Below are 57,671 nucleotides of genomic sequence, written 5' to 3' on the forward strand. Positions count from 1 at the left end.
TCGACGCAGCCCGCTCGACGTGCTGCGGGTCGCCTTCGAGGAGCCCGAGGGCGTGGAGGGCCGCCTGCGCGTCACCGAGTTCCTCACCTCGATCCCCGCGATCGGCGCCACGAAGTCGGCCCGCATCATGCAGGAGCTCGAGATCTCGACCTCGAAGCGACTCGGCGGTCTCGGCCGCCTGCAGCGCCGACGTCTGCGCGAGTTCATCGCCGAGTGGGTCGCCGCGCACGGCGGGACGGGCGATCGACTCGTCGTGCTCGCCGGTCCGACCGCGGTCGGCAAGGGCACGGTCGCGGGCTACATCCGACAGCACCACCCCGAGGTCAAGCTCTCGGTGTCGGCGACGACGCGCGCGCCGCGCCCCGGCGAGATCGAGGGCGAGAGCTACTACTTCGTCGACGACGCCGAGTTCGACCGCATGATCGAGGCGGGCGAACTGCTCGAGTGGGCGACCGTGCACAACGCCTCGCGCTACGGCACGCCGCGCGGTCCGGTCGAGGCCGCGATCGCCGCCGGGCAGAGCGTGCTGCTCGAGATCGACATCCAGGGCGCCCGCTCGGTGCGTCGTGCGATGCCCGACGCGACCCTCGTCTTCCTGCTCCCGCCCACGTGGGACGAGCTCGTGCGGCGCCTCGTCGGACGAGGCACCGAGACGGCCGCCGAACAGCAGCGCCGGCTCGAGACCGCGAAGGTCGAACTGGCTGCGGTCGACGAGTTCGACCACCAGGTCGTCAACCACGAAGTCGGCGAGGCGGCCCAGAAGGTCGTAGACTTGATGAGACCGCGCAAGGGTCGTCGTTGAGCCGTCGCGGTTCGGGCGCCCTCGCCTCGAGCTTTCGCGCGCTCGGCGCGCACCCACGAAACAAGGAGTCACTCCATGGCTGAGAAGCTTTCCGGCATCATCGACCCGCCCATCGACGACCTGCTCTCGAAGGTCGACTCGAAGTACCAGCTGGTGATCTTCGCCTCCAAGCGCGCCCGCCAGATCAACGACTACTACGCCGACCTGCACGAGGGCAGCCTGTTCGACAACGTCGGCCCGCTCGTCGACTCGTCGATCGACGACAAGCCCCTCTCGGTGGCCATGCACGAGATCAACGAGGACAAGCTCCGGCTCCGCCCCCTCGCCGAGTGATCCCGGGGGCCGCGTGACCCTCAACATCGTCGTCGGCATCACCGGCGGCATCGCGGCATACAAGGCCGTCGGCGTCGTGCGCGCGCTCGTGCTCGCCGGGCACGACGTGCACGTCATCCCGACCGAGGCTGCGTTGCGCTTCGTCGGCAGGCCCACCCTCGAGGCGATCTCGCGCAACCCGGTGCACACCGAGCTCTACGAGGGCGTCGCCGAGGTGCGGCACGTCGCGATCGGCCAGGCGGCCGACCTCATCGTGATCGCGCCCGCGACGGCGAACTCGATCGCGAAGCTCGCCGCCGGGCTCGCCGACGACCTGCTCGGCAACAGCGTGCTCGCGAGCGAGGCGCCCGTCGTCATCGCCCCGGCGATGCACACCGAGATGTGGCGGCACCCGGCGACGCAGGCGAACATCGCGACGCTCGAGGCCCGCGGCGTCACCGTCGTCGGCCCCGCCGTCGGCCAGCTCACCGGTGCCGACAGCGGACCCGGCCGCATGGAGGAGCCCGAGGTCATCGTCGCGGCGGCACTCGCCGTCGTGGCATCCGCTCGCGGCGAGAACCACGATCTCGCGGGTCGCCGCATCGTCGTGACCGCCGGTGGCACGCGCGAACCGCTCGACCCCGTGCGCTTCCTCGGCAACCGTTCGAGCGGCAAGCAGGGCGTCGCGATCGCCGAGGCCGCTCGCGCCCGAGGCGCCGAGGTCACCCTCATCGCGGCGAACCTCGAGGTGGCCGATCCCGCGGGCTGCGATCTCCGCCGCGTCTCGAGCGCCCTCGAACTGCAGGCCGCCGTCACCGAGGCCGCACGCGGCGCCGACGCGGTGATCATGGCCGCCGCCGTCGCCGACTACCGTCCCGCGAGCATCAGCGAGCAGAAGATCAAGAAAGACGGCTCGGGCGACGGGCTGACGATCGAGCTCGTCCGCAACCCCGACATCCTCGCCGGACTCGGGCACGCCCCGCACGACGGCACCCTCCTCGTCGGCTTCGCCGCCGAGACCGAACCCGATGACGGGCGGCTGCTCGAGCTCGGCCGCGCCAAGCGGCGTGCGAAAGGCGCCGACGTGCTCGTCGTGAACCGCGTCGGCTGGAACGAGGGCTTCGCGAGCGACGACAACTCGGTGGTCATCCTCGGCGGCGACGACGAGATCGTCACACGGCTTCACGGAACGAAACCGTCGGTGGCCGGTGCCATCCTCGACGTGGTTGTCTCGAAGTTCGCCCACACCGCCGAAGACCGCACCACGAAAGAAGCCGACCCCGTATGAGCGCCCTCCGCCTCTTCACCTCCGAGTCCGTGACCGAAGGCCACCCCGATAAGATCTGCGACCAGATCTCGGACTCGATCCTCGACGCGCTGCTCGCCGTCGACCCGAACAGCCGGGTCGCCGTCGAGACGCTCGTGACGACGGGGCTCGTGCACGTGGCCGGCGAGGTCACGACGTCGGGCTACGTCGAGATCCCGGCGATCGTGCGGGAGCGGGTCACGTCGATCGGCTACGACTCCTCCGACGTGTGGTTCGACGGCCGCTCGTGCGGCGTCTCGGTCTCGATCGGCGGTCAGTCGCCCGACATCGCGCAGGGCGTCGACCACGCCTTCGAGGCGCGCGAGCGCGCCAGCGAGGACGCCCTCGACCGCCAGGGCGCGGGCGACCAGGGCATCATGTTCGGGTACGCCACCCGCGAGACGCCCGAGCTCATGCCGGTGCCGATCTGGCTCGCGCATCGCCTCGCCGAGCGCCTGGCGAACGTGCGCAAGGCGGGCGAGCTCGACTACCTGCGCCCCGACGGCAAGACCCAGGTGACCGTCGGCTACGACGGACCGACGCCGAAGACGATCGAGACCGTCGTGCTCTCGACCCAGCACTCGCCCGCGGTCTCGAACGAACAGCTGCGGGCCGAGGTCGAAGAGCTCGTCATCCGCCCGGTGCTCGACCAGGTCGAGCTCGCGCGTCCCGAGCTCGCGGTGCTGATCAACCCGACCGGGCGCTTCGAGATCGGCGGCCCGCAGGGCGACGCCGGCCTCACGGGCCGCAAGATCATCATCGACACCTACGGCGGCGCGAGCCGCCACGGAGGCGGCGCGTTCAGCGGCAAGGACCCGTCGAAGGTCGACCGTTCGGCCGCGTACGCGATGCGCTGGGTCGCGAAGAACGCGGTGGCCGCCGGCCTCGCCGACCGGCTCGAGATCCAGGTCGCATACGCGATCGGCAAGGCGGCGCCCGTCGGTCTCTACGTCGAGACTTTCGGCACGGGCGTGCTGCCCGACGACGAGATCATCGGCGCCGTCCGCGAGGTGTTCGACCTGCGTCCGGCCGCGATCATCCGCGACCTCGACCTGCTGCGCCCGATCTACGCGCAGACGGCGAGCTACGGCCACTTCGGGCGAGAGCTGCCCGACTTCACGTGGGAGCGCCTCGACCGCGTCGCCGACCTGCGTTCCGCCGCCGGGCTCTGAGGTGACGGCCGGCCCGGTCGCCAGGGTGCTCGTCGATTCACCGCTGCCGCAACTCGACCAGCTGTTCGACTACCGCGTGCCCGAGCGACTCGTCGAAGAGGCGAAGCCGGGCGTCCGGGTGCGGGTGCCGCTGCGCTCGGGCGGACGGATCGCCGACGGCTGGCTCGTCGAGCTCGCGGAGTCGAGCGAGTACGAGGGCCGTCTCGCCGAGCTCGACCTCGTCGTGTCCGAGGTGCCGCTCCTCGGCGCCGAGGTGTGGGCGCTCGCCCGGGCGGTCGCCGACCGGGCTGCCGGCAATGCGAGCGACGTCCTGCGCCTCGCGATCCCGAGCCGCTACGTGCGCGTCGAGCGGGCCTGGCGCGCGGCCGAGCCCGACCCCGGCGAACTGCCGGCGGCCACGGCAGTCACGGGCTACGAGGCGGGCGTCGTCGAGGCGGGCATCGCAGGCGGTGAGCGGATGGCCCTCGCCGCCGACCCGCGCCCGATCAAGCTGCCGTCGGGGGAGTGGGTCGGCGCCTGGGCGGTCACGCTCGCCGAGGCCGCAGCGGCGACGCTGGCGGCCGATCGCTCGAGCCTGCTCGTCGTGCCCGACTACCGCGATCAGGAGCAGCTGCAGGCCGCCCTCGCCGAGATCGTCGACCCCCGCCGGGTGCTGCGCACCGATGCGCGGCAGACGGGCGGTGCCCGGTTCCGGGCATTCCTCGACGCCGGCGGCGATGACGCGCGCATCATCGTCGGCAACCGGTCGACGGTGTATGCGCCCGCGGCGAGGCTCGGCCTCATCGCGCTGTGGGACGACGGTGACGCGCTCATGAACGAGCCGTTGAGTCCCGGCGTGCATCCGCGCGACGTCGCCCTGATCCGACAGGAGCAGTCCGACGCGGCACTGATCCTCCTCGGGCACACTCGCAGCGTCGAGGTCGAGCGCCTCGTCGAGATCGGCTGGGTGCGGCCGGTCGCCGCCCACCGTCACGTGCGCCCGCGCGTCATCCCGACCGAGCAGCAGGCGGCGCCAGAGCCGGGCTCCGCGCGCATTCCCTCGGCCGCGTGGCGTCAGGCTCAAGAGGCGGTGCAGGAGGGGCCGGTGCTCGTGCAGGTCGCCCGCCCGGGGCACACGCCGATGCTCTCGTGCGATCGCTGTCGCGAGCCGGCGCGGTGCGCGGCGTGCGGCGGCGTGCTCGCCGTGCCCCGGGCGGGCGGCGCGCCACGGTGCACGCTCTGCGGCACGAGCGCCGCGAGCTGGCAGTGCCCGGTGTGCGAGTCGACCAAGCTGCGCGCCGTGACGGTCGGCGCGAGCCGCACCGCCGAGGAGCTCGGCCGGGCGTTCCCGCGGGCCCGGGTGATCCTCTCAGACGGCGAACGGCCGGTGCTGCGGGTGGGTGCCGAACCGGCGCTCGTCGTCGCGACGCGCGGCGCCGAGCCGATCGCCGACGGCGGCTATCGGGCGGTGCTGCTCCTCGACGGCGAGCGGATGCTCCTGCGTGAATCCCTGCGGGTCGCAGAGGACTGCCTTCGGTGGTGGTCGAACGCGGCCGCACTCGCGTCGCCGGGTGCGCCCGTCTTCCTCGTCGGGGTGGCCGGGGCGCTCGCGCAGGCGCTCGCGGGCTGGCGTCAGCTCGAGTGGGCGGGCACCGAGCTCGCCGCGCGTCGCGCGCTGCGGTTCCCGCCCGCGGTGCGGGTGGCGAGCGTCACGGCGCCGCATTCCGGGGTCGAACGTGCGATCGCCGCAGCGACGGCGGCCGCGCCCGGGGTCGACGCGCTCGGGCCGACCCCGGTCGACGACGAGCTCGAGCGCGCGATCGTGCGATTCGACTACGGTTCGGGCGCCGCGGTGGCGCGCGCGCTGCGCGCCGAGATGATCCGGGTCGCGACCGAGCGGCGACGACCTGTCGCGGGGCGTCGACCGCAGCGGCCCCGAGTCCTCCGAGTGCGATTCGACGACCCCGAGGTGCCGTAGGCCCGGAGGCGTCTCCTTCCTGAGGAGGGAATCCGTCCTCCTCGCGACGGGGAGTCCGCGCGGAGCCTCGATCGGAGCGTCCGACCTCGTTAGCGTGACGACATGACCCGCGATCGACTCATGAGCCTGCTCCTGCAACTCGCCCTCCCCGCCGCCGGAACCGTCTACTTCGTGCTGTGGTGCATCGCCGAGACGGGGCGTGGTCAGGGGCCGGCGATGATGCCGCCACCCGAGTGGGCGGTGTTCGCCGGGTTCGGCACGGCGATCGGGCTCGCAGGGCGTTTTCCGCGAGCCGCCTCGTTGATCGCGATGACGACGCTCGCGATGATGACGTTCTTGCCGGTGATGCGCCTCGAGGGCTCCGTCTGGGCGGCGCTGCTCGCCGTCCCGATCGTCGGCGTGGCCGTCGCTTCGGCGCCTCGCCGCCGCATCTGGGCCGCCGCCTATGCCGTGATCGTCGTCGTGCTCGTCGACACCTGGCTGGTGCTCGCCGGAATGCAGGAGGGGTTCCTCATCCCGGCCGCCGACTTCTGGGCGGCAGCGATGTACACCCTGCTGAATCCCTTCGCGATCGCGACTGCCCTCGTGATGGCGGCGGCGTGGGCGATCGGGTGGGCGCTCGGGACGGTGCGAACCCGGTATGCCGAGCGCCGTGCGGCCGCCCGGCAGGCTGCCGAACTGCGTGAGGCAGAGCTCGAACTCGCCGCTGCGCTCGAGCACGAGCGCTTCGCGCGGGAGGTCCACGATGTGGTCGCGCACTCGCTCGCGGGGATCGTCGCGCAGGCCGATGGCGCCCGCTACGCGGGAGTCGAGCGGGGAGCGGCGAACGATGCGCTCGACGCGATCGCCGAACGCGGACGAGGAGCGCTCGTCGAGGTGCGGCGGCTGCTCGACGGGCTCGACGACGCGGGGGAGTTCGAGAGCCCGGGCATCGACCGGCTCGACGAACTCGTCGCCGGTGCTCGTTCAGCCGGGCTCGATGTGGAGGTCGATGAGCGCGGCGAGGCGTTCGAACTCGCATCCCCGCAGTCGCGCGCGCTGTATCGGATCATCCAGGAGAGTCTGACCAACGCCGTCCGGCACGGCGGTCGAACCGCGTCGACGACGGTGGTCCTCGATCGTCGCCGCGACGGCACGGGCTTCGAGATCGTGTCGCCGCGACGGGCCGAGCGCGTCGGAGGTGTGCAGGGGCGCGGCATCGTCGGCATGCGCGAACGGGCGAGGCTCGCGGGCGGATGGCTCGGCGTCGACGCCGATGACGAACGGGGCTTCGTCGTCGCCGGGTTCCTGCCCGCCGCGCATGCCGGAGGGGCGTCGGAGGGCGGCCACGCGTCGCCCGGGGTTGACGCGGCGACGAGCAGCGAGGCCGAGGCGTGAACGTGCGGGTGGCGATCGCCGACGACGAACGGCTCTTCTGCTCGGGCATCGGCATGCTCGTCGGCTCGCAATCCGATCTCGAGTTCGTGGGTTCCGCGCATCGGGGCGACGAGGTGCGCGGCCTCGTCGACGACGCACGGCCCGACGTGCTCCTGATGGACGTGCGCATGCCCGGGCTGGACGGCGTCTCGGCGACCGAGGCGCTCCTCGGCGAGGGCGTCGACCGACCGCGGGTCATCGTGCTGACGACGCATCGAGGCGAGATCGCCGTGCAGCGGGCGTTGCGCGCCGGCGCACGCGGGTTCCTCATGAAGGACGCGACACCCGAGTTGCTGCTCGCGGCGGTTCGCACGGTGCACGACGGCGGCACGGTGGTGGCTCCGGCCGAGCCAGGCAGCCTCGTGCGCGACATTCCCGATCGCCCCCGCGACGACGCCTCGATCGCGGCGCTGTCGCGGCGGGAACGGGACGTTTACCTGCTCGCGGCGCGGGGGCGTTCGAACGCCGAGATCGCGGTGGAAGCGTTCATCTCCGAGACCACCGTGAAGAGCCATGTCTCGTCGGTGCTCGCCAAGCTCGGCCTCGCTTCACGCCTGCAGATCGTGGCGCACGCGTGGGAGCACGGACTGCTCGGCTGACGCGCATCCGGGAGAATGGGCGGGTGAACTCCCTGCGCCTCGTCTTCGCCGGAACCCCCGCCCCCGCCGTCCCGAGCCTCGAGCGGCTCATCCGCGACGGGCGCCATGAGGTGGCCGGCGTCGTGACCCGCCCCGACGCGCCGCTCGGGCGCAAGCGCGTGCTGACCCCGTCGCCGGTGGCGGCCGCGGCGGAGGCGCACGGCCTGCCGATCGTGAAGGCCACCCGGCTCGACGACAAGGCGACGGCGCGGATCGAGGCGCTCCGGCCCGATCTCGGCGTGATCGTCGCCTACGGCGGGCTCGTGCGCGAGCCACTGCTCTCGCTGCCGCGACTCGGCTGGATCAACCTGCACTTCTCGGTACTGCCGGCCTGGCGCGGTGCCGCGCCCGTGCAGCACGCGATCATTGCCGCCGACGACGAGCTCGGGGCATCCGTGTTCCAACTCGTGCCCGAGCTCGACGCGGGCGACGTTTTCGCGGTGCGCAGCTGGCCGAACGATGCGGGGCTCACGGCGGGCGCCGCGCTCGAGCTGCTCGCGGAGCGCGGCGCCGGGCTCCTCGCCGAGGTGGTCGACGGCCTCGCGGACGGCACGGCCCGCGCGGTGCCGCAGTCGGGCGAGCCGAGTCTTGCGCCGAAGCTCACGATCGACGACGGCCGGCTCGACTGGCGCCTCGACGCGCGCGCGGTGCTCGCGCGGTACCGGGGCACGACCCCGGAGCCGGGAGCGTGGACGACGGTCGGCGGCGAGCGGCTGAAGGTGCTCGAGGCCCGCGCCGTCGAGGCCGGGGAGTCGGTCGAACCGCTCGCTCCCGGCGAGCTCCGCCCCGAGCGTCGTCGCGTGCTCGTCGGCACCGCCGACGCGCCGATCGAGCTCGTCCGCGTGCAGCCCGCCGGCAAGGGCGCGATGGCCGCCGCCGACTGGGGCCACGGCCTCGCCGAGTCGCTCCGCACGCTCGAGTAGGCGCCGAGGTGCCGAGGTGCCGACCGTGTCGGCCTCTGGGCGGACGGGCAGGCTGTCGGCGCGCCGCGTACAGTTGACGGGTGCAGCAGCAACGCCCCGCCCGACGGCCCGCCCGCGACCGCGACGCCCAGCGACCCCGCCAGGTGCGCGTGTCGCCGCCCCGCATCGTCGCCTACGAGGTGCTCGAGGCGGTGCGCACGGACGAGGCCTACGCGAACCTGCTGCTGCCCAAGCGCATCGAGCGCTCGAAGCTCAGCGAGGCCGACGCGGCGCTCGCGACCGAGCTGACGTACGGCACGCTCCGCATGCAGGGCTTCTACGACGCGGTGATCGAGCTCGCCGCGGGCCGGCCCGCGGGCCGCATCGATCCGCCAGTGCTCGACGTGCTCCGGCTCGGCGTGCACCAGCTGCTCTCGACCCGCGTGCCGACGCATGCCGCGGTCAACGAGCAGGTCGTGCTCGCGAAGCGCATCGCGCCCGCCGCGAGCGGCTTCGTGAACGGGGTGCTCCGCACGGTCTCGCGCTCGAGCCTCGAATCATGGCGCGACGAGCTCGCCGCCGAGATGCCGAGCGACGACGCGCGGCTCGCGGTGCTCTCCTCGCATCCCGAGTGGATCGTCAGGGCGCTCCGCTCGGCGCTCGTGAAGGAGGGCCGCGGCGACGAGCTCGAGGCGCTGCTCGAGGCCGACAACCTGGCGCCCCGCGTGAACCTCGCGGTGCTGCCCGGGCTCGGCGACGAATCGCCCGAGGGCCTCGGCGAGCCGAACCGGTTCTCGCCGATCGGCGCGACCGCGCCGAACCCGATCGCGCTCGTCGCCGCCCACGAGGGCCGCGTGCGCGTGCAGGACGAGGGTTCGCAGCTCGCGGCGCTCGCCCTGTCGCGCGCCGCGGACGTCGCCCCTGGCGAGCGCTGGCTCGACCTCTGCGCCGGCCCGGGCGGCAAGACCGCCGTGCTCGCCGCCGAAGCGCTCGCGAACGATGCGGCCCTGGTCGCGAACGAGCTCGTCCCCGCGCGCGCCGAGCTCGTGCGCCGAGCGATCGCGGGCGTCCCCCTCGAGGTGCACGTCGCCGTCGGCGACGGTCGCGAGACGGATGCCTCGGCGCTCGGCTCTGCCGACGGATTCGACCGCATCCTGCTGGACGCGCCGTGCACCGGGCTCGGTGCGCTGCGGCGTCGCCCCGAGGCGCGTTGGCGAAAGCAGCCCGCGGACGTGCCCGAGCTCACGCAGCTCCAGGGCGAGCTCTTCGATCATGCGGTGCGGCTGCTCGCGCCGGGCGGGGTGCTGGCCTACGTGACGTGCTCGCCGCACACGGCCGAGACCCACGGCACCCTCGCGGCGGCGCTCCGCCGCTGGGAGGGCGAGCTCGAGCAGCTCGACACGCGGGCCGTCGTGCAGTCGGTGGTGCGCGAGCCGCTCGACCTCGCGGGGGCGCCCGAGACGGTGCAGCTCTGGCCGCACCGCCACGGCACCGACGCGATGTTCATCGCCCTCGTGCGCCGCACGCGCTGAACGCGCGGCGGGCGCCGCGGCATCCTCGCTCGATAGGCTTCGAGCCATGACGACGCGCATCAACCCGAGCATCCTCGCCGCCGACTTCGCGAACATCGAGCACGAGCTCGCCCGCATCGCGACGGCCGACCTCGTGCACGTCGACGTCATGGACAACCACTTCGTGCCGAACCTCACCTTCGGGCCGCAGATGGTCGAGCGCATCCGGGCGACGAGCCCGATCCCGCTCGACGTGCACCTCATGATCGACGACCCCGACCGCTGGGCACCCGGCTACGCCGAGCTCGGCGCCGAGAGTGTGACGTTCCATGTCGAGGCCGCGGCCGACCCGATCGCACTCGCCCGGCGGCTGCGTGCGATCGGGGCTCGCGCGGGCATCGCGCTGAAGCCCGGCACCGACGCCGAACCGTTCCTCGAGGTGCTGCACGAGTTCGACCAGGTGCTCGTGATGACCGTCGAGCCGGGCTTCGGCGGGCAGTCGTTCATGCCCGAGACCATGCCGAAGCTGCGGCGCGTCGCCGACGCGGTGCGCGCCGCCGGGCTCGACGTGTGGCTGCAGGTCGACGGCGGCGTCACGGTCGACACGATCGGCATCGCCGCCGAGGCCGGTGCCGACACCTTCGTCGCCGGATCGGCCGTGTTCCGAGGCGTCCCCGAGGCGCAGATCGCCGCCCTGCGAGCTGCTGCGTCGGCACACCCCCACGCGCACGGGTAGCCTAGAGAGCGTGAAGACCTTCGACGAACTCTTCGTCGAGCTGAGCGACAAGGCCCGCACCCGTCCTGAGGGTTCCGGCACCGTGCGCGAGCTCGACGCGGGCGTGCACGCCATCGGCAAGAAGATCGTCGAGGAGGCCGCCGAGGTGTGGATGGCCGCCGAGTACCAGAGCGACGCCGAGACCGCTGAAGAGATCTCGCAGCTGCTCTACCACCTGCAGGTGCTCATGCTCGCGAAGGGGCTCTCGCCGGCCGACGTGTACCGACATCTCTGATCACGCCCATGGCCGATCAGACCCGTCGACACGAAAGTACCGAAATGCTCCGAATCGCCGTGCCCAACAAGGGCTCGCTGTCCGAGACCGCCGCGCAGATGCTGTGGGAGGCCGGGTACACCGGTCGCCGCGACCCGCGCGACCTGCACACCGCCGACCCTCGCAACGGGGTCGAGTTCTTCTACCTCCGTCCCCGTGACATCGCGACGTACGTCGGGTCGGGTGCGCTCGACGTCGGCATCACCGGTCGCGACCTGCTGCTCGACTCCGGTTCCGAGGCCGCCGAGATCGCCCCGCTCGGGTTCGGCGACTCGACCTTCCGCTTCGCCGGCCCCGACGGCGCGTTCGCCGAGCTCACCGACCTCGAGGGCGTGCGGGTCGCGACGAGCTACCCGGGCCTCGTGGGGGCCTTCCTCGAGCGCCAGGGCGTCACCCCGGCGAAGCTCGTCAAGCTCGACGGCGCCGTCGAGTCGGCCGTGCGACTCGGCGTCGCCGATGCCGTCGCCGACGTCGTCTCGACGGGGTCGACCCTGCGCAAGGCGGGACTCGAGATCTTCGGCCCGGTGATCCTCGACTCGACGGCCGTGCTGATCGGCTCGGGCGTCGACAAGCCCGGCGCCGCGACCCTGCTGCGCCGCCTCCAGGGCGTGCTCGTCGCCCGCCAGTACGTGCTGCTCGACTACGACGTGCCCGTCGAGCACCTCGAACGGGCGACCGCCGCCGCACCCGGGTTCGAGTCGCCGACGGTCTCGCCGCTGCACGACCCCGAGTGGGTCGCCGTGCGCGTCATGATCCCGCGCGTCGACATGAACCACGTGATGGACGAGCTCTACGAGATCGGCGCACGGGCCATCCTCGTGTCGGCGATCCACGCCGCCCGGTTGTGAGGTTCCGCGCATGAGCCTCGCCGTCCGTGTCATCCCGTGCCTCGACGTGGCAGGCGGCCGCGTCGTCAAGGGCGTCAACTTCCAGAACCTCCGCGACGCCGGCGACCCCGTCGAACTCGCGGCCCGCTACGCGGCGCAGGGCGCCGACGAGCTGACCTTCCTCGACGTGACCGCGACGGTCGACGACCGCTCGACGACCTACGAGATGGTGCAGCGGGTCGCCGAACAGGTGTTCATCCCGCTGACGGTCGGCGGGGGAGTGCGTTCGACCGACGACGTGGCACGCCTGCTCGCCCACGGCGCCGACAAGATCGGGGTGAACAGCGCGGCGATCGCGCGCCCCGAACTCATCGCCGAGATCGCCGACCGCTTCGGTGCGCAGGTCTGCGTGCTCTCGCTCGACGTGAAGCGTTCGGAGCGCACCCGGTCGGGCTTCGTCGTGACGACCCACGGCGGGCGCACCGAGACCGAGCTCGACGCCCTCGACTGGGCCCGGCGGGCGATCGAGCTCGGCGCGGGCGAGCTGCTCGTGAACTCCATCGACGCCGACGGCACGAAGGCCGGGTTCGACCTCGAGCTCACCGGGCTCATGCACGAGCTCTCGACCGTGCCGGTCATCGCCTCGGGCGGCGCGGGGCGGGTGGCCGACTTCGCGCCGGCGATCGCGGCCGGAGCCGACGCGGTGCTCGCGGCGAGCGTCTTCCACAACGGCGAAGTGACGATCGGCGAGGTCAAGCGCGCCCTCGCCGACGACGGGAGGATCGTCCGATGAGCGAGTACTCGACGGCCGAACAGGCGCTCGACCGCGCCGTCTTCAACGAGCAGGGGCTGCTGCCCGCCGTCATCCAGCAGTGGGACACGGGCGAGATGCTCATGCTCGGCTGGATGGATCGCGAGGCGCTGCGCCGCACCCTCACCGAGGGTCGCGTCACGTTCTGGTCGCGCTCGCGCCGCGAGTACTGGCGCAAGGGCGACACCTCGGGGCACGCCCAGTACGTGCGCGAGGCCGCCCTCGACTGCGACGCCGATACGCTGCTGGTGAAGGTCGAGCAGATCGGTGCCGCCTGCCACACGGGCACGCGTACTTGTTTCGACGGCGACCCGATCGAGGTCGTCGTCGGCCACCCGCCGAACGACTGACACGGCCGCAGGCCGAGCCGCACGCATGAACCGCACGCACGCCCACCGACGACGCGACGAGGAGAACCGATGACCGCCGCCACGACGACGTTCGAGGAGTTCAGCGCCCTCCTGGCCGGCCGACGGGTGGTTCCCGTCGTGCGCGAGCTCTTCGCCGACGGCGAGACGCCCGTCGGCATCTACCGCAAGCTCGCGCAGGGCCGCCCGGGCACGTTCCTCCTCGAGTCGGCCGAGCAGGGCGGCATCTGGTCGCGCTACTCGTTCGTGGGGGTCTCGTCGTACGGCGTGCTCACCGAGCACGACGACCGAGTGGTCTGGCAGGACTACGGGCTGTCGGCCGAGCGGGCGCTCGGCGAGGCATCCGCACTGCCGCCCCTCGCGGCCCTCGAAGCGCTCTTCGAGCGCTGGCAGACCGAGGATGTCCCGGGCGCGCCGCCGCTCACCGGCGGCCTCGTGGGCTTCATCGGCTGGGAGGCCGTGCGTCAGATCGAGCACCTGCCGAACCGGCCGCCGGCCGAGTCGTCGATGCCGGGGCAGGCGTTCTCCTTCGTCGCCGAGCTCGTCGTGATCGATCACCGCACCGGCACGGTGCAGCTCATCGCGTCGGTGCTGAACGACACCGGCGCCGCAGCCGATGACCTCTGGCGCGAGGCGCAGGAGCGTCTCGACCGCCTGCAGCGCGGTCTCGCGGCGCCCGCCGAGGCGTGGCTCGCCGAGATCGACCTCGGCCGCCGGGCTTCGCCGACCCACCGCACCGAGGAGGCCGACTTCCTCGCGGCGGTCGAACGTTCCAAAGACTTCATCCGCGACGGCGACGTGTTCCAGGTGGTCGTCTCGCAGCGGTTCGAGCAGGAGGCGACGGCGCCGGCGATCGACGTCTACCGGGTGCTGCGCAGCCTCAACCCGAGCCCGTACATGTACTTCGTGCATCTCGACGACGCCGAGGGTGAGCCGTACTGGATCGTCGGCTCGTCGCCGGAGGCGCTCGTCAAGGTGCAGGGCGGCCGCGTGTTCACCCACCCCATCGCGGGGTCGAAGCCGCGCGGTGCGAGCCCCGAGGAGGACGCGGACCTCGAGTCGGAGCTCATCGCCGATCCGAAGGAGCAGGCCGAGCACCTGATGCTCGTCGACCTCGCCCGCAACGACCTCGCGAAGGTGTGCGCCGCCGGCTCGGTCGAGGTGACGGAGTTCATGCGGGTCGAGCGCTTCAGCCACATCATGCACCTCGTCTCCTCGGTCGAGGGCGACCTCGTGCCCGGAACCAACGCCATCGAGGTGTTCCGAGCGACGTTCCCCGCGGGAACGCTGTCGGGGGCGCCGAAGCCTCGAGCGCTCGAGATCATCGACGAGCTCGAACCCGCCCAGCGCGGGCTCTACGGGGGAGTGGTGGGCTACTTCGGCTTCGGCGGCGACGCCGATCTCGCGATCGCGATCCGCACGGCGACGATCTCGGGCGGCGTCGCCCGGGTGCAGGCCGGCGCCGGGCTCGTCGCCGACTCGGATCCGGCCAGCGAGTTCGAGGAGTCGCGCAACAAGGCCGCGGCGCCGTTGCGCGCGGTCGCCGTCGCGAACGCGATGCGGAGGGCCCACTCGTGAACCGCGCCCGAATGAAGCTGCCCGCGATCGTCCTCACGATCATCGGGGCCGGGCTCGGGCTGCTCGCCTGGAGCCAGACCTGGTTCGACCTCGTGCTCGCGAGCGGCGCCGGAGCGCACGTCAGCGCCGAGGTCATCGCGGTGCCCGGCAGCGTCGCCTCGCCGGCGATCGCCGCCCTCTCGCTCGCCGGGCTCGCCCTCGCCGCCGCGCTCGCACTGGCCGGCCCGGGCATCAGAATCGTGCTCGGGGTGCTCGAGGTGCTGCTCGGCGGATGCCTCGTGCTCGCCGCATCGCTCTCGCTCGGCGACCCCGTCGGCGCGGTCTCCGCCTCCGTCACCGACGCGACCGGGGTCGCGGGCGCCGCGCCGACCGCCGACCTCGTCGGCACCGCCGTCGCCACGATCTGGCCGACCGTCGCGATCGTCGCCGGCGTGCTCGTCGTCGTGGCCGGTCTCCTGGTGCTCGCCACGGGCACGCGCTGGCCCGCATCGACCCGCCGCTACCGCAGCGGCCTCGAGCCGGACGACGGCGACGGAGCCGGTGCCGCAGCGGACGGCACCGCCGACGCGCCCGAGCGCGCCGCATCCGACCGCGCGATCGACGACTGGGACGAACTCAGTCGCGGCGACGACCCGACCGATGACACGAACCACCCCGAACCGAACCGCTAGACTTGCGGGCGAAACCCCCGCACGAAGGAGCAACATGAGCACTGAGACCGCAGACCCCGGCCACGGACACTCGCCCGCGGCATGGACCGCCGTCACCATCATGCTCATCGCGTTCGTGGTCGGCACGGTCGCCTTCTTCTTCGACGCGCAGTGGCTCGTCTGGGCGTCCGCCGGTCTCCTCGTCGTCGGTCTCCTCGTCGGCTGGGTGCTCGCCCGTGTCGGCTACGGTGTCGGCGGCTCGAAGGTCGCTGAAAAGGCGCACTAGTGCTGGCCGAACTGACGGCGAACGCGGTCGCCGATGCGGTCGCACGCCGTGAGCACCGCCCGCTCGCCGAGGTCGAGGCCGCGGCGCTCGCTCGTCCGGCTGCGCTCGACGCCCTCGAGGCGCTGCGGCCCGCGGCTCACGTCAAGGTGATCGCAGAGATCAAGCGCTCGAGCCCCTCGCGCGGCTCGCTCGCGACGATCGCCGATCCGGCGGCGCTCGCCCGAAGCTACGAGCTCGGCGGTGCGAGCGCGATCAGCGTGCTCACCGAGGGGCGCAAGTTCGGCGGTTCGCTCGCCGACCTCGAGACCGTGCGCGCCGCGGTCGCGCTGCCGGTGCTCCGTAAAGACTTCATCGCGACGCCGTACCAGGTGCTCGAGGCCCGGGCCGCAGGTGCCGACCTCGTGCTCCTCATCGTCGCCGCCCTCGACGACGTGACGCTGCGCGAACTCTTCGACCTCATCGTCTCGCTCGGCATGACGCCGCTCGTCGAGACGCATTCGGCCGATGAGCTCGATCGCGCGGCAGCGCTCGGTGCGCGCCTGATCGGCGTGAACGCCCGCGACCTCTCGAGCTTCGAGCTCGATCGCGACCTCTTCGGCCGTCTCGCCGATCGCTTCCCCGAGGGAGCGATCCGCGTGGCCGAGTCGGCGGTGCTCTCGCCCGCCGATGTCGCGCACTACCGCGCGTCGGGTGCCGACGTCGTGCTCGTCGGCGAGGCGCTCGTCACGGGCGACCCGATTGCCAACCTCTCAGCTTTCCTGGCGGTGTGACATGGCGCTTCGCGCGCAGACCGGTCCGTACTTCGGCGACTTCGGCGGGCGCTTCGTGCCCGAATCCCTCGTCGCCGCCCTCGACGAGCTCGGCGAGGCCTACGACCTCGCGAAGCTCGACCCGGCGTTCGGCGCCGAGCTCGCCGAGCTCGGCCGCAGCTACACGGGGCGACCCTCGATCATCACCGAGGTGCCCCGCTTCGCGAAGCACGCGGGCGGCGCGCGCATCATCCTGAAGCGCGAAGACCTGAACCACACGGGTTCGCACAAGATCAACAACGTGCTCGGGCAGGCGCTGCTCACGAAGCGCATCGGCAAGCAGCGCGTCATCGCCGAGACCGGCGCGGGCCAGCACGGCGTCGCGACCGCGACGGCGGCGGCGCTCTTCGGGCTCGACTGCACGATCTACATGGGCGAGGTCGACACCGAGCGCCAGGCGCTCAACGTCGCCCGCATGCGGCTGCTCGGCGCCGAGGTCATCGCGGTGAAGGCCGGTTCGCGAACCCTGAAGGACGCGATCAACGAGGCCATGCGCGACTGGGTCACGAACGTCGCGACGACCAACTACATCTTCGGCACGGTCGCGGGCCCGCACCCGTTCCCCGAGATGGTCCGCGACTTCCAGAAGATCATCGGCGAGGAGGCGCGTCAGCAGGTGCTCGACCTCACCGGTGCGCTGCCCACCGCCGTCACGGCCTGCGTCGGCGGCGGGTCGAACGCGATCGGCATCTTCCACGCCTTCCTCGACGACGAGGGCGTCGGCCTCTACGGCTTCGAGGCGGGCGGCGAGGGCGTCGACACCCCGCGTCACGCGGCGACCATCACGAAGGGCCGCCCAGGGGTGCTCCACGGCGCCCGCAGCTACATGCTGCAGGACGACGACGGCCAGACGATCGAGTCGCACTCGATCTCGGCCGGACTCGACTACCCCGGCGTCGGACCGGAGCACTCGTGGCTCTCCGCGATCGGGCGGGCGCAGTACCGGCCCGTCACCGACGACGCCGCGATGCAGGCGTTGCGCCTGCTGACCCGTACCGAGGGCATCATCCCGGCCATCGAGTCGTCGCACGCCCTCGCGGGCACGCTCGAGCTCGGCCGCGAGCTCGGCCCCGACGCCACGATCCTCGTGAACCTCTCGGGCCGCGGCGACAAGGACATGGACACTGCAGCCCGGTACTTCGAGCTGTACGACGAGGAGGCCGGCGCATGACCGCTCGCAACACGGTCGGCCCGGTCATCGCACGGCGCAACGCCGAGGCATCCGGCGCCCTCATCGGCTACCTGCCCGTCGGCTTCCCGACGCTCGACGAGAGCGTCGAGGCGGCCGTCGCGCTCGTCGAGAACGGCGTCGACGCGCTCGAGCTCGGGCTCCCGTACTCCGACCCGGTCATGGACGGCCCCGTCATCCAGGCGGCCACGCAGCAGGCGCTCGCGAACGGCTTCCGCCTCGCTGACGGCTTCGAGGCGGTGCGTCGCATCACCGAGCGCGTGGATGCCCCGGTGCTGATCATGACCTATTGGAACCCCGTGGTGCAGTACGGCGTCGAGCGCTTCGCCGACGACCTGGCCGCCGCCGGGGGAGCGGGGCTCATCACCCCCGACCTCATCCCCGACGAGGGCGCCGACTGGATCGCCGCCTCCGAGCGGACCGGGCTCGACCGGGTGTTCCTCGCAGCCCCGACGTCGACCGACAAGCGCATCGCTCGGGTCGTCGAGGCGAGCCGCGGGTTCGTGTACGCCGTCTCGACCATGGGCATCACCGGTGCCCGAGCCGACGTCGACCGCGCCGCACGCACGGTCGTCGACCGCTTGACGTCGGCGGGCGCGCCCGCGAGCTGCGTGGGCGTCGGCATCTCGACGGCTGCGCAGGTGCGGGAGGTGCTCGAGTACGCCGAGGGCGCGATCGTGGGCTCGGCGCTCGTGAAGGCCCTCGCCGACGGCGGGGTCCGGGGGGCGGCAGAGCTCGCCGCCGAGCTCGCGCGCGGTACGCGCGCCGAGTGAAGTACGCTGACTGAGGCCCACGCGGCCGACGTTTCTCCCGAGGAAAGGCAGCAGCCCGAGTGATTGCACCGCTCAGCATTCCGAGTCCCGACTACGAGTGGCAGGCTTGGGAGATCAACCTGTTCGGGTTGCACCTCAACATCAACACGTATGCGCTGTGCATCCTCGTGGGCATCATCCTCGCGGTCGTCATCACGTCGCGACGTCTGACCAAGCGCGGCGCCGAGCCCGGCATCGTCCTCGACATCGCGCTCTGGGCGGTGCCGCTCGGCATCATCGGCGCCCGGTTCTACCACGTGGTCACTCACCCCGACGACTACTTCGCCGGCCAGGAGTGGTGGACGGTCTTCGCGATCTGGGAGGGCGGCAACGCCATCTACGGCGCGCTCATCGGCGGTGCCATCGGTGTGCTGATCGGGTGCCGGTTCACCGGCCTGCGCTTCCTGACCTTCGCCGACGCGCTCGCGCCCGGGCTTCTCGTCGCGCAGGCCGTCGGCCGCCTCGGCAACTGGTTCAACCACGAGCTCTACGGCGCCCCCACCGACCTGCCCTGGGGGCTCGAGATCGAGTACGACAACGTGGCCTGGCCGCAGGGGCTCGTCGAGGGCACGCTCTTCCACCCGACCTTCCTCTACGAGATGGTCTGGAACCTCGCCGGTGCGGCGCTCATCGTGCTCCTCGAGCGCCGGATCAACCTGCGCTGGGGCAAGGCCTTCGCCGTCTACCTGATCTGGTACGGTCTCGGCCGCTCGTTCTTCGAGTCGATCCGCGTCGACCCGAGCGAGATGTTCCTCGGCATCCGGGTCAACGTCTGGGCGTCGTTCGCGGCGGTCGTCCTCGGCATCGTGATCCTCCTCGTGCAGCGTCGTCGGCACACCGGAACCGAACCGAGCCCGTACGTGCCCGGACGTGAATGGAAGGGCCCCGACGCTGAGGTAGACTCAGACGAAATCGAGTCCGACTCAGACTCTCTCGACGACGGCGTCGAGGGCGAGAACGAATCCCTGGGCGAGACGGCGGCCACAAGCCCGAGCCGTTCCACCTCTTAGGCAGCCGCCCCACACCACGTTCTCCGAACCGGCGCCGCACCATGCGTCGTGACATCCCGTGTAGGGCCGATGGCGTCCCCGCTTCCCACTAGTTGATGAGGACGGTCCCTGTGTCGCTCAGCCAACCCTTCTCGCGGTTCGGATCAGTCCCGGCCGCGCAAGGCATGTACGACCCCGCCGAAGAGAAAGACGCCTGCGGGCTGGCGATGGTCGCCACGCTCCGCGGCACGGCGGGGCACGACATCATCACCGCGGCGCTCGACGCGCTGCGCAACCTCGAGCACCGCGGTGCGGTCGGTTCCGACGCCGGAACCGGCGACGGCGCGGGCATCGTGACGCAGATCCCCGACGAGTTCCTGCGTGCGGTGGCGACCTTCCCGCTGCCGGCCGCCGGCGCCTATGTCGTCGGCAACGCGTTCCTGCCGGTCGACCCGACGACCCGGAGCGCCGTCAAGCGTCGGCTCGGCCTGCTCGCCGCGTCCGAGGGGCTCGAGGTGCTGGGCTGGCGTGAGGTGCCGGTGCGGCCCGACGAGCTCGGCACGCTGGCACGCGCGGCGATGCCCGCGGTGCAGCAGCTCTTCCTGCAGTCGAGTGCGACGACCTCGACCGGTTCGCGGCTCGACGGCATCGCGCTCGACCGGCTCGCGTTCCGGTTCCGCAAGCGCGCCGAGCGCGAGCTCGAGCTGTACTTCGCGTCGCTCTCGTGCCGCACGATGGTCTACAAGGGCATGGTCACGACGCTCCAGCTCGAGCCGTTCTACCCCGACCTCTCCGACGAGCGATTCGCCTCGAAGCTGGCGCTCGTGCACTCCCGGTACTCGACGAACACCTTCCCGTCGTGGCCGCTCGCGCAGCCCTTCCGCATGATCGCGCACAACGGCGAGATCAACACCATCCAGGGCAACCGCAACTGGATGCGGGCCCGCCAGTCCCAGCTCGAGTCCGAGCTGCTCGGCGACCTCGGACCGATCCTCCCGATCGTGACGCCCGGCGCGAGCGACTCGGCCTCGTTCGACGAGGTCGTCGAGCTGCTCACGCTCGCAGGTCGCAGCCTTCCGCACGCGATCATGATGATGGTGCCCGAGGCGTGGGAGAACCAGACCGAGCTGACCCCCGAGCGACGGGCGTTCTACGAGTACCACTCGATGCTCATGGAGCCGTGGGACGGCCCCGCGGCGATCGTCTTCACCGACGGCTCGCTCGTCGGCGCGACGCTCGACCGCAACGGGCTCCGCCCGGGCCGGTACGTCGTCACCGACGACGGGCTCGTCGTGCTCGCGAGCGAGATCGGGGTGCTCGACCTCGAGCAGTCGCGCATCGTGCGCAAGGGGCGGCTGCAGCCGGGCCGCATGTTCCTCGTCGACACCGAGGCGGGCCGCCTCATCGAGGACGACGAGATCAAGTCGCAGCTCGAGGCGTCCGCACCGTGGGGCGAGTGGCTCGAAGAGGGGCGCATCCGCCTCGCCGAGCTGCCCGAGCGCGAGCACATCGTGCACCCGCCGGCTTCGGTGAACCGCCGCCAGCGCACCTTCGGCTACACCGAGGAAGAGGTGAAGATCCTGCTCGCGCCGATGGCGCGCACCGGGCAGGAGCCGCTCGGTGCGATGGGCTCCGACACGCCGATCGCGGTGCTGTCGAAGCGACCGCGCCTCCTCTTCGACTACTTCACGCAGCAGTTCGCCCAGGTGACGAACCCGCCGCTCGACTCGATCCGCGAGGCGGTCGTCACCTCGCTCGGCACCTCGCTCGGGCCCGAGCGCAACCTGCTCGACGCAGGCCCCGAGCACGCACGCCAGGTCTCCCTCACCTTCCCGGTGATCGACAACGACGAGCTCGCGAAGATCGTGCACATCGACCCGTTGCCGGGCCGGCGCACGACCGTGACCGTCCGCGGTCTCTACCGATTCGACGAGGGCCCCGACGCCATGCGCGACCGCCTCGCCGCGATGTGCGGCGAGGTCGACGAGGCCATCGAGCAGGGCGCGAAGTTCATCGTGCTCTCCGACCGCGACTCGAACAAAGACCTGGCGCCGATCCCGTCGCTGCTCATGCTTTCGGCGGTGCACCACCACCTCATCCGCGCCGAGAACCGCATGAAGGTCGGGCTCGTCGTCGAGGCCGGCGACGTGCGCGAGGTGCACCACATTGCACTGCTCGTCGGCTACGGCGCCTCCGCGGTGAACCCGTACCTCGCCATGGAGAGCTGCGAGGACCTCGTGCGCGCCGGGGTCATCAGCGGCATCACCCCCGAAGACGCCGTGCACAACGTGATCAAGGCGCTCGGCAAGGGCGTCCTGAAGATCATGTCGAAGATGGGCGTCTCGACGATCTCCTCGTACGCGGGCGCTCAGGCCTTCGAAGCGGTCGGACTCTCGCAGGAATTCATCGAGGAGTACTTCACCGGTACGACGTCGAAGCTCGGCGGCGTGGGCCTCGACGTGATCGCGGCCGAGAACCTCGATCGGCACTCGAAGGCCTACCCCGAGGACGCGGCGGTGCGCGCGCACGAGCGTCTCGCGACGGGCGGCGAGTATCAGTGGCGCCGCGACGGCTCGCCGCACCTGTTCAACCCCGAGACCGTGTTCCGGCTGCAGCACTCGACGCGCAACCGTCGCTACGACGTCTTCCGCGAGTACACCTCGCTCGTCGACTCGCAGGCCGAGGAGCTCGCGACGCTCCGCGGCATGTTCGCACTGCGCACCGGAATGCGTCCCGCCGTGCCCATCGACGAGGTCGAGTCCGTGGCATCCATCGTGAAGCGCTTCTCGACCGGCGCGATGAGCTACGGATCGATCTCGAAGGAGGCGCACGAGACGCTCGCCATCGCGATGAACCGGATCGGCGCGAAGTCGAACACCGGTGAGGGCGGCGAGGATCTCGACCGCCTGCTCGACCCCGAGCGCCGCAGCGCGATCAAGCAGGTCGCTTCGGGTCGCTTCGGCGTCACGAGCATGTACCTGACCCACGCCGACGACATCCAGATCAAGCTCGCGCAGGGTGCGAAGCCCGGCGAGGGCGGCCAGCTGCCGCCGACGAAGGTCTACCCGTGGGTCGCGCGAACGCGTCATGCGACCGCGGGCGTCGGCCTGATCTCGCCGCCGCCGCACCACGACATCTACTCGATCGAAGACCTCAAGCAGTTGATCTTCGACCTCAAGCGGGCGAACCCGAAGGCGCGCATCCACGTGAAGCTCGTCAGCCAGTCGGGCATCGGCGCGGTCGCCGCGGGCGTCGCGAAGGCGCTCTCCGACGTGATCCTCGTCTCGGGGCACGACGGCGGCACCGGTGCGAGCCCCTTGAACTCGCTGAAGCACGCAGGCACCCCCTGGGAGCTCGGCCTCGCGGAGACGCAGCAGACGCTCATGCTGAACGGCATGCGCGATCGCGTCGTCGTGCAGGTCGACGGTCAGCTGAAGACCGGGCGCGACGTGGTCATCGGTGCGCTGCTCGGCGCCGAGGAGTTCGGCTTCGCCACCGCCCCGCTCGTCGTCGAGGGCTGCGTCATGATGCGCGTCTGCCATCTCGACACGTGCCCGGTGGGCGTCGCCACGCAGAATCCCGAGTTGCGCAAGCGCTTCACGGGCAAGCCCGAGTTCGTCGTGAACTTCTTCGAGTTCATCGCGCAGGAGGTTCGCGAGTACCTCGCCGAGCTCGGCTACCGCTCGCTCGACGAGATCATCGGCCGCCGCGAACTGCTCGACGTCGACCGAGCCGTCGACCACTGGAAGGCCTCGGGCCTCGACCTGACCCCGGTGCTCGTCGGCCCCGACTTCTCCGAGTCCGAGCCGCGCCGCAACGCGCGCGCCCAGGACCACGAACTCGACGAGCACTTCGACAACGAGCTCATCCGCCGCAGCGGCATCGTGCTCGACGAAGGCGGGGCGATCGAGATCGCACTGCCGATCAAGAACACCGAGCGCGCCGTCGGCACCATGCTCGGCCACGAGGTCACGGTGCGCCACGGCGAACAGGGCCTGCCGGCCGGATCGATCGACGTGACCCTCACGGGCTCGGCGGGGCAGTCGCTCGGCGCCTTCATGCCGAGCGGCATCACGCTGCGACTCGAGGGGGACTCGAACGACTACGTCGGCAAGGGCCTCTCGGGCGGACGCATCGTCGTCCGTCCGTCGCGCGACAGCGGCTTCGTCGCCGAGCGCAACGTGATCGCCGGCAACGTCATCGGCTACGGCGCGACGCGCGGCAGCATGTTCATCCGCGGCATCGTCGGCGAGCGCTTCCTCGTGCGCAACTCCGGTGCGACCGCGGTCGTTGAAGGTGTCGGCGACCACGCCCTCGAGTACATGACGGGCGGTCTGGCCGTCATCCTCGGCGAGACCGGACGCAACCTCGGCGCCGGCATGTCGGGCGGCACCGCCTACGTGCTCGGTCTCCGCGAGGAGCGGGTCAACCGCGAGTCGCTCACGAGCGGCGAGCTCGAACTCCTCCCGCTGGGCGGCGCCGACCGCGAGATCGTACGCGATCTGCTCGAGCAGCACGTCGCCGAGACCGACTCGGCGGTCGCCGCTGCACTCCTCGCCGACGGCGACGCCGGCTTCGACCGCTTCACCAAGGTGCTGCCGCGCGACTACGCGGCCGTGCTCCGCACTCGCCAGAGCGCGGTCGACGAGGGGCTCGACCCCGACGGCGACGTCGTCTGGTCGCGAATCCTGGAGGTCACGAATGGCTGACAGGACGATGCTCCGGTCCCGCGCAGTAACGACGAACAACCTGGAGGTGACGAATGGCTGACCCCAAGGGCTTTCTGAAGGTCACCGAGCGCGAGCTGCCGAAGCGGCGGCCCGTCCCGGTCCGCATCATGGACTTCAAAGAGGTCTACGAGCAGGGCGACCCGGCTCAGTTGCGCCGGCAGGCCGGCCGCTGCATGGACTGCGGCATCCCGTTCTGCCACCAGGGATGCCCCCTCGGCAACCTCATCCCCGAGTGGAACGACCTCATGTACCGGGGCGAGGGTCGCGCGGCCGTCGAGCGCCTGCACGCGACGAACAACTTCCCCGAGTTCACGGGGCGGCTCTGCCCTGCGCCGTGCGAGTCGGCCTGCGTGCTCGGCATCAATCAGCCGGCCGTCACGATCAAGCAGGTCGAGGTCTCGATCATCGACCAGGCCTTCGGCAGCGGCTGGGTTCAGCCGCAGCCTCCCGGGCGCCTGACCGGCAAGACGGTCGCCGTCGTCGGCTCGGGGCCGGCGGGGCTCGCCGCCGCGCAGCAACTCACCCGCGCCGGTCACACGGTCGCGGTGTTCGAGCGCGACGACCGCATCGGCGGCCTCCTGCGCTACGGCATCCCCGACTTCAAGATGGAGAAGAAGCACCTCGAGCAGCGCCTCGCGCAGATGACGGCCGAGGGCACGCGCTTCCGCGCCGGGATGAACATCGGCGTCGACATCACCTGGGATCAGCTGCGCGAGCGCTACGACGCGGTCGTGGTCGCGACCGGCGCGATGGTGCCGCGCGACCTGCCGATCCCCGGGCGCGACCTGCCGGGCGTGCACTTCGCGATGGAGTACCTCGTGCAGTCGAACCGCCATGTCGCCGGCGACGAGGTCTTCGACCAGATCTCGGCCGAGGGCAAGCACGTCGTCGTCCTGGGCGGCGGCGACACGGGCGCCGATTGCATCGGCACCGCGCACCGCCAGGGCGCTCTCTCGGTGACGAACCTCGCCATCGGCAAGCAGCCGGGCCAGGCGCGCCCCGACCACCAGCCGTGGCCGATGCACCCGACCGTCTTCGAGGTGCAGAGCGCTCACGAGGAGGGCGGTCACCGCGAGTACCTCGTCTCGACGGTCGAGTTCGTCGCGAACGACTCGGGCGAGCTCCGGGCCATCCGGGTCGCCGAGACCGAGTACCTCGACGGCCGACGCGTGCCGAAGGCCGGCACCGAGCGCGAGATCCCCGCCGATCTCGTGCTGCTGGCGCTCGGCTTCACCGGCCCCGAGAGCCGCGAGCTCGACGAGCAGCTCGAGCTGACCGTCACCGATCGGGGCAACCTCGACCGCGATGCGGCGTACGCGACGGCGCAGCCGGGCGTGTTCGTCGCCGGCGACGCCGGCCGCGGGCAGTCGCTCATCGTCTGGGCGATCGCCGAGGGCCGTGCTGCGGCCGCCGCCGTCGACCGATACCTTGAAGGCGAGACCTCGCTGCCGAGCCCGATCCCGGCGAACGCGCGCGCGTTCGCCGTCTGAACCCGGCGCGCCGTCGGCGCGTCTCCGTACCAACACCAGCGCTTCGGCGCGGAACACCGGGAGCACAATCACATGAGACGAGCGAAGATCGTCGCCACCCTCGGGCCGGCGACGTCGAGCTACGAGCAGATCCGGGCGATCATCGATGCCGGCGTCGACGTCGCACGCATGAACCTCAGCCACGGCACCTACGACGTCCACGAGGGCGTCTACCAGAATGTGCGCAAGGCTGCGAGCGACTCGGGTCGCGCGGTCGCCGTGCTCGTCGACCTGCAGGGGCCGAAGATCCGCCTCGGCAAGTTCGCCGACGGCCCGCACGAGCTCGCCGAGGGCGACATCTTCAAGATCACCACCGAGGACATCCTCGGCACGAAGGAGATCGTCGGCACGACGTTCAAGGGCCTGCCGCAGGATGTTAAGGCGGGCGACTTCCTCCTGATCGACGACGGCAAGGTGCGCGTCGAGGTCGTCGAGACCGACGGCACGGTCGTCACGACGCGCGTCGTCGTCGCGGGCCCGGTGTCGAACAACAAGGGCATCAACCTGCCCGGCGTCGCGGTCAACGTGCCTGCGCTCTCCGAGAAGGACGAGGCCGACCTCCGCTGGGGCCTCGAGCTCGGGGCCGACCTCATCGCACTGTCGTTCGTGCGCAACGCCGCCGACATCACGCGCGTGCACGAGATCATGGACGAGGTCGGCCGCCGCGTGCCGGTCGTCGCCAAGGTCGAGAAGCCGCAGGCCGTCGATGCGCTCGAGGAGATCACCGAGGCGTTCGACGCCGTCATGGTCGCCCGTGGCGACCTCGGCGTCGAACTGCCGCTGGAGGCCGTGCCGATCGTGCAGAAGCGCGCGGTCGAGATCGCGCGCCGGCTCGCGAAGCCCGTCATCGTCGCCACGCAGATGCTCGAGTCGATGATCCACAGCCCGGTGCCGACGCGCGCCGAGACCTCCGATGTCGCGAACGCCGTGCTCGACGGCGCCGACGCCGTCATGCTCTCGGGCGAGACGAGCGTGGGCGAGTACCCGGTCATCACGGTGCAGACCATGGCGCGCATCGTCGAGTCGACCGAGCGGCACGGCCTCGACCGCATCGCCCCGCTCGGCACGAAGCCGCGCACCCAGTCGGGCGCGATCACCGCGGCCGCCGTCGAGGTCGCCGACTTCGTCGAGGCGAAGTACCTCTGCGTCTTCACCGAGTCGGGCGAGACGGTGCGTCGCATGACGCGCCTCCGCTCGAAGATCCCCATCCTCGCCTTCACGCCCGACCCCGCGATCCGTCGCCGCATGGCGCTCAACTGGGGCGTCGAGTCGTTCGTCGTCTCGCGCGTCACGCACACCGACCAGATGGTCGGCCAGGTCGACGAGGCGCTCGCGAAGACCGGCAAGGCCGTCAATGGCGAGAAGGTCGTCATCATCTCGGGTTCCCCTCCCGGAATCCCCGGCACCACGAACGACGTGCGCGTGCACGTCGTCGGCGAGGTGCTCTAGCCGCATCCGCGAAGGAGCCGGTCCGCGAGGGCCGGCTCCTTCGTCGTCTCCGGGGCGTGATCCGGTCGCGGCCCGCGGATGCCCCCGTGCCCGGGCGGTGGCAGAATGCGACGGTGGTCGTGAGATTCGAGTGCCGTACGCTCCTCGACACCGATGCGCCCGCCGCGTTCGACCGTTCGCTCGACATCGACGAGCATCTGGCTTCGATGGCGCACTCGCACGAGCGGGCCGTCGCCGGCGTGACCGCTGGAGTCATCGGGCTCGGTGACGAGGTCACGTGGCGCGCCCGGCACTTCGGCGTGACTTGGCGCATGACCAGCCGGATCACCGCCCTCGACCGCTCCAAGGCCTTCGTCGACGAGCAGGTGCGCGGCCCGTTCCGCTCGTTCCGCCACGAGCACCGCTTCGAGGCGGTGGGGGCCGGTCGCACCCTGATGATCGACGAGGTCGTGTTCGAGGCGCCGTTCGGGCCCATCGGGCGCCTCGCCGAACTCGTGCTCGGCCCGTACCTGCGGCGGCTCATCGAACGCCGCAACGCGTACCTCGCCGCCAGAGTCGACGAGTGACGTGCGGTCGTCGTCGTTCAGGTGCCGGTGGAGGGGGTCGAACCCTCACGCCCTTTCGGGCAAAGCATTTTGAGTGCTCCGCGTCTGCCATTCCGCCACACCGGCCAGAGGCCTCGCCCAGAATACCGTAGGCTTTCCTCCGTGACAGACACCGAATCAACTCAGCCGGCAGCTCCGCGCCGCGTGGTCGTGGCGGAGGATGAGTCGCTCATCCGCCTCGACATCGTCGAGATCCTGCGCGACAACGGCTTCGAGGTCGTCGGCGAGGCGGGTGACGGCGAGACCGCCGTCGCGCTCGCGACCGAGCTCCGACCCGATCTCGTCATCATGGACGTCAAGATGCCCCAACTCGACGGCATCTCCGCCGCCGAGCGGCTCTCGAAGGGCCACATCGCACCGGTCGTGCTCCTCACGGCGTTCAGCCAGAAGGAGCTCGTCGAGCGAGCCAGCGAGGCGGGGGCGCTCGCCTACGTCGTGAAGCCGTTCACGCCGAACGACCTCCTGCCCGCGATCGAGATCGCCCTGGCCCGCCACGCGCAGATCATCGCGCTCGAGGCCGAGGTCGGCGACCTCGTCGAGCGCTTCGAGACCCGCAAGCTCGTCGACCGGGCGAAGGGCCTCCTCAACGAGAAGATGGGCCTTTCCGAGCCCGAGGCGTTCCGGTGGATCCAGAAGGCGTCGATGGATCGACGCCTCACCATGAAAGACGTCTCCCAGGCGATCATCGAACAGCTCGCCGCCAAGAAGTAGGGCGTTCAGCCCCGAACGACGGATGCCTCGACGACACGTGTCGTCGAGGCATCCGTCGTTCGCATTCGCGCGCGTCGCACGCGTCGGGGAGTGTCGGCGGCCGCTTGTAGTCTTGTCTGGTGTCGGACGCAGATAAGCCCACCCTCCTCGTCGTCGATGGCCACTCGCTGGCCTTCCGAGCCTTCTACGCCCTCCCGGTCGACAGTTTCACCACGCGTGACGGACAGCACACGAACGCCATCCACGGCTTCCTGTCGATGCTGCTCCTGCTGCTGCAGAACGAGAAGCCGACCCACCTCGCGGTGGCGTTCGACATCTCGCGGCACTCGTTCCGCACCCGCGAGTACCCCGAGTACAAGGGCACCCGCGGCGAGACCCCGGTCGAGTTCAAGGGCCAGGTGCCGCTCCTGCAAGACGCGCTGAAGGCGATGGGCGTGCGCACCCTCGAGAAAGAGGACTTCGAGGCTGACGACATCCTCGCGACGCTCGCCGCACGCGGCCGCGCCGAGGGCTACCGGGTGCTCCTCGTCTCGGGTGACCGCGACACGATCCAGCTCGTGAACGACGACGTCACGCTGCTGTACCCGAACACGCAGGGCGTCTCCCAGCTGAAGCGCTATGACACCGAGGCCGTGCTCGAGCGCTACGGCGTGCGCCCCGAGCAGTACCCCGACATCGCGGCGCTGGTGGGCGAGACGAGCGACAACCTCATCGGCATCTCGAAGGTCGGCGAGAAGACCGCGGTCAAGTGGCTCGGCCTCTACGGCGACCTCGACGGCATCCTCGAGCACGCAGACGAGATCAAGGGGGTCGTCGGGCAGAACCTGCGCGACCAGAAGGAGAACGCGATCCGCAACCGCCGGCTCAACCGGCTGGTCCCCGACGTCGAGCTCGAGGTCGCGATCGACGAACTCGAGGCGAAGCCGATCGACATCGAGGCGGTGCGCCCCGTGTTCGAGCGGCTCGAGTTCCGCACCCTGTTCGAGCGGCTCCGCAAGCTCGCCGCGGGCGAGACGAACGGCAACGGCAACGGCGGTGCGAACGCTGCGGCGGCCGCACCCGTGGCGGAGCAGGCGGCGCCGCCGATCCCGACGCCGAGGCTCCTGCTCGACGAAGAGCTCGAGGCGTGGCTCGCCAAGGCGGTCGTGGCCGAACCCGCCGGCTTGGGCCTGAGCCTCGAGGTGGTCGACGGCCACGTGATCGGCGCGGGCATCGCCACCGCCGCCGAGACGGTGCGCCTGCCGTGGCAGGCCGGCCGCTCCGACTACGCGCCCTTCGAGGCCTGGCTCGCGAGCGACGCGCCGAAGATCATGACCGATGCGAAGCCGCAGCTCGAAGCACTCGAGCGATCGGGTCTCGCCGTCGACGGCATCGTGCTCGACACGCTCGTCGCCGGCTGGCTCGCGCGCCCGATCCTCGCCGAGAAGACGCTCGCCGACCTCGTCGAGCGCTACCTCGGTGAGACCGTGCCCCAGGCGGATCCTTCGCAGCTCGTGCCCGAGGAGGGCACCGACGCAGGCGCGCCCGAGTACGCCTGGTTCACGCTGCGGGTCGCCCCGGTGGTGCTCCGCGCGCTGCCCGAGCCCACCCGCACGCTCCTCGCCGAGGTCGAGATGCCGCTCGTGCCGGTGCTCGCCGCGATGCAGCTGCGTGGCGTCGCGGTCGATCACGCCGAACTCGCCGCGCTCTCGAGCGAGCTCGGCGATCGTGCGGCCGGGCTCGCGCAGCTCGCCTTCGCCGAGATCGGCCGCGAGGTGAACCTCGGCTCGCCGAAGCAGCTCCAAGAGGTGCTCTTCGACCAGCTCGCGATGCCGAAGACGCGGGCCACGAAGACCGGGTACACGACCGACGCGAACGCGCTCGCCGATCTGCAGGAGTCGAACCCGCACCCGTTCCTCGGCTACCTGCTCGAGCATCGCGATGCGACCAAGCTGCGTCAGATCGTCGAGTCGCTCGACAAGTCGATTGCCGCAGACGGCCGGATCCACACGACGTACGGCCAGATCGGGGCCGCCACCGGCCGCATGTCGTCGAACGACCCGAACCTGCAGAACATCCCGATCCGCACCGAAGACGGCCGTCGCATCCGCAAGGCGTTCCGCCACGGGGCCGAGTTCACCGAGCTGCTCACCGCCGACTACTCGCAGATCGAGATGCGCATCATGGCGCACCTCTCGGGCGACCCGGGCCTCATCGAGGCGTTCAACGCCGGCGAAGACCTGCACCGGTTCGTCGGTGCGCGGGTGTTCTCGGTCGACCCCGCCGACGTCACTCCGCTCATGCGCACCAAGGTCAAGGCGATGTCGTACGGACTCGCGTACGGCCTCAGCGCCTTCGGCCTCTCGAAGCAGCTGCGCATCGACCGTTCCGAGGCGACCCAGTTGATGAAGGAGTACTTCGAGCGGTTCGGTGCCGTGCGCGACTACCTGCGCGGCGTCGTCGAGCAGGCGAAGATCGACGGCTACACCGAGACGATCTTCGGGCGCCGCCGTCCGTTCCCCGACCTCAACAGCCCCAACCGGGTGCACCGCGAGAACGCCGAGCGCGCAGCGCTCAACTCGCCGATCCAGGGCTCGGCCGCCGACATCATGAAGATCGCGATGGTGAGCGTCGAGCGTGCGATCGCCGAGCAGGGGCTCGCGAGCCGCATGCTCATGACCGTGCACGACGAGCTCATCTTCGAGGTCGCCGGGGGTGAGAGCGACGCGCTCGAGGCGCTCGTGCGCGAGAAGATGGCCAACGCCGCCGAGCTCCTGGTGCCGCTCGAGGTGCAGGTCGGCCGTGGGGCGAACTGGGAGGACGCCGGGCACTGATCGAGGGATCCTCGATGTCGACAGCGGCGCGTCGGCTGTCCTAGGTTCGAGGGATGGCATCGAGTGAGCGCACCCCGACCGACGTCGACGACATCGCCGAAGGCTGGGTCGACACCCTCGTCGATCTCGACCCGAGCATCGGCACCTACATCGGCCGCACGAGTCACGACGACCGGCTCGCCGACTACTCACCGGCCGGGCACGAGCGGCGTGTCGTCGCGATCCGCGAGACCGCCGCGGCGCTGAGGTCCGCGACGCCCGTCGATGACGTCGACCGGATCACGGTCGCCGATCTGGGCTCCGACCTCGAACTCGACCTCGAGCGGTACGCCGCGGGCCTGCACCTGCGCGACCTCAATGTCATCGCGAGCCCGGCGCAGGAGATCCGCGACGTGTTCGATCTCATGCCGACCGCCGACGTCGACGACTGGTCTCGTATCGCCCGCCGGCTCGGCGCCGTTCCGGGAGCGCTCGACGGGTACATCGAGACCCTCCGCGCCGGTGTCGCGGCCGGCACCGTTCCCGCCGCCAGGCAGGTTCGCGAGGTCGCCGCCCAGGCGCGGCGCATCGCGAAGGCCGATGGATTCTTCGCGACCTTCGCGGCCGGCGCGACGGCGGGGGAGTCCGAGCTCCCGGGCGCGCTCCGGCGCGACCTCGAGTCGGGTGCCGGTGAGGCGAGCGAGGCCTATGGTCGGCTCGCCGAGTTCCTCGAGTCCGAACTCGCTCCCGTCGCGGGCGAGGCCGATGCGGTCGGCCGCGAGATCTACGCGCTCGAGTCCCGCCGTTTCCTCGGTGCCGTGATCGACCTCGACGAGACCTACGAGTGGGGCATCGAGGAGCTCGCGCGCATGGTCGCGGAACAGGAGGCCATCGCCGACGAGATCAAGCGCGGGGCATCCGTGGCCGAGGCCATCGCGTTCCTCGACGGCGACGCCGGCCGGAAGCTGCACGGCACCGACGCGCTCCAGCGCTGGATGCAGGAGACGAGCGACCGCGCCGTCGCCGAGCTCGCGGGGACGCAGTTCGACATCCCCGACGAGATCCGCGCGCTCGAGTGCATGATCGCCCCGACTCAGGAGGGCGGCATCTACTACACCGGCCCGAGCGACGACTTCTCGCGCCCCGGACGCATGTGGTGGTCGGTGCCCGAGGGCGTGACCGAGTTCGACACCTGGCGCGAACTCACGACGGTCTACCACGAGGGTGTTCCCGGGCACCACCTGCAGATCGGGCAGGCGGTCGTGAACCGCGGCCGGCTCAACACATGGCGCAGGCAGCTCGCCGGAACCTCCGGCCACGCGGAGGGCTGGGCGCTCTACGCCGAGCGGCTGATGGAGGGCCTCGGCTATCTCGACGACCCGGCCGACCGCCTCGGCATGCTCGACGGCCAGCGCATGCGCGCCGCGCGTGTCGTGCTCGACATCGGCGTGCACCTCGGCAAGCCGCGCCCCGACGGGCAGGGCACGTGGACGGGGGAGTTCGCCCACGAGTTCCTCTCGCAGAACGTGAACATGAACGAGGGGTTCGTGCGCTTCGAGGTGAACCGCTACCTCGGCTGGCCGGGTCAGGCGCCCTCGTACAAGGTCGGTCAGCGCATCTGGGAGCAGCTTCGCGACGAGGTCGCGCGTCGCGAGGGCGCGTCGTTCGACATCCGCGAGTTCCACCGGAACGCGCTCGGGCTCGGCGGCGTCGGGCTCGACACGCTGCGCTCGGCGCTCCTCGCCTGAGCGACGGCCTCGGGCTGCGCACCGCCCGGTTGCCGCGGGCCATCCGAATCCGTTAGGATCGAACGTCACTCTTGTGACATCCCTGTCCGCATGCCCATCGCGGAAACAACATCACGCTCTCCCGCGCGATGGGCTCGATATTGTCCTTTACGGAGCATTCACTACATGACAACCGCAACGACCAAGGCACCCAAGCAGGTCGCCATCAACGACATCGGATCTGCTGAAGACTTCCTTGCCGCGGTCGAAAAGACTCTGAAGTTCTTCAACGACGGCGACCTCATCGAGGGCACCGTCGTGAAGATCGACCGCGACGAGGTCCTCCTCGACGTCGGCTACAAGACCGAGGGCGTCATCCCCTCGCGCGAGCTTTCGATCAAGCACGACGTCGACCCCAGCGAGGTCGTCGGCGTCGGCGACACCGTCGAGGCCCTCGTTCTCCAGAAGGAGGACAAGGAAGGCCGTCTCATCCTGTCGAAGAAGCGTGCTCAGTACGAGCGCGCATGGGGCGACGTGGAGAAGATCAAGGAAGCCGATGGCGTCGTGACCGGTTCGGTCATCGAGGTCGTCAAGGGCGGCCTGATCGTCGACATCGGCCTCCGTGGCTTCCTCCCGGCGTCGCTCATCGAGCTCCGCCGCGTGCGCGACCTCACGCCGTACCTCGGCCAGGAGATCGAGGCGAAGATCCTCGAGCTCGACAAGAACCGCAACAACGTCGTGCTCTCGCGCCGTGCGCTCCTCGAGCAGACGCAGTCCGAGTCGCGTTCGACGTTCCTCGCGAACCTCCACCCGGGCCAGATCCGCAAGGGCGTCATCTCGTCGATCGTCAACTTCGGTGCGTTCGTCGACCTCGGCGGCGTCGACGGTCTCGTCCACGTCTCCGAGCTCTCGTGGAAGCACATCGAGCACGCCAGCGAGGTCGTCGAGGTCGGCCAGGAGGTCACCGTCGAGGTGCTCTCCGTCGAGCTCGACCGCGAGCGCGTCTCGCTGTCGCTCAAGGCGACGCAGGAGGACCCGTGGCAGGTCTTCGCCCGTACCCACGCGATCGGTCAGGTCGCCCCGGGTAAGGTCACGAAGCTCGTTCCGTTCGGTGCGTTCGTTCGCGTCGCCGACGGCATCGAGGGACTCGTCCACATCTCGGAGCTGTCGGGCAAGCACGTCGAGCTCGCCGAGCAGGTCGTGTCGGTCGGCGAAGAGGTCTTCGTCAAGGTCATCGACATCGACCTCGAGCGTCGCCGCATCTCGCTCTCGCTGAAGCAGGCGAACGAGGGCGTCGACCCCGAGGGCACCGAGTTCGACCCGGCGCTCTACGGCATGCTCACGGAGTACGACGAGCAGGGCAACTACAAGTACCCTGAGGGCTTCGACCCCGAGACCAACGAGTGGCGCGAGGGCTTCGAGGCCCAGCGCGAGAAGTGGGAGCAGGACTACGCTGCCGCTCAGGCTCGCTGGGAGGCGCACAAGAAGCAGGTTGCTGCTTCGCTCGCCGCCCAGGCTGCCGACGACTCGTTCTCGGCCGGCGGTGCCTCGTACTCGAGCGAGTCCGGCGCGGCCGGCACTCTCGCCGACGACGCGTCGCTCGCGGCGCTGCGCGAGAAGCTCTCGAGCAACAACTGATCGCGTTTCGCGAGACGGAAGGCCGGTCCCCTCGGGGGCCGGCCTTCCGGCGTTGGTGGGCCGCGCCTCATCGCACGGTGGTGAGTGCGCCGCCGTTCAGGGGGCGGGCAGCGGATGCTCCGCGCTCCGCGCCCGACGTGTGCGGCGACGGCGGCGGACGACGAGGATCAGGGCGATCGCGAGGAGCACGATTCCGAGGATCACGAGCACCGGTGCGAGGATCGCGGCGAACGCGAGGGTGAAGCTCCCGGCGTCTTCGACCGCGCTCGCGATGGGGGCGCCGACGCCGGCCGTCGCGGTGTTGATGACCGGTCTGGCCGCAGCCTTCGCGAGGTGCACGAGGAGCGCGAGGCCGACGCCGACGGCGATCGGCACCCACTGCGACGACGCGAAGAAGGTCTCGGGGTCGGTGACGGCGACCGTCTCGGAGCCGATGCCCGAGCTGAACGCGAGACCGCCCGCCGTCGGGCGCACGACGGTCTGCACGAGGTCGTTGACGGAGTCGAGGCCCGGGATCTTGTCGGCGACGAACTCGACGACGAGCAGCACCACGAGGATGAGCAGCACCCATTCGTTCGCGAGCCATGCCCAGGCTGCCGGCAACTCGACGAGCCCGGTGAACCGGTCGAGCGCCCCGAGGATCACCAGGGGGATCCACGCGTTGAGACCGGCGGCGAGGGCGAGCCCCGTCCCGGTGAGCAGTTCGAGCATGCCGCCTCCTCATCGAACGAGTCGAGTGTCGCACGATTAGAGTGGTCTCGTGTATCTGATCGGCCTCACAGGCGGCATCGCCTCAGGAAAGTCCACCGTCGCGCGGCGCCTCTACGAGCACGGCGCCGTGCACCTCGATGCGGATGAGCTCGCGCGTCGCGTCGTCGAGCCCGGCACCCCCGGGTTGGCCGCGATCATCGCCGAGTTCGGCGAGGGCGTGCTGCGCGCCGACGGCTCGCTCGACCGGGCGAAGCTCGGAGAGCTCGTCTTCGACGACGACGAGGCCCGCGCCCGGCTGAACGCCATCGTGCACCCGGCCGTGCGCGAGCTGTCGGGTCGACTCATCGCGAAGGCCGAGGCCGAGAACCCCGATGCGGTGGTCGTGTACGACGTCCCGCTCCTCGTCGAGGCATCCGTCGACCACCCCTTCGACCTCGTGGTCGTGACCAACGCGCCTCGCAAGACGCAGGTGAAGCGCCTCGTCGAGGAACGCGGCCTCGATCTCAACCAGGCCGTGGCCCGCGTCGATGCGCAGGTCGACAACACCCGTCGCCTCGCGATCGCCGACGTCGTGATCGACACCGACGGCACCCTCGCGCACACGATGAGCCAGACCGACGCACTGTGGGCCGACATCGCTGCGCGGCGCGCGGCTCGCGCCTAGCCGCCGCGCCGCGGAATCCGCCGAGCACGGGGGAGCGCTGCCGGCCACGATGTCGGTGGTCGAACCTAGACTTGAAGGATGCAGGCCACGCGTTCAGTTCGTCCGTTCGAGGTCGTCAGCGAGTACCGTCCGAGCGGTGATCAGCCGCAGGCGATCGCCGAGCTCGCGGGTCGCATCAACGCCGGCGAGACCGACGTAGTGCTGCTCGGCGCGACCGGCACCGGCAAGTCGGCGACGACCGCATGGCTCATCGAGCAGGTGCAGCGGCCGACGCTGGTGCTCGCGCACAACAAGACCCTCGCGGCCCAGCTCGCCACCGAGTTCCGGGAGCTGCTGCCGAACAACGCCGTCGAGTACTTCGTGTCGTACTACGACTACTACCAGCCCGAGGCCTACGTGCCGCAGACCGACACCTTCATCGAGAAGGACTCGTCGATCAACGCCGAGGTCGAGCGGCTGCGGCACTCGACGACGAACTCGCTGCTCAGTCGCCGCGATGTCGTCGTGGTCTCTACGGTGTCGTGCATCTACGGCCTCGGCACCCCCGAAGAGTACCTCGGCGCGATGATGCCGTTGCAGGTCGGGCAGCGCGTCGATCGCGACTGGCTGATCCGCAAGTTCGTCTCGATGCAGTACCAGCGCAACGACGTCGATTTCTCCCGAGGCAACTTCCGGGTGCGGGGCGACACGATCGAGATCATCCCGATCTACGAGGAGCTCGCCATCCGCATCGAGATGTTCGGCGACGAGATCGAGGCGCTCTACAGCCTGCATCCGCTCACCGGGCAGGTCGTTGCGAAGCTCGACGCGGTGCCCGTGTTCCCCGGCTCGCACTACGTCGCGTCCACCGAGGTCATGCAGCGGGCGATCGGCACGATCCGCACCGAACTCGACGAGCGGCTCGCCGAGCTCGAGCGCGAGGGCAAGCTGCTCGAGGCGCAGCGCCTGCGCATGCGCACCACCTTCGACCTCGAGATGATGGAGCAGATCGGCTTCTGCTCGGGCATCGAGAACTACTCGCGGCACATCGACGGGCGCGAACCCGGTGAGGCGCCGCACTGCCTGCTCGACTACTTCGCCGACGACTTCCTCGTGGTGATCGACGAGTCGCACGTGACCGTTCCGCAGATCGGCGCGATGTACGAGGGCGACTCCTCGCGCAAGCGCACGCTCGTCGAACACGGCTTCCGGCTGCCGAGTGCGCTCGACAACCGCCCGTTGAAGTGGAACGAGTTCAAGAACCGCGTCGGGCAGACCGTCTATCTCTCGGCGACGCCCGGCCGGTACGAGATGGGCGTCGCCGACGGCGTCGTCGAGCAGATCATCCGCCCGACCGGTCTCGTCGACCCCCAGATCGTGGTCAAGCCCTCGAAGGGGCAGATCGACGATCTCCTCGAAGAGATCCGCAAGCGCGCCGAGCGCGACGAGCGCGTGCTCGTCACCACACTCACGAAGAAGATGGCCGAAGAGCTGACCGACTTCCTCACCGAGGCCGGGGTCCGAGTCCGCTACCTGCACTCCGACGTCGACACGCTGCGCCGCGTCGAGCTGCTCACCGAGCTGCGCGCGGGCGTCTACGACGTGCTCGTCGGCATCAACCTGCTGCGAGAGGGCCTCGACCTGCCCGAGGTCTCGCTCGTGGCGATCCTCGACGCCGACAAAGAGGGATTCCTCCGCTCGGCGACCTCGCTCATCCAGACGATCGGCCGCGCGGCGCGCAACGTCTCTGGCGAGGTGCACATGTACGCCGACGTGCTCACCGACTCGATGAACCAGGCCATCGACGAGACCACGAGGCGACGCGAGATGCAGCTCGAGTACAACCGGGTGAACGGCATCGACCCGCAGCCGTTGCGCAAGCGCATCGCCGACATCACCGAGGTGCTCGCGCGTGAAGAGGCCGACACCGCGGCGCTGCTCGCCGGTCGCGACGGCCGCAAGAAGTCGCCGGTGCCGAACCTTCGCCGTGAGGGCATCGCCGCAGAGGGTGCGAACGATCTCGAAGAACTCATCCGCGATCTCAACGAGCAGATGCTCGAGGCCGCCGGCGAACTCAAGTTCGAGCTGGCGGCGAGACTTCGCGACGAAGTGTCCGAACTCAAGCGAGAGCTGCGGCAGATGGAGAAGGCGGGGCATCTCGGCTGAGCCTCGACGACGGGTGGCGACGCGCCTTCGGCAGCGGCCGTCCGCCACGATCGAACATATGTTCGCTCAGAGCGCGTGCACCCCGGCGGTGCGTGTCGGTGGTCCTCTTTAGACTCGAAGGGTGCCAGTTTCACGTCTCGATGCCCATTCGCGCCTGAGTGTCCGCGGAGCCCGCGTACACAACCTGCACAACGTCGACGTCGAGATCCCGCGCGACGCGATGGTGGTGTTCACCGGGCTCTCCGGGTCGGGCAAGTCGTCGCTCGCCTTCGACACGATCTTCGCCGAGGGGCAGCGTCGCTACGTCGAGTCGCTTTCGGCGTATGCGCGGCAGTTCCTCGGGCAGGTCGATCGTCCCGACGTCGACTTCATCGAAGGGCTGAGCCCAGCCGTCTCGATCGACCAGAAGTCGACGAACCGCAACCCGCGCTCGACCGTCGGCACGATCACCGAGATCTACGACTACATGCGACTGCTCTGGGCCCGCATCGGCGTGCCGCACTGTCCGGTCTGCGGCGAGAAGATCCAGCGGCAGACGGTGCAGCAGATCGCCGACCAGCTCATGGAGCTCGAAGCCGGTACCCGGTTCCAGGTGCTGAGCCCCGTGGTCTCGAAGAAGAAGGGCGAGTTCGTCGACCTCTTCCGCGAACTCGCGGCGCAAGGCTACTCGAGGGCCGTGGTCGACGGCGAGATCGTGCGGCTCGACGAGCCGCCGAAGCTGAAGAAGCAGGTCAAGCACGACATCTCGGTCGTCGTCGACCGGCTCGTCGCCGGGCCCGACGTGCTCGGGCGGCTCACCGACTCGCTCGAAACGGCCCTGCGGCTGACCGATGGGCTCGTGCAGGTCAATTACGTCGACGACGAGGGGCCGGCCGCATGGGCCACCTTCTCCGAGAAGCTCTCGTGCCCGAACCAGCACCCCATTCAGCTCACCGAGATCGAGCCCCGCACCTTCTCATTCAACGCCCCGTTCGGCGCGTGCCCCGAGTGCTCAGGCCTCGGCACCCGCATGTCGGTCGACGAGGCGCTGCTGCTCGGCGACCCGGAGCTGAGCATCGCCGACGGCGTCATCCTCCCGTGGACCTCGCAGGGCAAGAGCCTCTACAACTACTACGAGAAGCTGCTCGACGGGCTCGCCCGAGACCTCGGCTTCTCGCTCGACACGCCGTGGGAGCAGCTCGACGAGGAGGCCCGCAACGCGGTGCTCCGAGGCGACAACTTCGAGGTCAAGGTTCGCTGGCGCAACCGCTACGGCCGCGAGATGAGCTACAGCTCGGGCTTCGAGGGCGTCGTGCCGTACATCGAGCGGCAGTACCTGCAGGCCGAGACCGACGTGCAGCGTGCGCGCTGGTCCGAATACCTGCGCGAGGTGCCGTGCCCGGTGTGCGACGGCAAGCGGCTGAAGCCCGAGGTGCTCTCGGTGCTCATCCACGACCACAGCATCGCCGACGTCGGGCTGCTCAGCCTCACCGATGCGCGCGCCTTCATGGACCGCCTCGACCTCACCGAGCGCGAGCAGAAGATCGGTGCGCAGGTGCTGCGCGAGATCAAGCTCCGGCTCGACTTCCTCATCAGGGTCGGCCTCAGCTACCTCGACCTCGCCCGCGCGGCGGGCACGCTCTCGGGCGGCGAGGCGCAGCGCATCCGGCTCGCGACCCAGATCGGCTCTGGCCTCACCGGCGTGCTCTACGTGCTCGACGAACCGAGCATCGGCCTGCACCAGCGCGACAACCGGCGGTTGATCGACACGCTGATCGCGCTCCGCGACCTCGGCAACACCCTCATCGTCGTCGAGCACGACGAAGACACCATCCGCACGGCCGACTGGATCGTCGACATCGGCCCCGGCGCCGGCGTGAACGGCGGCACCGTGGTGCACTCGGGCAGCTACGACGACCTGCTGAACAACACACGGTCGCTCACCGGCGACTACCTCTCCGGTCGTCGAGAGATCGCCATCCCGGCGCATCGCCGGGCGATCGATCGCGAGCGCGTGATCTCGGTGCAGGGCGCTGAGGCCAACAACCTGCGCGGCGTCGACGTCGAGTTCCCGCTCGGGGTGCTGACGGCCGTCACCGGAGTCAGCGGTTCGGGCAAGTCCTCGCTCGTGAACGACATCCTGTACCGGGTGCTCGCGAACCGACTGAACGGCGCTCGAAAGGTGCCGGGCAAGCACCGGCGCGTGACGGGTCTCGAGCAGCTCGACAAGGTCGTCCACGTCGACCAGGCGCCGATCGGGCGCACGCCGAGATCGAATCCGGCGACCTACACGGGCGTGTTCGACCGCATCCGCACCCTCTTCTCCGAGACGAACGAGGCGAAGGCGCGGGGATACCTGCCCGGCCGCTTCAGCTTCAACGTCAAGGGTGGCCGATGCGAGGCGTGCTCGGGCGACGGCACCATCAAGATCGAGATGAACTTCCTGCCCGACGTCTACGTCGCCTGCGAGGTCTGCGGGGGCCAGCGTTACAACCGCGAGACCCTGCAGGTGCACTACAAGGGCAAGAACATCGCCGAGGTGCTCGAGATGCCGATCAGCGAGGCCGCCGAGTTCTTCGAGCCGATCTCGGCGATCCACCGCTATCTCAAGACCCTCGTCGACGTCGGTCTCGGCTACGTGCAGCTCGGCCAGAGCGCCACCACCCTCTCGGGCGGCGAGGCGCAGCGCGTGAAGCTCGCGACCGAGCTGCAGCGCCGTTCCAACGGCCGCAGCGTCTACGTGCTCGACGAACCGACGACGGGACTGCACTTCGAAGACGTGCAGAAGCTCCTGAAGGTGCTCGGCAAGCTCGTCGACAAGGGCAACTCGGTGATCGTGATCGAGCACTCGCTCGACGTCATCAAGTCGGCCGACTGGATCATCGACCTCGGGCCCGAGGGTGGCTCCGGGGGCGGCCAGGTCGTCGCGACCGGCACTCCCGAGCAGGTCGCCTCCGTCTCCGAGAGCCACACCGGGTACTTCCTCCGCGAGATCTTCGACGCCGCGGCCGACCGCGCCGACGTCGCCAGCTGAGGCGATGAGCAGCGCAGCGTCGTACGACCAGAGCGTCCCGTACCGGCCGAAGGCGGGCGAGATCCCCACCGAGCCCGGCGTCTACCGGTTCCGCGATGCCGAGCGGCGCGTGCTCTACGTCGGCAAGGCGAAGAACCTGCGGGCGCGCCTCTCGAACTACTTCGCACCCCTCCGCAGCCTGCACGAGCGGACGCGCCGCATGGTGACGAGCGCCGCTTCGGTCGAGTGGACGGTCGTCGGCAGCGAGGTCGAGGCGCTGCAGCTCGAGATCACCTGGATCAACGAGTTCCATCCGCCGTTCAACGTGCGGTTCAAGGACGACAAGTCCTATCCGTACCTCGCCGTCACGCTGGCCGATGAGGCACCCCGCGCCTTCGTCACCCGCAACCGCAAGCTGCGCGGTGCACGGTATTTCGGCCCGTACCCGAAGGTGTGGGCGATCAACGAGACGCTCGAGATCCTGCTCAGGCTGTTCCCGATCCGCACCTGCAAAGACAGCGACTACAAGCGGGCGATGGCGAGCGGCAAGCCGTGCTTCGCCGGGCAGATCGGCCGCTGCTTCGGGCCGTGCTCCGGCCGGGTCACGATCGCCGAGCACCGTGAGAACGTCGAGCGCTTCGTCGCGTTCATGCAGAATCAGGACCGCCGCATCCTCGGGGAGCTCGAGCAGCGGATGCGGGCGGCTGCCGCGGCCCAGGAGTACGAGTCGGCCGCCCGGTATCGCGACCGTCTCGTGGCGGCGAACGCATTCTTCGAGAAGAGCGCGATGGTGCTGGGCGACACCGTCGACCTCGACGTCTTCGGCATCGACCACGACGAGCTCTCTGCGGCCGTCCAGCTCTTCATCGTGCGCGGCGGCCGTGTGCGCGGCATCCATTCCTGGACGGTCGACAAGGAGCTCGACGTCCCGCTCGGCGAACTCGTCGACTCGGTCGTGCAGAACGCGTACGGCGACGAGCTCCGCCCACCCGGCGAGGTCGTCGTGCCCGAGCTTCCCGACGACGCCGCGGCGCTCGAGACCTGGCTGGGCGATCGGGCCGGTCGCAAGGTACGTCTCCGCGTCGCGCAGCGAGGCGACAAGGCCTCCCTCCTGCAGACCGCGACGCAGAACGCGAAGCAGACCCTCATGCTCTACAAGACCCGGCGCAGCGCCGACTTCACGACGCGGTCGCGTGCTCTCGAAGACATTCAGGAGGCACTCGGCATGGCCGATGCCCCGCTCCGCATCGAGTGCTACGACGTCTCGCACCTCAGCGGCACGAACATCGTCGCGTCGATGGTCGTCTTCGAAGACGGCCTGCCGCGCAAAGACGAGTACCGCAGATTCACGATCCCGAACTCGACCGACGACACCGACTCCATCCACCAGGTGCTGACCCGGCGACTCGCGTATCTCGCGGGGGCCGGTGACGCGCTGGAGGATCAGGCAGCCTCGGACGCGGCAGAGACGGCCGGCACCGGCACGGACGACGCCGCCGATACGGCCGACGCGCCCGAGATGTCCGAGCGTCGCAAGAAGTTCGCCTACCGCCCGAATCTCCTCGTCGTCGACGGCGGGCAGCCGCAGGTGGCGGCGGCTGCACGGGCGCTCCGCGAGTCGGGCGTCGAGGGCGTCTACCTGTGCGGTATTGCGAAGCGCCTCGAAGAGATCTGGACCCCCGAAGCCGACTTCCCCGTGATCCTGCCGCGCAACAGCGACGCGCTCTTCCTGTTCCAGCGGGTGCGCGACGAGGCGCACCGCTTCGCGATCACGCATCAGCGGCAGCGGCGCAAGCGCGACATCGGCTCGGTGCTCTCCGAGATCCCGGGGCTCGGCCCGTCCCGCGTGAAGGAGTTGCTGCGGCATTTCGGCTCCGTCGCCCGTCTGCGGGCCGCTGATGAGACCGCGATCGCCGAGGTGAAGGGTGTCGGTCCGACGCTCGCCGCGACGGTGCACGCCCGACTCCACGCCGATGAGGCGCCCGTGCCCCGATAGGCTGGGATGTCGGTACGCAGAAGGGGGCCGGGATGACGGCGGGGGAGCCCGAAGAGCAGGAGATGCTCATTGTCACGGGGATGAGCGGTGCCGGTCGATCGACCGTGGGCAACGCGCTCGAGGACCTGGGCTGGTACGTCGTCGACAACCTGCCGCCGCAGATGCTGCGGCCGCTCGTCGAGTTGGTCGAGCGCGCCGGCACCTCGCTTCCGCGCATCGCCGCGGTCGTCGACATCCGGGGCCGCGACTTCTTCTCCGAGCTCCAGGAGATCATCCAGGCGCTCCGCGCGGGCGTGAACGTCCGCGTGGTGTTCCTCGATGCGAATGATGCGGTGCTCGTGCGCCGGTTCGAATCCGTCCGGCGTCCGCACCCCCTGCAGGGCAACGGCACGCTCCTCGACGGCATCGGGGCCGAGCGTGCCCGGCTCGCCACGCTCCGCGAAGCGAGCGACTTCGTCGTCGACACGTCCGATCTCAACATCCACCAACTCGCGAACCTGGTGACCGAGACCTTCGCCGGCGCCGACCACGCCGGACTCCGGGTGACGATGCAGAGCTTCGGCTTCAAGTACGGCGCGCCGACCGACGCCGACCTCATCGCCGACGCCCGGTTCCTGCCGAACCCGTTCTGGAACCCCGAGCTCCGACACCTCACCGGCGAAGACGCCGTCGTGAGCGAGTTCGTGCTCAGCCAGCCCGGTGCGATGGAGTTCCTCGACGCCTATGCGCGAGCGCTCGAACCCGTGCTGGCCGGCTACCAGCGAGAGAACAAGCGACACGCGACGATCGCGATCGGCTGCACGGGCGGCAAGCACCGCTCCGTTGCGATGGTCCGCGAGCTCGCCGAGCGTGTCGCGAAGATGCCCGGCGTCGTCGTGAGCGTCAAGCATCGCGACCTCGGTCGCGAATGACGTCGGGTCCCCGCAACACAGATTGGATGACGAGGTGGCATTGACCGCTGATGTGAAAGAAGAGCTCGCCCGGGTCGAGGTCTCGAAGACGAGCGTGCGCATCGCCGAGCTCGCCTCGGTGCTGCGGTTCGCAGGTGGACTCCACATCATCTCGAATCGCATCGCGATCGAGGCCGAGCTCGACTCCAAGAACGTCGCACGGCGCGTGACGCGCGACCTCGGCGAGATCTACGGGGTTCGCCCCGACGTCTCGGTGGTGTCGCCGACGGGGGTGCGACGCACCAACAACTATCTCGTGCGAATTCTCGAGGGCGGCGAGACCCTCGCACGGCAGACCGGGCTGCTCGACGCCCGGCGCCGCCCGGTGCGGGGTCTCCCGAACAAGCTGACCACCGGGTCGCGCGACGAGGTCGCGGCGATCTGGCGCGGCGCGTTCCTCGCGCAGGGGAGCCTCACCGACCCCGGTCGCTCGGCGGCGCTCGAGGTGACCTGCCCGGGCAACGAGACCGCGATGGCCCTCGTCGGGGCCGCAGGCCGTCTGGGCATCGCGGCGAAGGCCCGCGAGGTGCGCGGAGTCCACCGGGTGGTCATCCGCGACGGCGAGGCGATCAGCGCCATGCTCGCGGCGATGGGCGCGAGCACGACCGTGCGCAACTGGGAGGAACTGCGTCAGCGCCGCGAGGTGCGCGCGACCGCGAACCGTCTCGTGAACTTCGACGACGCGAACCTGCGCCGCTCCGCGCAGGCCGCCGTCGCGGCCTGCGCCCGCGTCGAGCGTGCGATGGAACTCCTCGGCGACGACATCCCCGACCACCTGAAGTACGCGGGCGAACTGCGCCTCGCGCATCGTGAGGCGAGCCTCGACGAGCTCGGCCACCACGCGGACCCGCCGATGACGAAGGACGCGGTCGCCGGACGGATCCGGCGCCTGCTCGCGATGGCCGACAAGCGCGCCGCCGATCTCGGGGTGCCGGGCACCGAGGCGAGCCTGCCCACCGACTTCGACGAGGTCTGACCGGCGCTCGGTCGCCCGACGGCCTCGACCCCGGCGAGGGAGGATCCCCCCGCCCCGGGGTATTCGGCGAGCCTCGTCACACGGCGACGCGATCCCAGGGCCGCCCCGGCACGGTCCGCCTGCACGGGCATAGACTCGGGAATGCCGCCGCGGAGATCCGGGGAGACGCCCGGGTGCCCCGGCGCACCTGACAAGGAGAAGCAATGGCTGACTACACCCTCCCCGATCTCGCCTACGATTACGCGGCGCTCGAGCCGGCGATCAGCGGCACGATCATGGAGCTGCACCACTCGAAGCACCACCAGGCCTATGTGACCGGCGCGAACACCGCGCTCGCACAGCTCGCCGAGGCGCGCGACTCGGGCAACCTCGCGAACGTGAACAAGCTCGAGAAGGACCTCGCCTTCAACCTCGGCGGGCACGTCAACCACTCGATCTTCTGGACGAACCTCTCGCCCGAGGGCGGCGACAAGCCGACCGGCGAGCTCGCCGCGGCGATCGACGACCACTTCGGCTCGTTCGACAAGTTCCAGGCGCACTTCACCGCGACGGCGCTCGGCGTGCAGGGCTCGGGCTGGGCGGTCCTCGCCTGGGACTCGCTCGGCGGCCGCCCGATCATCGCGCAGTTCTTCGACCAGCAGGGCAACCTGCCTGCGGGCCTCGTGCCGCTGCTCATGCTCGACGTCTGGGAGCACGCGTACTACCTCGACTACAAGAACGTCCGGGCCGATTACGTCAAGGCGTTCTGGTCGATCGTGAACTGGGAGAACGTCCAGCAGCGCTACACCGCAGCTGGTGAGAAGACCTCAGGGCTGCTGCTACTGTCGTAAACGGATGGTGTCCTCGGACTCGTCCGGGGACACCGCCGTCCGATCAGTCCACCGTGCAACGGCGCTGTGCGCGCCACGTCATCCAGGAGACATCTGTGTCTGTAAAGATCGGCATCAACGGCTTCGGCCGCATCGGCCGCAACTACTTCCGCGCGGCACTCGCCCAGGGCGCCGACCTCGAGATCGTCGCGGTGAACGACCTCACCGACAACAAGACCCTCGCGCACCTCCTGAAGTACGACTCGATCACGGGCCGGCTGGACGCGACGGTCGACTACGACGACGAGAACATCATCGTCGACGGCACCGCGATCAAGGCGTTCTCGGAGCGCGACCCCGCGAACCTGCCCTGGGGCGAACTCGGTGTCGACATCGTGATCGAGTCGACCGGCTTCTTCACGAAGGCCGCCGATGCCCGCAAGCACCTCGAGGCCGGTGCGAAGAAGGTGCTGATCTCGGCGCCGGCGACCGATGAGGATGCGACCTTCGTGATCGGCGTCAACGAGCAGGACTACGACCCCGAGCGTCACCACATCATCTCGAACGCCTCGTGCACGACGAACTGCCTCGCGCCGCTGGCCAAGGTGTTCAACGACGCCTTCGGCATCGAGCGCGGCCTCATGACGACCGTCCATGCCTACACGGCGGACCAGAACCTCCAGGACGGCCCTCACAAGGACCTCCGCCGCGCCCGCGCCGCCGCCCTCAACATCGTGCCGACGTCGACCGGCGCTGCCAAGGCCATCGGCCTCGTGCTGCCCGAGCTCGTCGGCAAGCTCGACGGCTTCGCGCTCCGCGTGCCCGTGCCCACCGGGTCGATCACCGACCTGACCGTGACTTCCTCGCGACCGGTCACGGTCGACGAGGTCAAGGCCGCCTACAAGGCTGCCGCCGAGGGCCCGCTGAAGGGAATCCTCAAGTACACCGAAGACGAGATCGTCTCCAGCGACATCGTCTCCGACCCGCACTCGTCGATCTTCGACGCCGGCCTCGTCCGCGTCATCGGCGATCAGGTGAAGCTCTCTGCCTGGTACGACAACGAGTGGGGTTACTCCAACCGTCTCGTCGACCTGACCGAGTACGTCGCCGACCGTCTCTGAAAGAGCACTGAATGACCCTGCGAACGATCGAATCCCTCGGTCCGCTCGCCGGCAAGCGCGTCGTCGTCCGTTGCGACCTCAATGTCCCCCTGCGGGACGGGGTCATCACGGACGACGGCCGCGTGCGGGCGTCGGTCCCCACCATCCAGGCACTGCTCGGGCAGGGCGCCCGCGTGATCGTGGTCTCCCACCTCGGCCGCCCCGAGGGCGCTCCCGACGAGCGCTACAGCCTCGCGCCGGTCGCGGCGCGGCTCGGCGAGCTGCTCGACTCACCGGTCGCCTTCGCAAGCGACACCGTCGGTGAGGATGCCACGGCCAAGGCCGCCTCACTCGCCGACGGCGAGGTGCTCGTGCTCGAGAACCTGCGGTTCAACCCGGGCGAGACCTCGAAGAACGAGGCCGAGCGCACCGCATTCGCGGGTGAGCTCGCGGCCTTCGCCGACGCGGTCGTCTCCGACGGCTTCGGCGTCGTGCACCGCAAGCAGGCGAGCGTCTACGAGCTCGCCGAGCTGCGCCCGAGCGCTGCAGGTCTCCTCATCGCGGCCGAGCTCGACGTGCTCGACCGTCTCACCGAGAACCCCGAGCGACCGTACACGGTCGTGCTCGGCGGGTCGAAGGTCTCCGACAAGCTCGGTGTGATCGCGCACCTGCTGCCGCGCGTCGACCGCCTGCTCATCGGCGGCGGCATGCTCTTCACCTTCCTCGCAGCCCAGGGGCACAAGGTCGCCTCGAGCCTGCTCGAGGCCGACCAGATCGACACGGTGAAGGGCTACCTCGCGGAGGCCGCCGAGCGCGGCGTCGAGCTGGTGCTGCCGAGCGACGTCGTCGTCGCGGCGGCCTTCTCGGCGGACGCCGAGCACGTGGTCGCCCCGGCCGATGCGATCGAGGACACGCCGTTCGGGGCATCCGGCCTCGGGCTCGACATCGGGCCCGACACGGCCGCGGCGTTCGCCTCGCTCGTGCGCGACTCGAAGACCGTGTTCTGGAACGGTCCGATGGGCGTCTTCGAACTCGCCCCCTACGCCGAAGGCACCCGCGCGGTCGCTTCGGCGCTCACCGAGGTCGACGGCCTCAGCGTCGTCGGCGGCGGCGACTCGGCCGCGGCCGTGCGCCAGCTCGGCTTCGACGATGATCGATTCGGACACATCTCGACGGGCGGGGGCGCGAGCCTCGAGTTCCTCGAGGGTAAGAAACTTCCCGGACTGGAGGTCCTCGGATGGCAGTGAAGCGCACCCCGTTCATCGCGGGTAACTGGAAGATGAACCTCGACCACCTGCAGTCGATCGCGTTCGTGCAGAAGCTCGCCTGGGCGCTGTCCGACGCGAAGCACGACTTCGCCGATGCGGAGGTCGCGGTGTTCCCGCCGTTCACCGACCTCCGCAGTGTGCAGACGCTCGTGGCCGCCGACGCGCTGCCGATCGGCTATGGGGCCCAGGACCTCTCGAAGCACGACTCGGGTGCCTACACGGGCGAGATCTCGGGTGCGTTCCTGAAGCAGCTCGACTGCGGCTACGTGATCATCGGCCACTCCGAGCGCCGCACGCTGCACGCCGAGACCGACGCCGACGTCAACGCGAAGGTCGTCGCCGCACATCGTCACGGCCTGGTTCCGGTGCTCTGCGTCGGTGAGACCGCCGAAGACCTCGAGCAGCACGGCGCGAGCGCCGTGCCCGTCGCACAGCTGCGCGCCGCACTCGACGGCGTCGACGTCTCGAAGGGACTCGTCGTCGCCTACGAGCCCGTCTGGGCGATCGGTTCCGGCCAGGCGGCGACGCCCGCCCAGGCCGAGCAGGTCGCCGCGGCTTTGCGCGCCGTCCTCGCGGAGATCGCGGGGGAGGAGCTCGCCTCGGCCACGCGCGTCCTCTACGGCGGCTCGGTGAAGGCGGCGAACATCGCCTCCTTCCTGCGCGAGCCCAACGTCGACGGTGCGCTCGTCGGCGGTGCGAGTCTCGACATCGACGAGTTCTCGAGCATCGTCCGCTTCAAGAAGCACGTCGGCGCGTGACTCGCTCGGGGCGGGGCGAGCCGCCCCGCCCCGAGGAATCCGCCCGGCTACACTCGGCTGTGCTGATAGTCTGATTGGCGGCATCGACCCCCTGCGTCGTGCCCGGAAAGGTTCACCGTGGAGATTCTCCAGGTCGTCCTGCAGGTGCTGCTCGGTCTCACGAGCCTCCTGCTGACGCTGCTCATCCTGCTGCACAAGGGCCGCGGTGGCGGTCTGTCCGACATGTTCGGCGGCGGCGTCACCTCGAGCCTCGGCGCCTCCGGCGTTGCCGAGCGCAACCTGAACCGCATCACGGTGATCCTCGGACTCATCTGGGTCACCTGCATCGTGGTGCTCGGGCTGATCACCAAGTTCGACGCCGGAATCTGACGAGGAGACGACATGGCATCAGGTAACAGCGCCATTCGCGGCTCACGCGTCGGGGCCGGCCCCATGGGCGAGCAGGATCGCGGCTTCCACGCCGATCGCGTGGCGGTCAGCTACTGGGACGCCCAGGGCAACGAGACCGTGCGCTACTTCGCGGCGAGCCTCCCCGACGAGGAGATCCCCGAGGTCATCGATAGCCCGTCGACCGGGCTCCCGGCCGGCCGCGACCGCGAGAACCCGCCGTCGGTCTCGAAGCTCGAGCCGTACAAGACGCACCTCGCCTACGTGAAGGAGCGCCGCACCGAAGACGAGGCGGCGGCACTGCTCGACGACGCGCTCACGCAGCTCCGCGCCCGCCGCGGGCAGGCGCCGAAAGACTGATCACCGGTCGCGAGACCGACGACGAGAGCGGGGCGGGCCGAATGGCCCGCCCCGCTCTCGTCGTCCCGCTGCACGGGCAGCGGTCAGTAATCGCGGGCGATGAGCGCCTCGGGCACCTCGGCCGCGGCATCGCGATCGACGAAGAACACGGTGCGGCGACGCCCCTTGATGCCGGCGACAGGCACCTCGTCACGGCTGGCGCCAGCGAGCGCGAGACCCAGCGCCGAGGCCTTGTCAGCACCGGCGAGCACCATCCACACCCGCTGCGAGCTGTTGATCACCGGTCGGGTGAGGCTGAGACGCTCGGGCGGCGGCTTCGGCGACTCGCGCACCGCGATGACGGTCTGGTCGGTGACCGAGATGCCCGATCGATGCGGGAACAACGAGGCGATGTGCCCGTCGGGCCCGACTCCGAGGAAGGTGATGTCGAACACGGGGTGCGCGAGTCCGTCGGCGGCGTGCTCGGCGAGCTCGGCCGCGTACGCCGCGGCGCCTTCATCGAGGCTCAGCCCCGAGTCGGAGGCCGGGAACGGGTGCAGGTTCGAAGCGGGAAGCTCGAGGTCGTCGAGCAGGGCGTCGTGCGACTGCCGGTCGTTGCGGTCGGCGTGCCCTGCGGGCACCCAGCGCTCGTCGCCCCACCAGAAGTGCACGCGCGACCAGTCGATCGACATGCGTGCGGGGGAGGAAGCGACCGCCTCGAGCACCGCAGAGCCCATCGACCCCCCGGTGAGCACGATGTGCACGACCGGTTGCGCGTCGAGCAGGTCGAGCGTCTTCGTGATGAAGCGGGCGGCGACCGCCCCGGCGAGCGTGGACTTGTCGGGGTGCACGAGTACCCGTCGTTCGTTCGTCACGCAGTGACCTCCTGGGCTCCGTCGAGGAGCGCCAGCCCCTTCGCGATCACTTCACCGTACAGCTCGTCGGGGTCGAGGCGGCGCAGTTCATCGGCGAGGCAGTCGCGCAGGCTCCGACGAGGCAGGGCCACGTCGTGCAGCGGCTGGTTCGGCTGGCGGAGGGTCGCGATGCCGGGAACGTCGCGGACGAGCTCGACCAGCCCGCTCGCGCGTTCGAGCTGCACGCCGTGGATGCCGTGCGAGCCGTCTTCGACGGCGGTGAGCTCGACACCGGTCGCGCAGCGCAGTTGCAGTCGCAGCCACGCGCCGAGCAGCGTCGTCGACGGCGAATCGATCGCGCCGCTCACGTGCACGTTCGTGATCGGCTCGTAGGGCGGCTGATCGAGCACGGCGGCCAGCTGGGCGCGCCAGAGCGTGAGCCTCGTCCATGCGAAGTCGGCGTCGCCCGGGGTGTAGCTGTCGGCGAGCGCGTGCAGGGCGGCCTGGGGGTCGGGCTGAGCCGAGGCATCCGTGATGCGTCGTTGCGCGATGCGACCGAGCGGTGAACGACCGGGCACCGCCGGAGCCGCCCCGGGCCACCAGGTGACGACCGGGGCATCGGGAAGGAGCAGGCCCATCACGAGGCTCTCCTCGTCGCGGGCGGCGTCGCCGCTCGCGCGGAGGACGATGACCTCGCTCGCACCGGCGTCGCCGCCGACACGGATCTCCGCGTCGAGGCGGGGTGCGACGGCCGCGGTCTCGGTGCCGGGTTCGGTCGAGACGACGATGACGCGCATCGGATGCTCGCGAGATGCGTCGTTCGCGGCCTCGATCGCCTCCTCCTCCTGGCCGGGCGAGGTGGCGATGACGAGGGTGAGCACGCGGCCGAGGGCGACGACGCCGCCGTCCTCGCGGATCTTCACGAGGGTCTTCGAGACCTGGCTCGTGGTGGTGTCGGGAAGTTCGACGATCATGGGCGCCTCCAGCTCCGTCCGTCTCGTGCGAGCAGTTCATCGGCCGAGCTCGGGCCCCACGTGCCGGGGCGGTACTGCTCGGGCTGCCCCTGCGTCGCCCAGAACTCCTCGATCGGGTCGAGGATCTTCCAGCTGAGCTCGACCTCCTCCTGGCGGGGGAAGAGCGGCGGGTCGCCGAGCAGCACGTCGAGGATGAGGCGCTCGTACGCCTCGGGGCTCGCCTCGGTGAAGGCGTGGCCGTAGCCGAAGTCCATGGTCACGTCGCGCACCTGCATGCCGGCACCCGGCACCTTCGATCCGAACCGGATGGTGACGCCCTCATCGGGCTGCACCCGGATCACGAGGGCGTTCTGGCCGAGCTCGGAGGTCTGGCTGTCGGCGAACACCTGTTGCGGCGCACGCTTGAAGACGACCGCGATCTCGGTGACCCGTCGGCCGAGCCGCTTGCCGGCGCGGAGGTAGAACGGCACGCCGGCCCATCGACGGGTGCCGATGAGCAGCTTCATGGCCGCGTAGGTCTCGGTCGTCGACTCGGGGTTCATGCCGTCCTCGTCGAGGAATCCGACGACCTTCTCGCCGCCCTGCCAGCCGCCCGCGTACTGCCCGCGCGCAGTGCCGGTCGCGAGGTCGTCGGGCAGTCGCACGGCCGCCAGGATCTTCTCCTTCTCGGCGCGCAGATCGGCTGCGTCGAACGAGATCGGCTCCTCCATCGCGGTGAGGGCGAGCAGCTGCAGCAGGTGGTTCTGGATGACGTCCCTGGCCGCGCCGATGCCGTCGTAGTAACCGGCGCGCCCGCCGACGCCGATGTCCTCGGCCATCGTGATCTGCACGTGGTCGACGTAGTTCGCGTTCCAGATGGGCTCGTACAGCTGGTTGGCGAAGCGCAGCGCGAGGATGTTCTGCACCGTCTCCTTGCCGAGGTAGTGGTCGATGCGGAAGACGGAGTCGGGCGGGAACACGCTCGCCACGACGTCGTTGAGCTCGCGGGCGGTCTGCAGGTCGGAGCCGAAGGGCTTCTCGATGACGACGCGGCGCCACTGGCCGTCGCGCTGCTCGGTGAGCCCCGAGCGCTTCAGCTGCTCGGTGACGAGCGGGAACGACTTCGGCGGGATCGACAGGTAGAAGGCGTGGTTGCCCATCGTGCCGCGCTGCGCGTCGAGGTCTTCGACGACGGCGCGCAGGCGATCGAAGGCATCGTCGTCGTCGAACGTGCCGGCGACGAATCGGATGCCGCGGGCGAGCTGTTGCCAGACGTCCTCGCGGAACTCGGTGCGGGCGTACTGCTTCACCGAGTCGTGCACGACCTGCGCGAAGTCCTGATCGGCCCAATCACGGCGCGCGAAGCCCACGAGCGCGAACCCCGGGGGCAGAAGCCCCCGGTTCGCGAGATCGTAGACCGCGGGCATCAGCTTCTTGCGCGACAGGTCACCCGTGACGCCGAAGATGATGAGGCTCGACGGCCCCGCGATGCGATTGAGGCGATAGTCCTTCGGTGACCGGAGCGGGTTGTGCTGCGCCGAGATCTCTGCCGAAGTCAATTCGGGTCCTTTCGTCGGTCAGCCGACGGCGTCGACGAGCGCCGGGATGTTCGCGGCCGGGTCGGTGAGCGTCAGCGTGAGCACGGGTCGCCCGTGCTCGGCGAGGACGCTCGCGTCGCCGGACGCCTGGGCGGCGATGAGCTCGCCGAAGCTGAACGGTCGCTCGGGGATGGCGAGGTCGGCGACGGGCGTCTGCGTGATCTGGAGGAACACGCCGACCGCGGGGCCGCCCTTGTGGAACTGGCCGGTCGAGTGGAGGAACCGGGGTCCCCAGCCGAAGGTGACCGGGCGCCCGGCGCGTGCCGCGAGCAGGTCGCGCAGCTGCGCGAGCTCGGGGTGCGCCACGCGGTCGACGTACGCCTGGATCGAGAGGTACCCGTTCGACGGCAGCTCTTCGAGGAGCACCTCGATCGCCGACGCCAGGTCGCTCGACGCGCCGATGACCTCGGGCGTGCCGCGGACCTCGATGCCGTCGGCCACGAACGCGGCGGGCTCGGGTGCGGGGCGCGCGTCGAGGAGGCCGCGCGCGGCGATCTTCGCGGACTCGACGTCGGGCTGGTCGAAGGGGTTGATGCCCAGCAGGCGACCGGCGACCGCGGTCGCGTACTCCCAGACGAGCAGCTGCGCGCCGAGGGTTCCCGAGACGAGGATGTCGCTCGAGTCGTCGCGGCGGAAGAGCTCTTCGCCGGCGTCGTCGACGAGGCGCACGATCTGCAGGTCGGGCAGGCCGGCACCGAGTTCGGGGGCGGTCGTCTCGAGCACGACCGGGAGGATGCCGGTGCCGTCCTTGCCCGTGGACTCGGCGATGAGCTGCTCGGCCCAGTCGGCGAAGCCGACGATGTGGGTTCCGTCGGCGACGATGCCGAGCTTGTCGCGGAACGGCGAGGTGGCGGCGATCGCCGCGCCGAGCACGAGACCGGGGTTGTCCTCGGTGTCGATGGCGAGCGAGAGCTCGATCGTCTCGGCCTCGTCGAGGATCTCCGAGATGTCGACGCCGGCGAGGCCCGAGGGCACGAGGCCGAAGGCCGTGAGTGCGGAGTAGCGTCCGCCGACGTTCGGGTCGGCGTTGAACACCCGGTAGCCGGCGGCGCGCGCCGACTCGTCGAGCGGCGAACCCGGATCGGTGACGATGACGATGCGCGAGGCGGGGTCGATGCCCGCATCGCGGAAGGCCTGCTCGTAGACGCGACGCTGGCTGTCGGTCTCGACCGTCGACCCCGACTTCGACGAGATGACGAGCGCGGTCGTGGTGAGTCGGTCGGCGAGGGCGGCGCGCACCTGGCCGGGCTCGGTCGAGTCGAGCACCGTCAGGTCGATCCGGGCGGTGCGGGTGATGACCTCGGGCGCGAGCGAGGAGCCGCCCATGCCGCCGAGCACGATGTGGTCGACGCCGGCCGCTTCGAGTTCGACGCGGAGGGCCTCGATCTCGGCGACGAGGGGGCGCGAGATCGCGACCGCCTCCGTCCAGCCCAGGCGCTTGGACGCCTCGTCCTCGGCTGCGGCGCCCCAGAGCGCCGGGTCCTGCGCGGTGATGCCGCTCGCGACGAGGTCGGCGGCCAGCGCGGGAACCGCGCGGCGCACGGCGTCGGCGGCGGCGCCGCCGACCGAGATGCGGAAGCTCATCGTGCGGCCTCCAGCGCGGTGCGGACGCTGTCGAGCAGTTCGTTCCACGACACGATGAACTTGTCGACGCCCTCGTTCTCGAGGAGGAGGGTGACGTCGTCGTAGTCGACGCCCACCGATGCGAGCGCGTCGAGCACCTCGCCCGCCCCGGCGTAGGCGCCGGTCACGGTGTCGCCGGTGATGACACCGTGGTCGAAGGTCGCATCGAGGGTCTTCTCGGGCATCGTGTTCACGACGCCCTGCGCGACGAGCTCGGTCACGTAGAGGGTGTCGGGCAGGGCCGGGTCCTTCACGCCGGTCGACGCCCACAGCGGGCGCTGCTTGTTCGCGCCGTCGGCGAGCAGCGCCGCGGCGCGCTCGCCCGCGAACTGCTGCTCGAAGAGCTCGTAGGCCAGGCGCGCGTTCGCGACGCCGGCCTTGCTCTTCAGCGCGAGTGCCGCGTCGGTGCCGATCGCGGTCAGCCGCTTGTCGATCTCGGTGTCGACGCGCGACACGAAGAAGGAGGCGACCGAGTGGATCGTGGACAGGTCGTGGCCGGCGGCCTTCGCCTGCTCGAGGCCGGCGAGGTAGGCGTCGATGACCTGCCGGTAGCGGTCGAGGCTGAAGATCAGGGTGACGTTCACGCTGATGCCGGCGCCGATCGCGGCGGTGATCGCTTCGAGGCCCTCGACGGTGGCGGGGATCTTGATCATCGCGTTCGGGCGGTCGACCTTGGCCCAGAGCGCCTTCGCCTCGGCGATGGTGCCGGCGGTGTCGCGGGCGAGGCCGGGCGCGACCTCGATCGAGACGCGGCCGTCGTAGCCGTTCGAGGCGTCGTAGACGGGGCGGAACACGTCGGCGGCGGCGCGCACGTCGTCGGTCGTGATCTCGAAGACCGCGGTGTCGACGTCGGCACCCGCCGCAGCGAGCTCATGCAGTTGCTCGGCGTAGCCGTCGCCCTTCGCGAGCGCGCCGGCGAAGATCGTCGGGTTCGTGGTGACGCCGACGACATCGCGCTCGGCGATGAGGCGGGCGAGGTCACCCGAGGCGATGCGGGCGCGCGAGAGGTCGTCGAGCCAGATGCTGACGCCGGCCTCGGAGAGGGCGGCGGTGGGGGAGGTGGTCATGAGGGGATGTCTCCTTCGTGCCCGCGTCAGGCCGACGCGAGCGATTCCTTCGCGGCGGCGACGACGGCCTCAGCCGTGATGCCGAACTCGCGGAACAGGGTCTTGTAGTCGGCGGAGGCGCCGAAGTGCTCGATCGAGACCGCACGGCCACGGGTGCCGAGGTAGCGCTGCCACGACAGCGCCAGCCCCGCCTCGACCGAGACGCGCGCGGTGACGGACGCGGGCAGCACCTGCTCGCGGTACTCGGCCGGCTGCGCCTCGAACCACTCGAGGCTCGGCGCCGACACGACGCGTGCGCCGATGCCCTCGGCGGCGAGGCTCTCGCGGGCGGCGAGAGCGAGCTGCACCTCGGAGCCGGTCGCGATGAGGATCACCTCGGGCGTGCCCGAGGCCGCCTCGGCGAGCACGTAGGCGCCCTTCGCGACGTGCGACGCGGCAGCGAGCGTGTCGCCGGATGCCTCGCCGTCGCCCCGCTCGAACACCGGGATGTTCTGACGGGTCAACGCGATGCCCGCGGGGGCATCCTGCTGCTTCAGGATCTCGAGCCAGGCGTAGGCGACCTCGTTCGCGTCGGCGGGCCGCACGACCGTGAGGCCCGGGATCGCGCGGAGCGTCGCGAGCTGCTCGATCGGCTGGTGCGTCGGGCCGTCCTCGCCGAGCGCGACGGAGTCGTGCGTCCAGACGAAGATCGAGGGCACCTTCATGAGCGCCGCGAGGCGCACCGCGGGGCGCATGTAGTCGCTGAAGATGAGGAAGGTGCCGCCGAACGCTCGGGTCGGACCGTGCAGCACGATGCCGTTGACGATCGCGCCCATCGCGTGCTCGCGGATGCCGAAGTGCAGCACCCGTCCGTACGGGTCGCCCGAGAACTCGTGCGTCGACCACTCGGACGGGATGAACGAGGCCGCCCCGTTGATCGTCGTCAGGTTCGACTCGGCGAGGTCGGCCGAGCCGCCCCAGAGCTCGGGGAGGACGCCGGCGAGGGCGTTGATGACCTTGCCGGACGCCGCACGGGTCGACAGCTCGGTGCCGCCCTCGAAGACCGGCAGCGCCTGCTCGACGTCGGCCGGCAGTTCGCCGGCCTCGAGGCGGTCGAGGAGCGCCTTGCGCTCGGGGTTCGCCGCAGCCCAGGCGTCGAACGCGAGCTGCCACTCGGCGTGCGCCGCCGCGCCGCGCTCACCCGCGGCACGGGTGTGGGCGATCACATCGTCGGCGACGACGAAGTTCTGCTCGGGGTCGAACCCGAGCACCTCCTTCGTCGCGGCGAGCTCGGCCGCGCCGAGCGCGGAGCCGTGGATCTTGCCCGTGTTCTGCTTGCCCGGGCTCGGCCAGCCGATGATCGTCTTCAGGATGATGATCGAGGGCTTGGACTGCTCGCCCTTCGCCGCTTCGATGGCCCGGTGCAGCTCGGCGACGTCCTCGACGTACTCGCCGGTCTTCTTCCAGTCGACGGTCTGCACGTGCCAGCCGTACGACTCGTAGCGCGCCGCCACGTCCTCGGTGAACGCGATGTTCGTGTCGTCCTCGATGGAGATCTGGTTCGAGTCGTAGATCACGACGAGGTTGCCCAGCTGCTGGTGCCCGGCGAGCGAGGACGCCTCGCTGGTGACACCCTCCTGCAGGTCGCCGTCGCCTGCGACGACGTACACGAAGTGGTCGAACGGGCTCTCACCGGCCGGAGCCTCGGGGTCGAAGAGCCCACGCTCGAAGCGGGCCGCGTACGCGAAGCCGACCGCGGAGGCGAGCCCCTGGCCGAGCGGGCCGGTGGTGATCTCGACGCCGTCGGTGTGGCCGTACTCGGGGTGGCCGGGAGTCTTCGAGCCCCAGGTGCGCAGCGCTTCGAGGTCGGTCAGCTCGAGGCCGTCGCCGGCGAGGTAGAGCTGGACGTACTGGGTGAGCGACGAATGGCCCGCCGA

At 70.4% G+C, this 57,671-nt stretch carries 48 protein-coding genes and 1 tRNA gene (2 of these 49 only partly in view); 41 read left to right on the forward strand and 8 right to left on the reverse strand.

Features of this window, described 5'->3' with window-relative positions; all coding sequences use genetic code 11:
• From gmk to GQQ93_RS10535, 25 genes are all read left to right on the forward strand, one after another.
• On the forward strand, positions 1-802 hold the 3' portion of the coding sequence (gene gmk, locus GQQ93_RS10415) for a guanylate kinase (protein WP_157424152.1). It extends 119 nt beyond the left edge of the window; only the last 802 of its 921 coding nucleotides appear in the window; its start codon lies beyond the left edge, outside the window; it ends in the stop codon at positions 800-802.
• A 75-nt stretch (positions 803-877) separates the two neighbouring features.
• A complete protein-coding gene (gene rpoZ / locus GQQ93_RS10420; protein ID WP_022888006.1) occupies positions 878-1,135 on the forward strand; it encodes a DNA-directed RNA polymerase subunit omega in 258 nt (85 codons plus the stop codon).
• Positions 1,136-1,148: 13 nt separating this feature from the next.
• The gene (gene coaBC, locus GQQ93_RS10425; protein WP_157424153.1) at positions 1,149-2,402 is read left to right on the forward strand and encodes a bifunctional phosphopantothenoylcysteine decarboxylase/phosphopantothenate--cysteine ligase CoaBC; all 1,254 of its coding nucleotides are present in this window, start codon (positions 1,149-1,151) and stop codon (positions 2,400-2,402) included.
• On the forward strand, positions 2,399-3,592 hold the full coding sequence (gene metK / locus GQQ93_RS10430; protein ID WP_157424154.1) for a methionine adenosyltransferase: 1,194 nt from the start codon (positions 2,399-2,401) through the stop codon (positions 3,590-3,592). Before coaBC ends, metK begins: the two co-directional genes overlap by 4 nt.
• A 1-nt stretch (position 3,593) precedes the next feature.
• Entirely contained in the window at positions 3,594-5,549 is a 1,956-nt protein-coding gene (locus GQQ93_RS10435) for a primosomal protein N' family DNA-binding protein (RefSeq protein WP_157424155.1), read from the forward strand.
• A gap of 102 nt (positions 5,550-5,651) precedes the next feature.
• On the forward strand, positions 5,652-6,926 hold the full coding sequence (locus GQQ93_RS10440; protein WP_157424156.1) for a sensor histidine kinase: 1,275 nt from the start codon (positions 5,652-5,654) through the stop codon (positions 6,924-6,926).
• Positions 6,923-7,564 carry a response regulator gene (locus GQQ93_RS10445; RefSeq protein WP_157424157.1) on the forward strand — a complete coding sequence of 214 codons (642 nt, stop codon included), beginning with the start codon at positions 6,923-6,925 and terminating at the stop codon, positions 7,562-7,564. The genes GQQ93_RS10440 and GQQ93_RS10445 overlap by 4 nt, the downstream gene beginning before the upstream one ends.
• A gap of 32 nt (positions 7,565-7,596) precedes the next feature.
• Complete coding sequence (gene fmt, locus GQQ93_RS10450; RefSeq protein WP_157424260.1) at positions 7,597-8,526, forward strand: methionyl-tRNA formyltransferase; 930 nt, start codon at positions 7,597-7,599, stop codon at positions 8,524-8,526.
• A gap of 149 nt (positions 8,527-8,675) precedes the next feature.
• Positions 8,676-10,037, forward strand: coding sequence for an RsmB/NOP family class I SAM-dependent RNA methyltransferase (locus tag GQQ93_RS10455; RefSeq protein WP_157424261.1), 1,362 nt, complete (start codon positions 8,676-8,678; stop codon positions 10,035-10,037).
• A gap of 46 nt (positions 10,038-10,083) precedes the next feature.
• Positions 10,084-10,752, forward strand: a complete 669-nt coding sequence (gene rpe, locus GQQ93_RS10460) for a ribulose-phosphate 3-epimerase (protein ID WP_157424158.1) — start codon at positions 10,084-10,086, stop codon at positions 10,750-10,752.
• A 10-nt stretch (positions 10,753-10,762) separates the two neighbouring features.
• The gene (locus tag GQQ93_RS10465) at positions 10,763-11,026 is read left to right on the forward strand and encodes a phosphoribosyl-ATP diphosphatase (protein ID WP_157424159.1); all 264 of its coding nucleotides are present in this window, start codon (positions 10,763-10,765) and stop codon (positions 11,024-11,026) included.
• Between the two features lie 44 nt (positions 11,027-11,070).
• Positions 11,071-11,913, forward strand: coding sequence for an ATP phosphoribosyltransferase (hisG, locus tag GQQ93_RS10470; protein ID WP_157424160.1), 843 nt, complete (start codon positions 11,071-11,073; stop codon positions 11,911-11,913).
• A gap of 10 nt (positions 11,914-11,923) precedes the next feature.
• On the forward strand, positions 11,924-12,685 hold the full coding sequence (hisF, locus tag GQQ93_RS10475; RefSeq protein WP_157424161.1) for an imidazole glycerol phosphate synthase subunit HisF: 762 nt from the start codon (positions 11,924-11,926) through the stop codon (positions 12,683-12,685).
• Entirely contained in the window at positions 12,682-13,053 is a 372-nt protein-coding gene (gene hisI, locus GQQ93_RS10480) for a phosphoribosyl-AMP cyclohydrolase (protein WP_157424162.1), read from the forward strand. The genes hisF and hisI overlap by 4 nt, the downstream gene beginning before the upstream one ends.
• Before the next feature lie 69 nt (positions 13,054-13,122).
• Positions 13,123-14,649, forward strand: coding sequence for an anthranilate synthase component I (locus GQQ93_RS10485; RefSeq protein ID WP_157424163.1), 1,527 nt, complete (start codon positions 13,123-13,125; stop codon positions 14,647-14,649).
• The gene (locus tag GQQ93_RS10490) at positions 14,646-15,320 is read left to right on the forward strand and encodes a Trp biosynthesis-associated membrane protein (protein WP_157424164.1); all 675 of its coding nucleotides are present in this window, start codon (positions 14,646-14,648) and stop codon (positions 15,318-15,320) included. The genes GQQ93_RS10485 and GQQ93_RS10490 overlap by 4 nt, the downstream gene beginning before the upstream one ends.
• Positions 15,321-15,354: 34 nt before the next feature.
• Positions 15,355-15,585 (forward strand): DUF6704 family protein, encoded by a 231-nt coding sequence (locus tag GQQ93_RS10495; protein WP_157424165.1) that lies wholly within the window; start codon positions 15,355-15,357, stop codon positions 15,583-15,585.
• The gene (gene trpC, locus GQQ93_RS10500; RefSeq protein ID WP_157424166.1) at positions 15,585-16,355 is read left to right on the forward strand and encodes an indole-3-glycerol phosphate synthase TrpC; all 771 of its coding nucleotides are present in this window, start codon (positions 15,585-15,587) and stop codon (positions 16,353-16,355) included. The genes GQQ93_RS10495 and trpC overlap by 1 nt, the downstream gene beginning before the upstream one ends.
• Position 16,356: 1 nt before the next feature.
• A complete protein-coding gene (trpB, locus tag GQQ93_RS10505) occupies positions 16,357-17,565 on the forward strand; it encodes a tryptophan synthase subunit beta (RefSeq protein WP_157424167.1) in 1,209 nt (402 codons plus the stop codon).
• Positions 17,562-18,356 (forward strand): tryptophan synthase subunit alpha, encoded by a 795-nt coding sequence (gene trpA, locus GQQ93_RS10510; RefSeq protein WP_157424168.1) that lies wholly within the window; start codon positions 17,562-17,564, stop codon positions 18,354-18,356. The genes trpB and trpA overlap by 4 nt, the downstream gene beginning before the upstream one ends.
• A gap of 59 nt (positions 18,357-18,415) precedes the next feature.
• On the forward strand, positions 18,416-19,405 hold the full coding sequence (lgt, locus tag GQQ93_RS10515; RefSeq protein ID WP_157424169.1) for a prolipoprotein diacylglyceryl transferase: 990 nt from the start codon (positions 18,416-18,418) through the stop codon (positions 19,403-19,405).
• 95 nt (positions 19,406-19,500) lie between these two features.
• Entirely contained in the window at positions 19,501-24,093 is a 4,593-nt protein-coding gene (gene gltB / locus GQQ93_RS10520) for a glutamate synthase large subunit (RefSeq protein ID WP_157424170.1), read from the forward strand.
• A gap of 53 nt (positions 24,094-24,146) precedes the next feature.
• Positions 24,147-25,604: a glutamate synthase subunit beta gene (locus tag GQQ93_RS10525; protein WP_157424171.1), complete on the forward strand. Its 1,458-nt coding sequence runs from the start codon at positions 24,147-24,149 to the stop codon at positions 25,602-25,604.
• A gap of 72 nt (positions 25,605-25,676) precedes the next feature.
• Entirely contained in the window at positions 25,677-27,092 is a 1,416-nt protein-coding gene (pyk, locus tag GQQ93_RS10530) for a pyruvate kinase (protein WP_157424172.1), read from the forward strand.
• A gap of 113 nt (positions 27,093-27,205) precedes the next feature.
• Positions 27,206-27,658, forward strand: a complete 453-nt coding sequence (locus tag GQQ93_RS10535) for an SRPBCC family protein (RefSeq protein WP_212277311.1) — start codon at positions 27,206-27,208, stop codon at positions 27,656-27,658.
• Between the two features lie 22 nt (positions 27,659-27,680).
• On the opposite strand, the gene GQQ93_RS10540 is transcribed toward GQQ93_RS10535, so the two are convergent.
• A tRNA-Leu gene (locus tag GQQ93_RS10540) sits at positions 27,681-27,763 on the reverse strand.
• A 36-nt stretch (positions 27,764-27,799) separates the two neighbouring features.
• Between GQQ93_RS10540 and GQQ93_RS10545 the strand changes: the two genes are divergently transcribed.
• From GQQ93_RS10545 to rpsA, 4 genes are all read left to right on the forward strand, one after another.
• Positions 27,800-28,408 (forward strand): ANTAR domain-containing response regulator, encoded by a 609-nt coding sequence (locus GQQ93_RS10545; RefSeq protein WP_022888030.1) that lies wholly within the window; start codon positions 27,800-27,802, stop codon positions 28,406-28,408.
• A 119-nt stretch (positions 28,409-28,527) separates the two neighbouring features.
• Positions 28,528-31,221, forward strand: a complete 2,694-nt coding sequence (polA, locus tag GQQ93_RS10550; RefSeq protein ID WP_157424173.1) for a DNA polymerase I — start codon at positions 28,528-28,530, stop codon at positions 31,219-31,221.
• A gap of 53 nt (positions 31,222-31,274) precedes the next feature.
• A complete protein-coding gene (locus GQQ93_RS10555; RefSeq protein ID WP_157424174.1) occupies positions 31,275-32,948 on the forward strand; it encodes a DUF885 domain-containing protein in 1,674 nt (557 codons plus the stop codon).
• Positions 32,949-33,113: 165 nt separating this feature from the next.
• Positions 33,114-34,565 (forward strand): 30S ribosomal protein S1, encoded by a 1,452-nt coding sequence (gene rpsA, locus GQQ93_RS10560; protein WP_157424175.1) that lies wholly within the window; start codon positions 33,114-33,116, stop codon positions 34,563-34,565.
• 96 nt (positions 34,566-34,661) lie between these two features.
• Here the strand turns inward: rpsA and GQQ93_RS10565 are convergent, their stop codons facing one another.
• Positions 34,662-35,276, reverse strand: coding sequence for a DUF4126 domain-containing protein (locus GQQ93_RS10565; RefSeq protein WP_157424176.1), 615 nt, complete (start codon positions 35,274-35,276; stop codon positions 34,662-34,664).
• A 49-nt stretch (positions 35,277-35,325) separates the two neighbouring features.
• Between GQQ93_RS10565 and coaE the strand changes: the two genes are divergently transcribed.
• From coaE to GQQ93_RS10625, 12 genes are all read left to right on the forward strand, one after another.
• Positions 35,326-35,940, forward strand: coding sequence for a dephospho-CoA kinase (gene coaE / locus GQQ93_RS10570; RefSeq protein ID WP_157424177.1), 615 nt, complete (start codon positions 35,326-35,328; stop codon positions 35,938-35,940).
• A 78-nt stretch (positions 35,941-36,018) separates the two neighbouring features.
• Positions 36,019-38,085, forward strand: coding sequence for an excinuclease ABC subunit UvrB (gene uvrB, locus GQQ93_RS10575; protein WP_157424178.1), 2,067 nt, complete (start codon positions 36,019-36,021; stop codon positions 38,083-38,085).
• Between the two features lie 121 nt (positions 38,086-38,206).
• Positions 38,207-41,098 carry an excinuclease ABC subunit UvrA gene (gene uvrA, locus GQQ93_RS10580; RefSeq protein WP_157424179.1) on the forward strand — a complete coding sequence of 964 codons (2,892 nt, stop codon included), beginning with the start codon at positions 38,207-38,209 and terminating at the stop codon, positions 41,096-41,098.
• Between the two features lie 4 nt (positions 41,099-41,102).
• Complete coding sequence (gene uvrC / locus GQQ93_RS10585) at positions 41,103-43,073, forward strand: excinuclease ABC subunit UvrC (RefSeq protein ID WP_157424180.1); 1,971 nt, start codon at positions 41,103-41,105, stop codon at positions 43,071-43,073.
• A 32-nt stretch (positions 43,074-43,105) separates the two neighbouring features.
• A complete protein-coding gene (gene rapZ, locus GQQ93_RS10590; RefSeq protein WP_157424181.1) occupies positions 43,106-43,984 on the forward strand; it encodes an RNase adapter RapZ in 879 nt (292 codons plus the stop codon).
• 34 nt (positions 43,985-44,018) lie between these two features.
• The gene (gene whiA / locus GQQ93_RS10595; protein WP_157424182.1) at positions 44,019-44,999 is read left to right on the forward strand and encodes a DNA-binding protein WhiA; all 981 of its coding nucleotides are present in this window, start codon (positions 44,019-44,021) and stop codon (positions 44,997-44,999) included.
• A gap of 203 nt (positions 45,000-45,202) precedes the next feature.
• The gene (locus GQQ93_RS10600) at positions 45,203-45,829 is read left to right on the forward strand and encodes a superoxide dismutase (protein WP_157424183.1); all 627 of its coding nucleotides are present in this window, start codon (positions 45,203-45,205) and stop codon (positions 45,827-45,829) included.
• Between the two features lie 95 nt (positions 45,830-45,924).
• Positions 45,925-46,929, forward strand: a complete 1,005-nt coding sequence (gene gap, locus GQQ93_RS10605) for a type I glyceraldehyde-3-phosphate dehydrogenase (protein ID WP_157424184.1) — start codon at positions 45,925-45,927, stop codon at positions 46,927-46,929.
• Between the two features lie 11 nt (positions 46,930-46,940).
• On the forward strand, positions 46,941-48,155 hold the full coding sequence (locus GQQ93_RS10610; RefSeq protein WP_157424185.1) for a phosphoglycerate kinase: 1,215 nt from the start codon (positions 46,941-46,943) through the stop codon (positions 48,153-48,155).
• Positions 48,146-48,934 carry a triose-phosphate isomerase gene (gene tpiA / locus GQQ93_RS10615; RefSeq protein ID WP_157424186.1) on the forward strand — a complete coding sequence of 263 codons (789 nt, stop codon included), beginning with the start codon at positions 48,146-48,148 and terminating at the stop codon, positions 48,932-48,934. Before GQQ93_RS10610 ends, tpiA begins: the two co-directional genes overlap by 10 nt.
• Positions 48,935-49,051: 117 nt before the next feature.
• Positions 49,052-49,303: a preprotein translocase subunit SecG gene (secG, locus tag GQQ93_RS10620; protein WP_022888045.1), complete on the forward strand. Its 252-nt coding sequence runs from the start codon at positions 49,052-49,054 to the stop codon at positions 49,301-49,303.
• Between the two features lie 12 nt (positions 49,304-49,315).
• Positions 49,316-49,681 (forward strand): RNA polymerase-binding protein RbpA, encoded by a 366-nt coding sequence (locus GQQ93_RS10625; protein ID WP_157424187.1) that lies wholly within the window; start codon positions 49,316-49,318, stop codon positions 49,679-49,681.
• An 83-nt stretch (positions 49,682-49,764) separates the two neighbouring features.
• On the opposite strand, the gene pgl is transcribed toward GQQ93_RS10625, so the two are convergent.
• The 6 genes in view from pgl to tkt are tightly spaced (at most 26 nt apart) and all read right to left on the reverse strand, a layout consistent with a single transcriptional unit that may run on beyond the window.
• The gene (pgl, locus tag GQQ93_RS10630) at positions 49,765-50,535 is read right to left on the reverse strand and encodes a 6-phosphogluconolactonase (RefSeq protein ID WP_157424188.1); all 771 of its coding nucleotides are present in this window, start codon (positions 50,533-50,535) and stop codon (positions 49,765-49,767) included.
• Positions 50,532-51,488 carry a glucose-6-phosphate dehydrogenase assembly protein OpcA gene (locus tag GQQ93_RS10635; protein WP_157424189.1) on the reverse strand — a complete coding sequence of 319 codons (957 nt, stop codon included), beginning with the start codon at positions 51,486-51,488 and terminating at the stop codon, positions 50,532-50,534. Before GQQ93_RS10635 ends, pgl begins: the two co-directional genes overlap by 4 nt.
• The gene (gene zwf, locus GQQ93_RS10640; RefSeq protein ID WP_157424190.1) at positions 51,485-53,026 is read right to left on the reverse strand and encodes a glucose-6-phosphate dehydrogenase; all 1,542 of its coding nucleotides are present in this window, start codon (positions 53,024-53,026) and stop codon (positions 51,485-51,487) included. Before zwf ends, GQQ93_RS10635 begins: the two co-directional genes overlap by 4 nt.
• Before the next feature lie 18 nt (positions 53,027-53,044).
• On the reverse strand, positions 53,045-54,649 hold the full coding sequence (locus tag GQQ93_RS10645; protein ID WP_157424191.1) for a glucose-6-phosphate isomerase: 1,605 nt from the start codon (positions 54,647-54,649) through the stop codon (positions 53,045-53,047).
• Positions 54,646-55,755: a transaldolase gene (tal, locus tag GQQ93_RS10650; RefSeq protein WP_157424192.1), complete on the reverse strand. Its 1,110-nt coding sequence runs from the start codon at positions 55,753-55,755 to the stop codon at positions 54,646-54,648. Before tal ends, GQQ93_RS10645 begins: the two co-directional genes overlap by 4 nt.
• A gap of 26 nt (positions 55,756-55,781) precedes the next feature.
• Positions 55,782-57,671, reverse strand: the 3' portion of a protein-coding gene (gene tkt / locus GQQ93_RS10655) for a transketolase (protein ID WP_157424193.1). The gene runs 204 nt beyond the window's last position; 1,890 of the gene's 2,094 nt are visible here — the last part of the coding sequence; its start codon lies off the right edge, out of view; its stop codon occupies positions 55,782-55,784.

It is taken from the genome of Agromyces lapidis, from assembly GCF_009749405.1.
GTDB lineage: Bacteria > Actinomycetota > Actinomycetes > Actinomycetales > Microbacteriaceae > Agromyces > Agromyces lapidis.

What these genes read in the sequence shown, in the direction of transcription:
- GQQ93_RS10600 (WP_157424183.1), top strand. Translation starts at nt 45,203, where the DNA reads ATGGCTGACTACACCCTCCCCGATCTCGCCTACGATTACGCGGCGCTC.
- GQQ93_RS10525 (WP_157424171.1), top strand. Translation starts at nt 24,147, where the DNA reads ATGGCTGACCCCAAGGGCTTTCTGAAGGTCACCGAGCGCGAGCTGCCG.
- tal (WP_157424192.1), bottom strand. Translation starts at nt 55,755, where the DNA reads ATGACCACCTCCCCCACCGCCGCCCTCTCCGAGGCCGGCGTCAGCATC.
- trpB (WP_157424167.1), top strand. Translation starts at nt 16,357, where the DNA reads ATGGCGCTTCGCGCGCAGACCGGTCCGTACTTCGGCGACTTCGGCGGG.
- GQQ93_RS10485 (WP_157424163.1), top strand. Translation starts at nt 13,123, where the DNA reads ATGACCGCCGCCACGACGACGTTCGAGGAGTTCAGCGCCCTCCTGGCC.
- rpsA (WP_157424175.1), top strand. Translation starts at nt 33,114, where the DNA reads ATGACAACCGCAACGACCAAGGCACCCAAGCAGGTCGCCATCAACGAC.
- GQQ93_RS10495 (WP_157424165.1), top strand. Translation starts at nt 15,355, where the DNA reads ATGAGCACTGAGACCGCAGACCCCGGCCACGGACACTCGCCCGCGGCA.
- metK (WP_157424154.1), top strand. Translation starts at nt 2,399, where the DNA reads ATGAGCGCCCTCCGCCTCTTCACCTCCGAGTCCGTGACCGAAGGCCAC.
- GQQ93_RS10645 (WP_157424191.1), bottom strand. Translation starts at nt 54,649, where the DNA reads ATGAGCTTCCGCATCTCGGTCGGCGGCGCCGCCGCCGACGCCGTGCGC.
- pyk (WP_157424172.1), top strand. Translation starts at nt 25,677, where the DNA reads ATGAGACGAGCGAAGATCGTCGCCACCCTCGGGCCGGCGACGTCGAGC.
- rapZ (WP_157424181.1), top strand. Translation starts at nt 43,106, where the DNA reads ATGACGGCGGGGGAGCCCGAAGAGCAGGAGATGCTCATTGTCACGGGG.
- hisI (WP_157424162.1), top strand. Translation starts at nt 12,682, where the DNA reads ATGAGCGAGTACTCGACGGCCGAACAGGCGCTCGACCGCGCCGTCTTC.
- uvrC (WP_157424180.1), top strand. Translation starts at nt 41,103, where the DNA reads ATGAGCAGCGCAGCGTCGTACGACCAGAGCGTCCCGTACCGGCCGAAG.
- GQQ93_RS10610 (WP_157424185.1), top strand. Translation starts at nt 46,941, where the DNA reads ATGACCCTGCGAACGATCGAATCCCTCGGTCCGCTCGCCGGCAAGCGC.
- GQQ93_RS10635 (WP_157424189.1), bottom strand. Translation starts at nt 51,488, where the DNA reads ATGATCGTCGAACTTCCCGACACCACCACGAGCCAGGTCTCGAAGACC.
- trpA (WP_157424168.1), top strand. Translation starts at nt 17,562, where the DNA reads ATGACCGCTCGCAACACGGTCGGCCCGGTCATCGCACGGCGCAACGCC.
- GQQ93_RS10440 (WP_157424156.1), top strand. Translation starts at nt 5,652, where the DNA reads ATGACCCGCGATCGACTCATGAGCCTGCTCCTGCAACTCGCCCTCCCC.
- GQQ93_RS10555 (WP_157424174.1), top strand. Translation starts at nt 31,275, where the DNA reads ATGGCATCGAGTGAGCGCACCCCGACCGACGTCGACGACATCGCCGAA.
- rpe (WP_157424158.1), top strand. Translation starts at nt 10,084, where the DNA reads ATGACGACGCGCATCAACCCGAGCATCCTCGCCGCCGACTTCGCGAAC.
- GQQ93_RS10565 (WP_157424176.1), bottom strand. Translation starts at nt 35,276, where the DNA reads ATGCTCGAACTGCTCACCGGGACGGGGCTCGCCCTCGCCGCCGGTCTC.
- tpiA (WP_157424186.1), top strand. Translation starts at nt 48,146, where the DNA reads ATGGCAGTGAAGCGCACCCCGTTCATCGCGGGTAACTGGAAGATGAAC.
- uvrB (WP_157424178.1), top strand. Translation starts at nt 36,019, where the DNA reads ATGCAGGCCACGCGTTCAGTTCGTCCGTTCGAGGTCGTCAGCGAGTAC.
- GQQ93_RS10625 (WP_157424187.1), top strand. Translation starts at nt 49,316, where the DNA reads ATGGCATCAGGTAACAGCGCCATTCGCGGCTCACGCGTCGGGGCCGGC.
- hisG (WP_157424160.1), top strand. Translation starts at nt 11,071, where the DNA reads ATGCTCCGAATCGCCGTGCCCAACAAGGGCTCGCTGTCCGAGACCGCC.
- rpoZ (WP_022888006.1), top strand. Translation starts at nt 878, where the DNA reads ATGGCTGAGAAGCTTTCCGGCATCATCGACCCGCCCATCGACGACCTG.
- hisF (WP_157424161.1), top strand. Translation starts at nt 11,924, where the DNA reads ATGAGCCTCGCCGTCCGTGTCATCCCGTGCCTCGACGTGGCAGGCGGC.
- gltB (WP_157424170.1), top strand. Translation starts at nt 19,501, where the DNA reads ATGAGGACGGTCCCTGTGTCGCTCAGCCAACCCTTCTCGCGGTTCGGA.